At 46.5% G+C, this 41496-nt stretch carries 31 protein-coding genes, 1 tRNA gene and 1 pseudogene; 27 read left to right on the top strand and 6 right to left on the bottom strand.

Annotation, left to right across the window (positions count from 1 at the left end):
- The 10 genes and pseudogenes from AOA56_RS16030 to pflA form a co-directional block, all read left to right on the top strand.
- Nucleotides 1-1150: hypothetical protein (locus AOA56_RS16030; protein WP_330376498.1), on the top strand; the 1150-nt coding region annotated here is incomplete at its 5' end.
- 187 nt (nt 1151-1337) lie between these two features.
- A complete protein-coding gene (gene glgB, locus AOA56_RS10645; RefSeq protein ID WP_024734031.1) occupies nt 1338-3251 on the top strand; it encodes a 1,4-alpha-glucan branching protein GlgB in 1914 nt (637 codons plus the stop codon).
- 141 nt (nt 3252-3392) lie between these two features.
- Entirely contained in the window at nt 3393-4001 is a 609-nt protein-coding gene (gene mnmM, locus AOA56_RS10650; RefSeq protein WP_024734032.1) for a tRNA 5-(aminomethyl)-2-thiouridylate-methyltransferase MnmM, read from the top strand.
- Between the two features lie 52 nt (nt 4002-4053).
- On the top strand, nt 4054-4830 hold the full coding sequence (locus AOA56_RS10655; RefSeq protein WP_053769637.1) for a ZIP family metal transporter: 777 nt from the start codon (nt 4054-4056) through the stop codon (nt 4828-4830).
- 40 nt (nt 4831-4870) lie between these two features.
- Nucleotides 4871-5521 carry a tRNA (guanosine(46)-N7)-methyltransferase TrmB gene (gene trmB, locus AOA56_RS10660; protein WP_024734034.1) on the top strand — a complete coding sequence of 217 codons (651 nt, stop codon included), beginning with the start codon at nt 4871-4873 and terminating at the stop codon, nt 5519-5521.
- A 218-nt stretch (nt 5522-5739) separates the two neighbouring features.
- Nucleotides 5740-6057 carry a thioredoxin family protein gene (locus tag AOA56_RS10665; RefSeq protein WP_024734035.1) on the top strand — a complete coding sequence of 106 codons (318 nt, stop codon included), beginning with the start codon at nt 5740-5742 and terminating at the stop codon, nt 6055-6057.
- An 81-nt stretch (nt 6058-6138) separates the two neighbouring features.
- Nucleotides 6139-6211, top strand: a tRNA-Lys gene (locus AOA56_RS10670).
- 111 nt (nt 6212-6322) lie between these two features.
- A complete protein-coding gene (locus tag AOA56_RS10675; RefSeq protein ID WP_053769638.1) occupies nt 6323-8353 on the top strand; it encodes an LTA synthase family protein in 2031 nt (676 codons plus the stop codon).
- Between the two features lie 179 nt (nt 8354-8532).
- Nucleotides 8533-10896 (top strand): annotated as a pseudogene (grcA3, locus tag AOA56_RS10680) (autonomous glycyl radical cofactor GrcA3).
- Complete coding sequence (gene pflA, locus AOA56_RS10690) at nt 10859-11644, top strand: pyruvate formate-lyase-activating protein (RefSeq protein ID WP_238117731.1); 786 nt, start codon at nt 10859-10861, stop codon at nt 11642-11644. The pseudogene grcA3 and the gene pflA overlap by 38 nt, the downstream one beginning before the upstream one ends.
- A gap of 49 nt (nt 11645-11693) precedes the next feature.
- Here the strand turns inward: pflA and AOA56_RS10695 are convergent, their stop codons facing one another.
- Nucleotides 11694-13148, bottom strand: a complete 1455-nt coding sequence (locus AOA56_RS10695) for a helix-turn-helix domain-containing protein (protein ID WP_024734040.1) — start codon at nt 13146-13148, stop codon at nt 11694-11696.
- 282 nt (nt 13149-13430) lie between these two features.
- Between AOA56_RS10695 and AOA56_RS10700 the strand changes: the two genes are divergently transcribed.
- The 4 genes from AOA56_RS10700 (at nt 13431) to AOA56_RS10715 (ending at nt 17012) form a co-directional block, all read left to right on the top strand.
- Nucleotides 13431-13919: a GNAT family N-acetyltransferase gene (locus AOA56_RS10700; RefSeq protein ID WP_024734041.1), complete on the top strand. Its 489-nt coding sequence runs from the start codon at nt 13431-13433 to the stop codon at nt 13917-13919.
- Nucleotides 13920-14032: 113 nt separating this feature from the next.
- Nucleotides 14033-14659, top strand: coding sequence for a 4'-phosphopantetheinyl transferase family protein (locus AOA56_RS10705; RefSeq protein WP_048621243.1), 627 nt, complete (start codon nt 14033-14035; stop codon nt 14657-14659).
- Between the two features lie 41 nt (nt 14660-14700).
- The gene (locus AOA56_RS10710; RefSeq protein WP_024734042.1) at nt 14701-15531 is read left to right on the top strand and encodes a M15 family metallopeptidase; all 831 of its coding nucleotides are present in this window, start codon (nt 14701-14703) and stop codon (nt 15529-15531) included.
- A 74-nt stretch (nt 15532-15605) separates the two neighbouring features.
- Nucleotides 15606-17012: a deoxyguanosinetriphosphate triphosphohydrolase gene (locus AOA56_RS10715; RefSeq protein WP_024734043.1), complete on the top strand. Its 1407-nt coding sequence runs from the start codon at nt 15606-15608 to the stop codon at nt 17010-17012.
- A 341-nt stretch (nt 17013-17353) separates the two neighbouring features.
- On the opposite strand, the gene AOA56_RS10720 is transcribed toward AOA56_RS10715, so the two are convergent.
- Nucleotides 17354-19111 (bottom strand): ABC transporter ATP-binding protein, encoded by a 1758-nt coding sequence (locus AOA56_RS10720; RefSeq protein ID WP_053769639.1) that lies wholly within the window; start codon nt 19109-19111, stop codon nt 17354-17356.
- Nucleotides 19112-19298: 187 nt separating this feature from the next.
- On the opposite strand from AOA56_RS10720, the gene AOA56_RS10725 reads away from it, so the two are divergent.
- From AOA56_RS10725 to AOA56_RS10765, 9 genes are all read left to right on the top strand, one after another.
- Nucleotides 19299-19997 carry a response regulator transcription factor gene (locus AOA56_RS10725; RefSeq protein WP_024734044.1) on the top strand — a complete coding sequence of 233 codons (699 nt, stop codon included), beginning with the start codon at nt 19299-19301 and terminating at the stop codon, nt 19995-19997.
- A 22-nt stretch (nt 19998-20019) separates the two neighbouring features.
- A complete protein-coding gene (locus AOA56_RS10730; RefSeq protein ID WP_053769640.1) occupies nt 20020-22773 on the top strand; it encodes a sensor histidine kinase in 2754 nt (917 codons plus the stop codon).
- 103 nt (nt 22774-22876) lie between these two features.
- Entirely contained in the window at nt 22877-24013 is a 1137-nt protein-coding gene (locus AOA56_RS10735) for a class I SAM-dependent methyltransferase (protein WP_053769641.1), read from the top strand.
- 15 nt (nt 24014-24028) lie between these two features.
- Complete coding sequence (locus AOA56_RS10740) at nt 24029-26530, top strand: hypothetical protein (RefSeq protein ID WP_024734045.1); 2502 nt, start codon at nt 24029-24031, stop codon at nt 26528-26530.
- 50 nt (nt 26531-26580) lie between these two features.
- Entirely contained in the window at nt 26581-27972 is a 1392-nt protein-coding gene (asnS, locus tag AOA56_RS10745; RefSeq protein WP_024734046.1) for an asparagine--tRNA ligase, read from the top strand.
- 25 nt (nt 27973-27997) lie between these two features.
- Entirely contained in the window at nt 27998-28690 is a 693-nt protein-coding gene (gene vanR / locus AOA56_RS10750; RefSeq protein ID WP_024734047.1) for a VanR-ABDEGLN family response regulator transcription factor, read from the top strand.
- Nucleotides 28680-29840 (top strand): sensor histidine kinase, encoded by a 1161-nt coding sequence (locus tag AOA56_RS10755; protein ID WP_024734048.1) that lies wholly within the window; start codon nt 28680-28682, stop codon nt 29838-29840. The genes vanR and AOA56_RS10755 overlap by 11 nt, the downstream gene beginning before the upstream one ends.
- A gap of 1 nt (nt 29841) precedes the next feature.
- Nucleotides 29842-30897 (top strand): metallophosphoesterase family protein, encoded by a 1056-nt coding sequence (locus tag AOA56_RS10760; RefSeq protein WP_034595059.1) that lies wholly within the window; start codon nt 29842-29844, stop codon nt 30895-30897.
- A gap of 39 nt (nt 30898-30936) precedes the next feature.
- On the top strand, nt 30937-32439 hold the full coding sequence (locus AOA56_RS10765; protein ID WP_053769642.1) for an ATP-binding protein: 1503 nt from the start codon (nt 30937-30939) through the stop codon (nt 32437-32439).
- On the opposite strand, the gene AOA56_RS10770 is transcribed toward AOA56_RS10765, so the two are convergent.
- The 4 genes from AOA56_RS10770 to murC all read right to left on the bottom strand — a co-directional run bounded on the left by AOA56_RS10770 (nt 32436) and on the right by murC (nt 37255).
- On the bottom strand, nt 32436-33620 hold the full coding sequence (locus AOA56_RS10770; RefSeq protein ID WP_024734049.1) for a ribose-phosphate pyrophosphokinase: 1185 nt from the start codon (nt 33618-33620) through the stop codon (nt 32436-32438). The two genes, AOA56_RS10765 and AOA56_RS10770, sit on opposite strands and share 4 nt — an antisense overlap.
- An 11-nt stretch (nt 33621-33631) precedes the next feature.
- Complete coding sequence (locus AOA56_RS10775) at nt 33632-34615, bottom strand: ATP-binding protein (protein ID WP_024734050.1); 984 nt, start codon at nt 34613-34615, stop codon at nt 33632-33634.
- Nucleotides 34616-34631: 16 nt separating this feature from the next.
- Entirely contained in the window at nt 34632-35735 is a 1104-nt protein-coding gene (locus AOA56_RS10780; RefSeq protein ID WP_053769643.1) for a DnaD domain protein, read from the bottom strand.
- Between the two features lie 137 nt (nt 35736-35872).
- Nucleotides 35873-37255 carry a UDP-N-acetylmuramate--L-alanine ligase gene (murC, locus tag AOA56_RS10785; protein ID WP_024734051.1) on the bottom strand — a complete coding sequence of 461 codons (1383 nt, stop codon included), beginning with the start codon at nt 37253-37255 and terminating at the stop codon, nt 35873-35875.
- 371 nt (nt 37256-37626) lie between these two features.
- Between murC and AOA56_RS10790 the strand changes: the two genes are divergently transcribed.
- From AOA56_RS10790 to AOA56_RS10805, 4 genes are all read left to right on the top strand, one after another.
- Nucleotides 37627-38901: a glucose-1-phosphate adenylyltransferase gene (locus AOA56_RS10790; RefSeq protein WP_024734052.1), complete on the top strand. Its 1275-nt coding sequence runs from the start codon at nt 37627-37629 to the stop codon at nt 38899-38901.
- Nucleotides 38898-40016, top strand: a complete 1119-nt coding sequence (gene glgD / locus AOA56_RS10795) for a glucose-1-phosphate adenylyltransferase subunit GlgD (RefSeq protein ID WP_024734053.1) — start codon at nt 38898-38900, stop codon at nt 40014-40016. The genes AOA56_RS10790 and glgD overlap by 4 nt, the downstream gene beginning before the upstream one ends.
- Before the next feature lie 37 nt (nt 40017-40053).
- Nucleotides 40054-40335, top strand: coding sequence for a septation regulator SpoVG (spoVG, locus tag AOA56_RS10800; RefSeq protein WP_024734054.1), 282 nt, complete (start codon nt 40054-40056; stop codon nt 40333-40335).
- Between the two features lie 564 nt (nt 40336-40899).
- On the top strand, nt 40900-41496 hold a 597-nt coding region (locus AOA56_RS10805), incomplete at its 3' end, for a reverse transcriptase domain-containing protein (protein WP_242843455.1).

Below are 41496 nucleotides of genomic sequence, written 5' to 3' on the forward strand. Positions count from 1 at the left end.
AGAGGAAGAGTACGAAGAGGACGAGTACGACGAAGACGAGTACGAAGAGGAAGAGTACGAAGAGGAAGAGTACGACGAAGACGAATACGAGGACGAGTACGAAGACGTCTCCGAGGATGAATTTGAGGAGGAGTATGACGAGGGGGAATACGACGACGAAGAATCTGATTTTGAAGAGGATGATTTTGGTTATGATGACGAAGAAATAGAAGATGAGGAAACAGAGGAGGAAGAACCTACAAAGCTGGAGACAGAAGAAGTACTTGAGATTGAAGAGCCAGATGAGGATGATAGTTCCGGATCTTCTGGCGGCTCGTCCTTTGATACCGGGTTTATTGTACAGGGCCGTTATGATTTAAGCGCAACAAGTGAGATCGGTCTGAAGCTTGGTCTGACTGAGGAGCAGAAGAAACTGTTTTCCTACTTTGTACCGATTCGTGGCATGAGTGAACAGCTTGTAGATGTTTTGGAGCAGGATAAAGTCTGCAAGAAGCGTTACGGTACATCCAGAACAGGAAATATTCTTGTAATTGGTCATAAGGGTTCCGGTAAGACGGTGCTTGCGGTAGATATCGTAAAGGCAATTCAGAAGCAACGCAGAATGAAACAGGGTAAAGTGGCAATTATTACGGGTGATGCCCTGAATAAGAAAAATCTCATCAGCATTATCCAAAAGCTGAGTGGTGGGGCGCTGATTATTGAGAAAGCCAGCAAGATGAATGATAAGACCATTGATGATCTGACAGGTCTGATGGAAGAGCAGACCGGTGAGATGCTTTTTATCCTGGAAGATGAGAGACGGCCGATGGAAAAAATGCTCTCTGAGTATCCGGATTTCCGCAGAAAGTTTACTTCAAGAGTAGAGCTTCCAATCTTTATCAACGATGAGCTCGTTACATTTGGGCAGACCTATGCGAAGGAAAATGGTTACCGGATTGATGAGATGGGGATTCTGGCACTTTACAGTAGAATTGATGTCCTTCAGAAAGAAGATCATTTTGTGACGGTAGCTGAAGTGAAGGATATCATGGATGATGCGATAGAACATTCACAGAAAGCCAATGTGAAACATCTGATGAAGCGTGTGTTTGGAAAGAGCACAGATGAGACAGACCGGATTATCTTAAAAGAGGATGATTTCAAACATTAAGTAATAGTTTTCGGCGGCTAAGCCGAGCTGTTATGGCGGAACTGTTACAACATGAAAGATAATCGACAATAATTGTACAAAATGACGAAAAGAGTTTTAATAAAGTTAAAAACTTTGTTAAAACTCTTTCTTTTTGTCCGACGCTCAAGTATAATAAACGTAGACTTTTTGTGAGAAGGTGAATAGCATGGCGAGAACAAAAAAGAAGAAACCATATGAAATCGGTGAGCTGGATCAGTACTTATTTGGACAGGGCACGCATTATGATTTATATAAAAAAATGGGATCACATCTTGTCACGGACGGAAAGAAGAAGGGCACTTACTTTGCGGTATGGGCTCCGAATGCAAAGTCTGTCTCGGTGGTTGGTGATTTTAATAACTGGGATAGGGACAAGAATCCGATGGTGCGGGAAGATCCGCTTGGAATTTATACCTGCTTTATTCAGGGGGTTGAAGCGGATATGATCTATAAGTACTGCATTGAAACAAAGACGGGTGACTTGCTCTACAAGGCGGATCCATTTGCCAACTATGCGGAGATGAGACCGGGCACAGCCTCCAAGGTGCATGATATTTCTAACCTGAAATGGAGTGACAGTGCTTGGATGGAGGGCAGGGCCACCTGGAATATGGACGAGAGTCCTATCTCTATCTATGAGGCGCATATCGGCTCCTGGAGGCAGCATCCTGGCGAGGAGGACGAGAGGTTTTATAATTATCGAGAATTCGCTGTAGAAGCGGTCAAATATATGAAAGAGATGGGGTATACCCATATTGAACTGATTGGGATTGCTGAGCATCCATTTGATGGGTCTTGGGGATACCAGGTGACAGGATACTTTGCGCCGACGTCACGGTATGGTACGCCGGAAGATTTTGCTTATATGATTAACTATTTCCATAGAAATAAGATCGGAGTAATTTTGGATTGGGTACCGGCTCATTTCCCAAGAGACGCGCATGGCCTTGCGGATTTCGACGGGACGGCGGTCTATGAGTATGCAGATCCGAGAAAGGGAGAGCATCCTGACTGGGGTACCAAGATTTTTGACTATGGCAAGTCAGAGGTTAAGAATTTCCTCATCAGCAATGCGCTGTTCTGGATGGAGCATTTTCATGTGGATGGTCTGAGGGTGGATGCGGTAGCATCCATGTTGTACCTGGATTATGGCAAGCAGGATGGCCAGTGGGTGGCCAACAAATATGGAGGAAATCAGAACCTGGAGGCCATCGAATTCTTCAAGCACCTGAATTCTGTTGTGCTTGGACGGAATCCTGGTGCGCTGATGATTGCGGAGGAATCAACGGCGTGGCCGAAGGTGACCGGAAAGCCGGAGGACGATGGACTTGGATTCAGCCTGAAATGGAACATGGGCTGGATGCATGATTTTCTCGAATACATGAAGCTGGATCCATATTTCAGAAAAGAGCATCATAATCAGATGACTTTTGCGATGACCTATGCTTACAGTGAGAAGTACATTCTGGTACTCTCCCATGATGAGGTTGTGCATTTGAAGTGTTCGATGTTAAATAAAATGCCGGGGCTTGGTTTTGACAAGTATGCGAATCTGAAAGTCGGCTATGCGTTTATGATGGGACATCCGGGCAAAAAGCTGCTCTTTATGGGGCAGGATTTCGCACAACTTCGGGAGTGGAGCGAGGCAAGGGAGCTCGATTGGTATCTGCTTGAGGAGCCGGAGCATCAGTATCTGCAGGCGTTTACAAGAGATCTTCTGAAGCTCTACAGGAAGAATAAGGCGATGTATGAGCAGGATACGGAAGGATACGGATTTGAGTGGGTGAATGCAAATGATGGATACCGGAGTGTTTTCAGCTTTATCCGGCACTCCAAACATAATAAAAAGAACCTGCTTTTTGTCTGCAACTTTACCCCAATGGAGTGGACGGATTATAGAGTGGGTGTGCCGCGCAGAAAGCAGTATAAGCTGATTCTAAACAGCGATGACAAGCAGTATGGCGGAAAGGGAGAGGAGCGTCCGCAGATATATAAGGCTGTGAAGCAGGAATGTGATGGAAGACCGTATTCCTTTGCGTACAAGCTTCCGCCATATGGTGTGGCAGTTTTTGAATTTTAATTCTGCATGAATTATTGCATGCTACAGAAGTATGAATCGGGCCCGTCTGGAAAGTCTCAGTGGCTTTGTGGATGAGCCTGATTTTCTTGTCCCATGGGAAACCTTCTTGTAAGGTACACGTGGAAGAGAACGGAGGAAAAAATGGAGAATTATCAGATTACACAGTGGTGTCATTATTTTATCAGAGAGCAAGTACATGAGGGGGATTTCTGTATTGACGCAACCTGCGGTAACGGACATGATACCCTTCTGCTGTGCGAGCTGGTGGGGGACAGTGGGCTGGTAGCCGGATTTGATATCCAGAAAGAAGCGGTGGAAAAGACAGAAACACGACTCGCCGAAACTGGAATGAACGGACGGGGCCGAATATTCTGCTGCGGACATGAAAAAATGAAGGAACAGCTTTTGCAGCATGAGGATTGTAGGAAAATGCTGGAGCAGACGGCGGACGGGTATGGTAAGGTTTCTTGTATTGTATTTAACTTTGGATATTTGCCGGGAGGCTTGCATGAGCTTGCTACAAAGGCAGAAACGAGTGTGGTGGCGTTGGAGGAAAGTCTTACTATTCTGAAACGAGGAGGGATTATCAGTCTCTGCATCTACAGCGGAAAGGACAGTGGGTTTGAGGAGAGGGACGCCCTCCTGGAATATCTGAAAAATCTTGACAGAAAAAAATATCTGGTTATAATGAGCTCATATTATAATCGTCCGAATCATCCGCCGATTCCGGGTCTGATTATCCGGATTTGAGGTGGCAGAACAGGAATGATAGCATATAATAACAGACAGGAGGGATGAAGATATGCAGCTTGCAGTAGGATTGTTATTACCGTTTCTCGGGACGACACTGGGTGCCGCCTGTGTTTTTTTTATGAAAGGGCAGATGAAGCCGCTTGTTCAGAAGATGCTTCTGGGATTTGCGTCGGGAGTGATGGTGGCGGCATCGGTGTGGTCGCTTCTGATTCCGGCGATGGATATGTCGGAGGAGATGGGGAAATATGCATTTATCCCGGCGGCAGCCGGATTTTTACTTGGAATTTTGTTTTTGCTTGGAATGGACCGGGCAGTACCGCATCTCCATATGGGAGCAGAATGTGCGGAGGGGCCTAAGTGCTCTTTAAAAAAAACAACCATGCTTGTCCTTGCCGTGACGCTTCACAATATTCCAGAGGGAATGGCGGTTGGTGTGGTGTTTGCAGGTATGCTTTCGCAAAATACAGAGATTACGGTGGCAGGAGCTTTTGCCCTGTCCGTGGGGATTGCTATCCAGAATTTCCCTGAGGGGGCGATTATTTCCATGCCGTTAAAAAGTGAGGGCACAGGAAAGGGAAAAGCCTTTCTCTATGGAATGTTGTCCGGAGCGGTGGAGCCGGTGGCGGCAGTGATTACCATTCTGCTGGCAGGATTTATCACGCCGGTGCTTCCGTACCTGTTGTCCTTTGCAGCAGGGGCCATGCTTTATGTGGTCGTAGAGGAACTGATTCCGGAAGCGAGCGAGGGAGAGCATAGCAATATCGGAATCATCGGTTTTGCGGCAGGTTTTGTGTTAATGATGATCCTGGACGTTGCACTGGGATAATGAGTACATCAAATAAGTAGACAAGGAGAGGAGAAAAAGGATGAGACTTCGGAATATACCGGGGGCAAGGGACGTGATTGCAGGACATGAGGCTGTGATTAAAGAAGAAAAGCAATGGAAGGGGCGCTGGGATCAGGTTTTTGAAAATGATCACCCCATCCGCCTGGAGATCGGAATGGGGAAAGGACAGTTTTTGATGCAGATGGCGCTGCAGAATCCAGATATCAATTATATTGGGATCGAGCGTTATTCCAGTGTTCTTCTACGTGCACTGGAGCGGATGAACGCATTGGAGGAGGCGCCGTCCAATCTCCGGTTTGTGTGTATGGACGCGTCCGGGATCGGTGAGGTGTTTGAAAAAGGAGAGGCAGACCGGATCTATCTCAACTTTTCGGATCCGTGGCCGAAGGCCCGCCACGCTAAGAGAAGGCTCACTTCCACCGCATACTGGGAGAGATATGATGGGATCCTGAAGGAGGATGGTACGGTTGAGTTTAAGACCGACAACCGGGAGCTCTTTGATTTTTCCCTGGAACAGGTGGTGGAGGCAGGATGGGAGGTGAAAGCCTGTACCTTTGATCTTCACAATGACGAAAAGATGAATCAGAACAATATTATGACAGAATATGAGGAGAAATTTTCTTCAAAGGGGAATCCAATCTGCAAACTTATTGCAGAAAGAAAAAGATAGTGAGAACCAGTAACGGTATCTGGATTTTTGCATATGCTGTTAAAAAAGCGGGCAGGGTAGAAGATGGAGAGAAGAGGCAGAAGAAAACTTCGTTGTACCTGCGGTAGATTATGTTATGACAATGCATGGTGGAATAAAAAAATGCGGATTCTGCAAAGATCTTGTGCGGAGCTTTATAAGGCGCTTAATCCTGGCTGCAGGCCGGGGCGGTGTGATTCATGCAAGAATTGACAGAAAAAAATTTCCGCAGAGAGGTGTTAGAGGCGAAGAAACCAGTGCTGGTAGAGTTTTATGCCTTGTGGTGCGGGAAATGCGCTATGATGGAGGATGTATTCGAACTCGTAGCAGAAGAATTTGATGGACAGATGGGGACAGGAAGGGTAGAAACGGAGCGGAATCCGCTTCTGACAGCGCGCTACCGGATAAGCAGGCTCCCCTCATTTCTCCTGTTTGTTGGCGGGGAAGTTGTTCTGCGGATGACGGGCGTCATGGAGCCAGAGGAGATGGCCAAAAGACTGGAGAGCAAAAAAATATAAAAAATTTAAAATAGGGCTTGCATTTTTCCGAGAGGTATAATATAATATTTCTTGCGTTAAGCAAAACGGTAAAATGCAAAAGCGCCATTAGCTCAGTTGGTAGAGCACCTGACTCTTAATCAGGGTGTCCAGGGTTCGAGCCCCTGATGGCGCACTTTAAATCACTGTTTTTGGAGAGGGAGATCTCTGGGGACGGTGATTTTTTTGTGTATGTGAGGGAATGAATGGAAGTGACATGTTTACTTTTAGAGAAAGGGGTTTCTATATGAAGGAAAAGATACAAAAGAGAGCCAAACGAATCCGGATCAGGTGGAAGAAAAGGAAAGTAAAAATAACAGTTGCCCTTCTTTTATTGGTCTGGCTTGCGGTTATTATTGTGCTGTTGAAGCATTGGAGGCTGTTTGGGAGAAGTGCAAATGGGGGATCTGTAAAAGGAATTATTCAATGGGCGTTTCTTTGGATCATTGGAATAGCAGGAGCAATATTATGGCAATTTTATGCCTTGTTTTTAAGAAAGCAAAGGACAATCAGAAGAATCGGAATTGGTGGTATGATTCCATTGGCTATTGCGATGGGAACCGGCATGTTCTGGGTTATGGAATGGATTTATAATCCACAGATGTTTACAATTCCTTATCAGTATGTTGCTCTTAGTATTTGTGTATCTGCGATAGTTTTCCTGATTCTTTTATTGCTGTGTAATTCGTTATGGCTTGCGGTGCTTTTGTGTAGTTGTCTGTATTTTGCGTGGACAGTCGCCAGCTATTTTACTTATATGTTTCGAGGGCTCCCTTTACAGATTGTGGATTTGCTGGATTTAAGGACGGCAGCCACAGTAGCCGGGGATTATGAATATACAATCACATTGCATATGCTCATTGTAGGAGCTGTGATTACCAGCATTGTTACTTCGCTGTTTGTAGCCAATCGATATCAAGTTGCAAAGAGTAAAAAAACAAAGATTTTGATCAGGATCATTGGTCTCGTGGTATTGGTGGGAGGAATCCGGTATCTGGGATGGTCGGAACAACCAGAGCGTTGGAGTATAGAATTAAATGGGAATCGGCCGGGAGACAGTTTTTATAGCTACGGAATGCAAATGTGTGTTATTCGAGGTGCAAGAGATGCTATTGTAAAAGAGCCGGCAGGATATGAGGTAGAAGAACTTCAGCAGATGGCGGATGATACTAAAATTCAGAATACTAGAAAACAGGAAAGACCCAATATTATCGCAATTATGGATGAGACCTTTTCAGATTTGACGTGGATTCGGGATTTCCCTGTATCTGATGAGATTATTCCGTTTTATAACAGTCTGAAAGAAAATACCATCAAGGGCAAAGTATTGGTTCCAGCCCTTGGAGGAGGTACCGGAAAAACAGAATTTGAATTCTTGACAGGTACTTCTATGAGAATGCTTTCTTCGACTCCTTATGTTGCGCTGGGGAAGAAGCTGGATGTGTCTCTTGTGAAACCGCTGGAGGAGCAGGGCTATACTACGGTGGCAATGCATCCTTATGTTCCTACAAATTATAACAGAGAAGTCGTATACGAAACGATGGGGTTTGACCGCTTTTTAAGTCTGGAGGATTTTGAAGGAGATCAAACAATCCGCGGTTTTATTTCAGATGAAGCATGTTTTGATAAAATTGTGGGAATGATTGAAGAAGAGGAGAATCCACTCTTCACTTTTTGTGTGACGATGCAAAACCATTCCCCATATACGAAATCCTACGATGCGTCTGTTAAATTGACGGAATATAAAGATGAACGGGTGGATCAGTATTTGTCTCTGGTCCATGAGTCGGATCGGGCGTTACAAAATCTGATTGAACATTTGAAGGAATCTGACGAGCCCACGGTAGTAGTCTTTTTTGGAGACCATCTTCCATCGTTATCAGAAGAGTTTTATCAGTATCTGTTCGGAATACCACGGGTGGAAGTTCCGTTTGAAGAGTATCAGAACTATTATCTTACTCCTTTTCTGATTTGGGCAAACTATGATATTGAAGAACAGGAAAATGTGATGACAAGTTCTAATTATCTGGGAGCGATGACAGTGGAAGCTGCAGGAGTAGAGTTGACGAAATACCAACAATATTTATTGAATCTCAGAGAAGAAGTGCCTGCTTTCGGCGCCTCATCTTACCTTGGACAAGATGGAAAATTCCACGAGTACGGAGCGGGCGGTCAGGAGGAGAACTATCTGAATCTGGACGATTCTGTAAATTATAATAAAATTTTTGACAGAAAAAACAGGATTAACGACCTTTTTTTCCTGGATTCAAAAGAGTAAAAAAGAATGGAAAATGCACTTTTTCCTATACAATCGATGGGAATTGCCTGAAAGTCTGGAATGTACCTGAAATAGTACATGAAACGCATTGACACATATTTCACGAATCGCTATAATAGCCCCATGAAACGGTTGTTTCGTAACAGTATAGGGTTTATTTTTGAAGGAGGATTATCAACATGAGAAAAGAATGGGAATCTTTTCGCGGAGGCATCTGGGAGAAAGAAATCAACGTCAGAGATTTCATCCAGAAAAACTACACACCATATTTAGGTGACGACAGCTTTCTTGCAGGGCCGACAGAGGACACAAAGGAGCTGTGGGCGCAGGTAATGGATTTGTCCGAGCAGGAGAGAGCAAAAGGCGGAGTGCTTGATATGGACACGAAGATTATCTCTACGATTACGTCCCACGGACCAGGGTACCTGAACAAAGGTAAGGAAAAGATTGTCGGCTTTCAGACAGACAAGCCGTTTAAGCGTTCCCTGCAGCCTTACGGTGGTATCCGTATGGCGATCAAAGCCTGTGAGGACAATGGCTACCATGTAGATCCGGCTATCGTTGAATTCTTCACAAAACATAGAAAGACACACAATGACGGTGTATTTGATGCTTATACACCGGAGATGAGGGCCTGCCGTTCCAGCCATATCATCACAGGTCTTCCGGATGCTTATGGACGTGGACGTATTATCGGTGACTACAGAAGGGTAGCACTATACGGGGTAGACAGGCTGATCGAGGATAAGCAGCATCAGAAAGATACAACAAGAACGATTATGTACTCTGATGTTACAAGAGAGAGAGAAGAGCTCTCCGAGCAGATCAAAGCATTAAAGGAGTTAAAAGAGCTGGGACAGATTTATGGATTTGATATCTCCAGACCGGCAGAAAACGTACAGGAAGCGATCCAGTGGCTTTACTTTGGATATCTTGCGGCAATCAAAGAGCAGAATGGTGCGGCAATGTCCCTGGGACGTACTTCCACTTTCCTTGATATCTATGCTGAGCGTGATCTTGCAAACGGAACCTTTACAGAAGAGCAGATTCAGGAGTTTATCGACCACTTTATTATGAAGCTGCGTCTTGTTAAATTTGCGAGAACGCCGGAATACAACGCCCTGTTCTCGGGAGATCCGACCTGGGTAACAGAATCTATCGGTGGTATGGGGATTGACGGACGTCCGATGGTAACGAAGATGTCTTACCGTTATCTGCATACACTGCAGAACCTTGGAACCGCACCGGAGCCGAACCTGACCGTACTTTGGTCCACAAGACTTCCGGAAAACTTCAAGCGTTTCTGTGCGAAGACTTCCATTGAGTCCTCCTCTATTCAGTATGAAAATGACGATCTGATGAGAGTGACACACGGAGACGACTACGCAATCGCATGTTGTGTATCCTCCATGCGTGTAGGTAAAGAAATGCAGTTCTTTGGTGCACGGGCAAACCTTGCGAAATGTCTGCTCTACGCAATCAACGGTGGTGTGGATGAGATTTCTAAAAAGCAGGTTGGGCCAAAGTACCGTCCGATCACATCAGAGTATCTGGATTACGACGAAGTAATGGACAAGTTCAAAGACATGATGAAATGGCTTGCACAGGTTTATGTTAATGCACTAAACATCATCCATTATATGCACGATAAGTACTGCTATGAGAGATTGCAGATGGCGTTGCATGATAAGAAGGTGACACGTTGGTTTGCAACAGGTATCGCCGGACTTTCCGTAGTAGCAGACTCTTTGTCAGCGATCAAATACGCAAAGGTGAAGACAATCCGTGATGAGAATGGGATCGTTGTGGATTACGAAGTAGAGGGAGATTTCCCGAAATATGGAAATGACGATGACCGTGCGGACGAGATTGCATACGATATCGTGCATCAGTTTATGGCTTATGTGAAAGGAAACCACACATACCGTGGAGGTATCCCGACCACATCTATCCTGACCATCACATCCAATGTCGTATACGGAAAGAATACAGGTTCCACACCGGATGGAAGAAAAGGCGGAGAACCTTTTGCGCCGGGAGCAAACCCGATGCACCACAGAGACAGCCATGGTGCTGTTGCATCTTTAAGCTCTGTATCCAAGCTGCCGTTCAAGGATGCACAGGATGGTATTTCCAACACTTTCTCCATTATTCCGGGAGCACTTGGAAAAGACGATGCGGTTCTGTTTGATGATATTGCGTTTGAACTTGAACCGGACTGCGCTTGCTGTGAACCAAACGCATCATTAGACGAAGAATAGAAATAATATAAAGAAAACTCATATAAGGAGGATCATCATATGAAAATCAGTGAAGCTCAGATTGATAATCTTGTAGGTTTATTAGATGGATACGCTGAGAAAGGCGGACATCATCTGAATGTAAATGTATTTACAAAAGATACGCTTCTGGACGCTCAGGCACATCCGGAGAAGTATCCGCAGCTTACGGTGCGTGTGTCCGGATACGCGGTCAACTTCAACAAGCTGACAAAAGAGCAGCAGGATGAAGTCATTTCCAGAACATTCCATGATGAAATGTAATCAAGGCTATATTCATTCGACAGAGAGTTTCGGGACCGTAGACGGTCCCGGAATTCGTTTTGTCATTTTTTTCCAGGGGTGTCCGATGCGCTGTAAATACTGTCATAATCCGGACACCTGGCAGCCAAACCAGGGAAAACTTATGACAGTAGAGGAACTTTTGGAATTATACCGACACAATGAGAAATTTTATAAGAAAGGCGGAATCACGGCGACAGGCGGGGAGCCGCTGATGCAGCTTTCATTTCTGACAGAGCTTTTTAGACAGGCGAAGGAAGCAGGTATTCATACATGCCTCGATACATCCGGGATTATATACCGGGAGTCGAAAAAAGATGAGTTTGAAGCATTGTTTTGCGTGACGGATCTGGTGCTTCTTGATATGAAACACAGTGCTCCAGACGGCCACCGGGAACTGACCGGACAGGAGCAGGCTCCGGTGCTGGAGTTTGCGAGAGCTTTGGAAACGGCCGGTGTCCCTATGATTATCCGTCATGTCGTAGTGCCGGGGATTACTGACGGCGAGGAAGAGCTCACGGCGTTGGGCCATCTGATTTCCGGTTATCGAAATCTGAAGGGATTAGAAGTGCTTCCATACCATACGATGGGGACGAAGAAATATGAACAACTCGGAATGAAATATCCGTTGGATGGAGTGGAGGCCATGGATAAGTCTAAAGCCCATGAGGCAAGAGAATTGCTGCTGAGAATTATAATGGAAGACAGAAAGAAAAGTATTGTAAAATAGTTTCTTTACGCATAAAGCGCCAGTTCCGGTATTTAATGGAACTGGCGCTTTATGATCCCTTTTTCTGCTCTGTCTTGTCAAGGAGAGAGGAAATGAGGCTGTACGCTTCCGTTTCGGTATAAAACAGATCCTTATCCAGATGTTCACAGAAGTCACAGAAGCCGTGCAGCAATCCGGGTTCAGTAATGTCCAGGCAGATGAGCTGATCCGGCTCAGAGGAGGGGAACATGAGGTAGCCGTTGCGTGGATTAACATACATAAACAATTCATTGTCCAGATCCCCAATGGTGCATTTTAGCATACACAATCCGTTTGGAGGGCAAAATTTTAAAAATTGACGGATCAGTACGATACGGTCAGATAGCTCAAAAGGGCGGTAAACGGCAGGAGGATATTCCGGGATCCGTCCTGTCTCCAGAAAACGTTGCAGGCCGTCCTCAGAAAAAATAAATCGCACCGGATGTTCGGTAAAGCGTTTACGGATGCTGTGCACATAATCCATAAGCATGGCGATGAGTTTATCACGACTTGGAATCTCCGGATAAATATACTTGTCAAAGAAATAATCCGGAATTCCAAAGGTAAGACATGGAAGCATTTGGAAACAGTAATTCTGTTCCATATCCGCCCGGATATTATGGAAATAGGAAAGTTGTGTCGGCAGATTGTTCATCACAACGCCAAACGAGGAAACCTGTTCGAGATAACGATCATACATTTGATGAAAAAATTTCAGGGTATCTTGTTTTTCAAAGACAATACCGGATTGCATGTCTTTGGAGAGGAGAAGAGCGTGCCCGGACGTCAGTACAAGGTAAGGAAACAAAAGGAGATCGGCCGATGAATGAATCAGATCCCCATAATAGTAATAGACATGATATCTGCACGCAGAGCAGTAAACTGGCAGAATCTTTTTGAGACATGCCAGATTATAATCTTTCTTATCGTTTGTCAGTTCATCGCTCTTATGAAAACAGATGATCTGGGTGATGGACAGATTCTGATTCTCATAACCGAGGGTCGGAAGCAAATTCATCAGAAAATCTGTATCTGGCTGAATCAGCAGGCGGATTTGGGGATCACTTTTACGAGTCTCCAGAAACAGGATGTGAAACAGCAGGTGGTTAATCTCATTTTGTCCTGATACTGTTGACATATCGGAGATGTCATGATAGCTTACTAGCGGTTGGTGGTCAGGGGCGGTATAGATCTCAGAATATTTCCTGAAATTCTCGAAAAGCTCCAGGATATTTTTACGACGGTAATAGTTTTCAAAACCGTCCATAGAAATTTTGTAAGACTCCACAAAATCGGTCCGCTCGGATGGAGTGAGCCGCAGAAACTCAGCGATCAAAAGTACGGTGTCCATACTGGTTACAGGTCTCGTCCCTTTAATAATTTTATACATCAGAGAGCGCTCGATTCCACAGTACTGAGCTATCTCATAGGACTTGATCCCTTTTGCGGCGATATGATGTCCTAACAAATCTGAAAAAACTGACATAGATCATTCTCCTCCGGATGATAGTTCTATTATGTGATAGATCTATTATAAAGAATACCGGGTGAAGAACACAAGCGGAAAATGCAGAAACATTGTCCATTTTTTTGTCCACTGAGGAAACCGATAGAAAGCAGGGCAGAAATATGATAAAATAAATTTGTCTAAGGGAATCGAGGGAGTTAGTGATTCATAATAGCGTATACCATAGAAATATGGTATGATAAAAACGAATCTGGGCGACGAGATTCGTTTTTTGTTGCCTTAAAATCAAGGAGGCCATGTATGGAGGTTTTAATAAGAAACGCAAAAAAGGAAGAAGCGGCTTTGTTGGCGCAGATCGAAGCGGAGTGTTTTCCGGCGGCGGAGGCAGCCGGCAAGCAGGATATTGAGGCCAGAATGGATGTATTTGAGGACTGCTTTTTTGTGGCTGAGACAAATGGAAAGATCGTGGGATTTATCAACGGAGCTGTGGCAAAAGAGGCGTCTTTGCCGGATCAGATGTACCACGACGCATCCTTACATGATCCGAACGGAGCTTATCAGACAGTCTTCGGGTTGGATGTTCTTCCGGCATATCGGAGAAACGGCATTGCAGGAAGGCTCCTGGAGAGGATGATTCATCATGCCAGAGAGTGCCAAAGAAAGGGTGTTGTGCTGACATGCAAAGATCATCTGGTACATTATTATGCCGGATTTGGGTTTAAACATTGCGGTGTGGCGGACTCTACCCACGGAGGGGCCAAGTGGAATGAAATGAAACTGTTGTTTTAAATCGGGTGATGCCCTGGGGCTTTTCGTGCTTCCAGGGCATTTCAAGTATCAGGGAAGTGTGCTATAATCAGGGTATCGGATTGATATAGGATGTCAAAAGAGAGGAGAACGAGATGATCTATACATGGGCAGCGGATGTGGCTCCGCTTCTGGATCCAATTATATATGAAGCGTATTATCGCGAGGTTCCGCAGTGGAGACAGGAAAAGGCAGACCGGATTCGTTTTTCGGAGGATCGGGCATTGAGTATTGGAGCCTATGTGCTCTATCAGAAAGCACTCAGGGAGAGCGGGCTTTCTACGGAGATGTGCTTTAATCTTTCTCATTCGGGACATTATGTCCTGTGTTCGATTGCAGATGAAAAAGAAAAGAGGACGGGATGTGATTTGGAAAAGATTGGGACGCCGGGTATGAAGGTGGCCAGAAGATTTTTTTGCTCGTCCGAATGGCAATATATTCGGGAACAGGAATCCGGGGAAGAGCAAACGGAAGCGTTTTACCGCTACTGGGTTCTCAAAGAAAGTTTTATGAAAGCGACAAGATTTGGGATGAAGCTTCCTCTGGATTCCTTTGAAATCCGGTTAAAGGATGAAGGGGCCCCGGTACTTGTGCGTATGCCGGAACATATCAGGGGGGAATTTTATTTCCACGAATACCCACAGAAAGAGAAAGGATTTTTTGCCGCTGTATGTTCGGAAGACCCGGAAATTGATGATATGCTGCGGTGGATGACCTTATGACAGATGAGCTTGTGGCATAGGTAAGCAGAAAGGACAGAAGAATGAAAAAACAGACAAAAGAAAAGTGGTGCAGACTGGAGCTGCTGGTGAGGTATCGGATTCGGAAGATGCAGCATCCAGGAAGGGTGTTTGCTGTATCCTGCGTATCTATCCTTGTGGCCGGATTTCTTGGTGGAGTGGCGCTTGGCCGGCATGTGGAGGGGCGGAAGGCGGAGGAGACGATGCAAAAGGAGACGGACAGGTATGAATCGCTCCAGAAAGAATATGATGTTGTAAAGGAACAGACCGAGGCGCAGGACAAAGACACAAGGCCGTGGTATCTGATGCTTGTAAACCAATCCCATCCGATGGAGGAAGGGTATGTGCCGGAGCTGGCCAATATTGACGCATCCCACCAGGTAGACAAAAGAGTTCTGGAACCGTTGCAGCAGATGCTAAAAGCAGCAAGCGATGAGGGATACGGACTTTATGTCTGCTCGGCGTACCGGTCGGTAGACAGGCAGAAAGAGCTGTTTAATGAGTCCATGGTCGGCTATGTCAATCAGGGAATGAACTACTATGAGGCTGCCATTGAGACGGCGAAATCCATTGCGTGGCCAGGGGAGAGCGAGCACGCAACCGGGCTTGCGATGGACATTGTATCTACGGAGTACGCGGGGCTGGATGAAAAGCAGGGTGAGACTGACGACCAGAAGTGGCTGATGGAGCACTGCTATGAATATGGATTTATTCTAAGATATCCGCAGGACAAATCCGATGATACCGGGATTATCTATGAACCATGGCATTACCGGTACGTGGGGACTGAAGCAGCGCTTGCTATCCGGGATCAGGGTGTGACACTGGAAGAGTATCTGAATGAGGAGTATTAAAGAACGGTCGAGTATATTTGGAAAGTGTCAGAAAGCAGAAGTGGTGAAATTTGGTCGGACAGGAGGGATGCTGGATGAAATGGAGCAGGCTGTTGTCCCCCAAGAGGGAGCGGACAGGACGAAAACATAAGGAGAAGAACCGGACGGATTTAAGGACAAGTTTTGAGAAAGATTACCATCGCATTATTGGAAGCGCATCATTTCGGCGGCTTCAGGATAAGACCCAGGTATTTCCGCTGGATCAAAGCGACTTTGTGAGAACCAGGCTGACCCATTCTTTGGAGGTTTCTTCCTTTGCCAAGTCGCTTGGTCAGAATATTGGAGAGTATATTCTTGCTTATGGGAAGGATCCGGAATTTACGCCACAGATGAAAGAGGATATTTGTAATATATTGCTCTGTGCAGGGCTCATCCATGATATTGGGAATCCACCGTTTGGGCATTTCGGAGAGACGACGATCCGGGAATGGTTTGAGGAACATCTGGATCACATCTTCTTTCAAGGGAAACCATTGAGCGAAGTACTGACCCCGAGAATGAAAGCGGATCTCTATTATTTTGAAGGAAACGCGCAGGCCTTCCGTCTTGTGACGAAGCTTCATTATCTTGTAGATGAGACGGGGATGAACTTGACCTATGCCTTATTAAACACGATTATCAAATATCCGGTGGACTCTCTGCATGTTGATCCGTCCGCAGGGGTAATTGAGAAAAAAAAGCTAGGTTATTATCTGGCTGACGAAGAGCTGTTCCAGAAAATCAGCCGGGAGACAGGAGCTGAAGATCATCGGCACCCTCTGACCTTTATGCTGGAGGCTGCAGATGATATTGCATATCGGACGGCAGACATTGAGGATGCTTTTGTCAAGGGATTTCTGCCGTTTTCTGCCCTGGAAAGAGAGCTAAGGCAAGTGGATACGGGGGAGAATTTTCAGGCGTATGCCTGTCTTGCGGATCTGTACCAGGGTGCCGTGGAACGAGGCGAAGAGGAGCCGGAAGCATATGCGGTAAAGAACTGGATTGTCCGGGCACAGTCTTTTCTGATTGCCTGTGCGACAGAAGGATTCACGGAAAACTATGAGATGATTATGTACGGAAAATATCACAAGGATCTTTTTGCGGGGACAAAAGCGGAAGAGCTCATGGAGATGCTCGGACATATAGCGGAGACCTATGTGTTTATGACAGATGAGATTTACAAGATGGAGGTGGCGGAGTCGCGGATTCTTTCATTTTTGATGGAGAAGTTCGTGGCAGCGGCGGTTCGTGTGGGAGATCCTGAGCAAAAGATGGACTCCATAGACAGAAGGATGCTGGCGTTTGTTTCAGACAATTATAAGAAAGCTTACGTCAGACAGTCTGAGGGAAAAGACATGGTGGAGAAGCTATACCTGCGGATCCTTCTTGTGACCGACTACATCTGTGGTATGACAGACAGCTACGCAAAAAGACTGTATCAGGAGTTGACTGCAAGAGTGTAGCGTAGAGAAAACGGATAAAGGCGAAAACCCGCTGATCATAAAGACCAGCGGGTTTTCGTGTTTATAGTTTCTAAAGGAATGAGAGTAAAGTGGCACTTGGAGATATCTCTCCGAAGTGCTTACTTTATGAGGGGGGGGGGAGATAGTGATTGTTCATCAACTATCTGGTTCTTAGTATAGCCAGAAAATGTGTCAAAAATGTGTTGAAACTATAAAAGAAATACAAAGATTATTAAGAAAAACAGAAGACGGAGCCTTATGATGGCTCCACCTTTGTCGATTTTTAATGCACTTTTCTGCCCTTACTGATCTTACATCATCCCGGCTTTCATCTTAACGGGCTATGATATCATATCTTCAGTCTCCAGACCCTCAAACTGCATCTTATAATAGTGAGCATAGATGCCGCCCCGCTTGAGCAGATCATGGTGTGTACCACGCTCGGCAATACCATTTTCGGTGATGACAATAATCTCATCAGCGTTGCGGATTGTAGAAAGACGGTGGGCAATAGTAATCGTCGTCCGGTTTTTTGCTAATTCTTCCAGACTCTTCTGGATGTGGCGTTCACTTTCATTATCCAGGGCGCTTGTCGCCTCGTCAAGGATCAGAATTGGGGGATTCTTCAAAAATACTCTGGCAATGGAAATTCGCTGTTTCTGTCCGCCGGAGAGCCTTGTTCCACGTTCGCCTACATAGGTGTCGTAACCGTCAGGCAGGGACATAATGAAATCATGAATGTTGGCATGCCTTGCTGCGTCTATGATTTCTTCCATGAGAGCTCCCGGCTTTCCGTAGGAGATATTTTCCTTGATGGTTCCACAGAACAGATAAACGTCCTGCTGGACAATTCCGATATTATCCCGGAGGGATTTTAAGGTCAGTTTCCGTACATTCTTACCATCTATGGTGATGCGGCCTTCTGTTACGTCGTAGAAACGTGGCAGAAGATTACAGATTGTTGTCTTACCGCCGCCGGACGGACCGACGAGGGCAACAGAACGTCCGGCCGGAATCTGGAAGGAGACATTTTTCAGTACCGGGGTGTCATCGTCATCGTAGCAGAAAGACACATCTTCATAGGATACAAGTCCGTGCACATCGCTGAGGGGTTGAGCACCCGGTTCATCCTTGATAGTCGGCCTCGTATCCATGACGTCGAGAAATCGGCGGAATCCGGAGAAGCCCTTCTGAATCATCTCTACAAGTTCGACGAGAATCTGAATCGGGCTGATAAAGATTCCGATATAGAGAGCGTACATAGCAAGATCTGCCGGATCCATCTGACCGTGGGCAATAAGATAACCGCCGAATATCAGTGTAACGAGATACATCATGCCTTGAAAGAACAGATTCCAACCCATGAAACTGCCCATGCAACTGTAGTTTGCATCCTTGGAAAGCAAGAATGCATGATTGCTTTTGGAAAACTTTTTCTTTTCAATTTCTTCATTGGCAAAGGACTGTACCACGCGGATTCCGCCGAGCGTATCCTGAAGGCTTGCGTTGACGTCTCCGATTTTCCTACGGTTCTCCATGAAAGTTTCCTGCATCCGGCTGTTCTGACGCATCGAAAACACAAACATGATAATTACAATGATTACGAGTGGAATGGCAAGCCGCCAGTTGATGAAGAACAAAAAGATAAAGGAGCCGACAACCTTGATCAGAGAGATAAACAGGTTCTCTGGTCCGTGGTGGGCAAATTCCGCAATATCAAATAAATCTGATACAAGCTTACTCATCATCTGTCCGGAATTGTGACTGTTATAATAGGAAAAGGACAGCGTCTCGTAGTGTTCAAAGAGCTGCTGACGCATATCCCGCTCCATATAGGCTCCCATCATGTGGCCCTGGTAGCTGACATAATACTTACAGAGGCTCTGAATTGTATACATGACAAAGAGTCCCAACGCGATTGGCACAAGCATTTTTAAAATGGCTCCGCTGTCCTTTGTAAACAGGGAATTGGTCGCTGTCCGTAAAATTTGCGGATAAACAAGGTCAATCACACTGATGGTTGCCGCACAGATCAGATCGAGGAAAAAGACCGTGCGGTATGGTTTATAATAGTGAATAAATCGTTTTAACGTATCCATAGACTACCTCTCTTTCCATTTGAAATTTCTCCTGCTACTAATTTACCATACTTCATTTCCACCTGCAATGGAGAAAAGGGCGTAAATACGTAGATCAGGATTCATCAAGAATTAAGAATTTATGCTTTGGCTCTTAAAGAATATCTGGTATTATTTAATATAGAAAATGAAGAAGAGGTGGGAGAAGATGTATACAGTTTTAGTCTGTGATGATGATAAAGAAATTGTAGAAGCGATTGAAATCTATTTGTCGCAGGAGGGGTATCAGATTTTAAAGGCTTATGACGGAGAGCAGGCACTCAAGGTGCTTAGTGAAGAAAAGGTGGATCTTCTAGTAATCGATGTGATGATGCCGCGGCTTGACGGTATCCGGGCGACATTGAAGATCCGGGAGAAACTGAGCCTTCCGATTATTATTCTTTCAGCTAAGTCTGAGGATTCGGATAAAATTCTGGGCTTAAATATTGGCGCTGATGATTATGTGACGAAGCCGTTCAATCCGCTGGAGCTTGTAGCGAGAGTAAAGTCCCAGCTTCGCCGTTACACCAAGCTTGGCAGTACGGTAAGCGCCGGGGAGCAGGAGGAGGTGTACACGGTGGGCGGTCTTTCTATCAACGATGATTTAAAAGAAGTGACTGTTGATGGCGAGCTCGTTAAGTTGACGCCGACCGAGTACGATATCCTGCTTTTACTTGTGAAAAATCAGGGAAAGGTATTTTCTATCGATCAGATTTACGAGAACATCTGGAATGAGGAGGCCATCGGGGCGGACAATACTGTAGCGGTACATATCCGCCATATCCGAGAGAAGATTGAGATTAATCCGAAGGATCCGCGTTACCTGAAAGTCGTATGGGGAGTCGGATATAAAATAGAAAAGATCTAGGAAAGAGCAGAGGAAGAACAAGATGAACAAATGGTTTTATTCTGCAACATGCAAGGGGCTTTTGATTCTTCTGGCCCATATCTGTATTGTCGTGAGTGTGGTGAGTTTTGTCTGGGTCGGTTCCTCAGCAGGACTTCGTTATCTGGTTCCATTCGAGAAGGTCCCGGGGGAATATGAGGCGACTGCCCAGTTTGAGAATCGGATGAAAGAGTTGTCGATGGACGTTCTGGATCAGCTTGACGTTAAAGCGAAATATGAGACAAATGGAAGCTATAATCCAGATAAGCTGATCGATGTGGTTCGTTATGCCAATGGAGATCTTGACCAGGATGGGAAGAACCATTCCGGGATTGCGTACCGGCTCAAAGATTTGGAGCGCTGGAGCAGAACGTATGAAAATGCATACGAGTCGGAGGAGAGTTGGGAGCAGTTTCTGCATGATTATGTGACAACGGTCATCGTATGTCTGAAACAGGATGGAAGCTATTACTATTATTATGGGGATGACTTTCGCAATAAGATGGCATCGGGGGAGCTGGGCTTTGCCGCCAATGGAGAATTTGTTTCCAAGGAGGAAAAGCTGAACTCCATTTTGGAGGATGACAATAGTACGGCGGGTTACGGTGAGGTGTTGGATCAAGAAGGACAGAAGCTCTACACAGATTGCTGGAACCTGGGTCTTGGTCCGGAGGTTCTGAAGGAGTCATATCCACTGGATGGAGCAGCCAACCTGGTAGAACTGGCCAATACGAATGAGAGATGGAATGGAAAACTGGCCGATGCGTATCATGCGCTGTCCGGCACGCTTAGTGTGATTTCCAGCGATCTGAAAGACTACAAAGAGGCGCCGGGAGGATGGGAAGAAGGAAATACGAATTACAGCTATCTCTATGTAGATTATGATGATGGGCAGATTTATTCCAACCGCCAGGAGTTTCAGGATATCAAAGAGATCGATCATTACCAGGAAAAAATCAAAAAGGCGGGAGCCTATGTCATTGTAACTCCTAAACTTGCAGGCTTTAAGTCTTCATTTAACAACCCGGCTCAGAGTGCTCAGGAGTGGAAGAACAGTATTGTGGAATCCCACAAAATTATTGGCCGTGATACCAATTACGTCTTCATGGCCTCGGTAGATACGACCTATTCTGTGCCTGACGCGTTTGAGAGTGATCGGGAGTATTACCAGGAGGTTGTGCCATATATTACGATCGCCTGCGAGTTGGCATGGGGGACGCTGATCTTGTTTTTTATTCTGCTTGTCTGTCTGACAGTTTCTTCCGGACACAGCCTCCGATCGGAAAGAAATGAAATTGTATTGTCTGGATTTGACCGTTGGAAGACGGAGATTGCGGCCATATTTGTGATCCTGCTTTGGGGCGCCTCCATGTATCTACTGTCCGAATGGGGATCCGGCTATGCGACCGCCTATGATTACTATTATTATTCGGATATCTGGCAGGAGGGTGGACTTCCAATCTATAATATGGTTATGGCCGGCGCTATCACCTTCATTAGCTGTCTGTTTTTTTTCTGGTTCTACCTGAGCATGGTACGCCGGATCAAAGCGCATACGCTGTGGAAGAACAGTATGGCCAAATCTGTGGCGGATATTGTGGCCCGGGGATGGCAGCAGAAAAAGACGACGTCAAAGGTGGTGATAGCCTATATTTTATTCCTGCTCATTGAGTTTGTCACCTGGGGAAGCACTCCGCTGATGGTGATCGGAATTCTGGTCAATATCGGGGTGGGAATTTTCCTTGTGCGATACGCACTGTCAAGGCAGAAGATTAAAAAGGGTCTGGTGGAGATCGCAAAAGGCAATGTCAACTACAAGATTCCTCTGGATGACCTAAGGGGCGAGACGCTGGAGATCGCGCAGACAATCAATCGTCTGGGCGAGGGGCTGAATCGTGCGTTGGAGAAGAGTGTCCGGGATGAGCGGCTTAAGACCGATCTGATTACCAATGTATCCCACGATATTAAGACGCCGCTGACGTCGATTATCAATTACGTGGACATTTTAAAGAGAGAGAATTTCCAGGATCCCAAAATTCAGAACTACCTGAACATTCTGGAGATGAAGGCGCAGCGGCTCAAGACGCTCACCGAGGACGTGGTGGAGGCGTCCAAAGTCAGCAGCGGAAACGTTAAGCTGGAGTTTATGACGCTGAATCTGGTGGAGTTGATCTACCAGGTGGAGGGTGAGTATGAAGAGAAATTCGAGGCACGTAACATCAAGGTGATACTGAACATGCCGGATGAGCCTGTGACGGTACGGGTAGACGGCAGACGGATGTGGAGGGTCTTTGCCAATATCTTCAACAATGCGGCAAAATATGCCATGGAGGGCAGCCGGGTCTATGCGGATTTGATGCTCCAGCCGGGGACGGCTAAGTTTATTTTGAAAAATGTTTCAGACCAGCAGTTGAATATTTCGGCAGATGAGCTCACCGAACGCTTTATCCGAGGTGACGTGTCCCGAAGTACAGAGGGAAGCGGACTTGGATTATCTATTGCCAAGAATCTTACAGAACTCCAGGGAGGTACTTTTGAGCTGTATCTGGACGGAGATCTGTTTAAGGTACTGATTACCTTCCCGAGAGTGAGACGGTTGACCAAAGAAAAAGAGATAAAAAAGGAAAGGACAGAAAGAGTGCCACAGGCAGGCGGCACAGAAGTGACCGGAGAACCTCAGAAGAACACGAAGACAGAAGGTATGCCGGAGGCGCCGTCGCAGACCATGAATCAGACATCGGAATCAGGTATAAAATAAGGAAATCTTTAGATTTGGGAGAGGGTATTTCGATATCCTCTCCTTGCGTTTTGACGGAATTCGCATTACAATAATACAAGAAAAAAGTAGAAAGGAAATGAAAATGGACGAATTGGCAGTGTACCTGAAAGAGGTATTTTGTATAGAACTTCTGTCCGCAATTCTAAGTAACCCAAGGGACAGGGAAAAGGCATGGAAAGTCCGGATACGTCCGGTGCTGAAAAAGGAGGAGCTTGTGTTCCAGTTCGAGGTCTTTATCGGGAAGCAGGTTTTTCACGAGAATCTGAGTGTGGAAGAGGCAGTTCAAAGGGCCTGCGAATGGCTGGAACAGTTCCGGCAGATGCAGATTGACACGAAGAGTGAGCGGGCCACAGTGCTGGTCAGCAAAAAGGGAAAAGTAACGGTGAAGAGAAAAAAAGTCAGCCGGTCGGATACCGGGGAACAGAATCTTTCCCACAACCGGGAGAAGCAGTATCTTCTCCGGGAGGGGATGGATATTCCGTTTTTAAAGGATCTGGGCGTGATGACACAGGATGGCAAGATTGTTCATTCCCGGTTTGACAAGTTTCGGCAGATCAACCGTTACCTGGAGTTTATCGATGATGTTCTGCCAAGACTTCCAAAGGATAGGGAGATCACAATTCTTGATTTTGGGTGTGGTAAATCTTACCTGACGTTTGCCATGTATTATTTTCTCCATGAAATGCGGGCATATGAAGTACGGATGGTGGGACTCGATCTGAAAGAGGACGTTATCCAGCACTGCAACGTACTTGCGGAAAAATATGGGTACAATCATTTGCACTTTTTAACCGGGGATATTGCACAGTACGAGGAAATGACGAAAGTGGACATGGTGGTGACGCTTCATGCCTGTGATACGGCGACAGATTATGCGCTTGCGAAGGCGGTATCCTGGGGAGCAGATGTGATTTTATCCGTACCGTGTTGTCAGCATGAGCTGAATGGCCAGATGGAAAACGAGGTGTTAAGTCCTGTTTTAAATTACGGGCTGTTAAAAGAGCGGATGGCGGCGCTTGTCACAGATGGGCTTCGGGCTGAGTATCTGAAAAGAGAGGGGTATGATACGCAGATTTTGGAGTTCATTGATATGGAACACACACCAAAAAATATTTTAATTCGAGCGGTGAAAACGGGGAAAAAAGCGGAAAATCAGCGCATAATAGATGTATGTGAGGATTTTCTTCATGTGAAACCAACGATAGGAAAGCTTTTATAAAAGGGGAGTTATTCAATGAGAAAAAAAGCGATACATGCGGGTATCCTGGCCAGTGTATTCGTAGTGGCGATGATTCTGTTCGGCTATGCGGTGAACAGAAATCATATAGATTTGACAGCAGATATCGGTAATGCGTCTCTTCCGAGAGTGTCGTTCGTATACAATTCCTATAAGATCAATACATTGGTCGGATATACGAGTGAGTTGGAGATGGCCACGCTGCGGGATCAGATTACGCCTGTGATAGATGGAAAGGTACAGATGCAGATCCAGGAAAACGACAAGGAAGTTCGATCTGTGGCCTACGAGGTCTATTCTATCGATGGAAAGAAAAAGATGTATTCACAGGATCTGGAACTGTCGGAGGATAAGGCGCAGATCGAGATTCCGCAGAAGTTGCTGGAGGAGGGCGAACGGTTTCTGAAGGTGACGCTCCGTTTTGATGATGGACGTGCCAGCTACTATACGAGGATAGCGGATGCCTCGAAATGGAATCTGGATCGCTGTATGGCCTATGTAAAAAATTTTTTCGATAAGGAGAGGAATAAGGAAGCGGCGGCGGAATTGCAGCCAGCTCTGGAGCCGAACAGCCAGAGTGATAATCAGACTTACCAGACAGTTACAATTCATTCGGATTTTGAGCACGTGACATGGGGGAGTCTTCAACCAGAGGTAATCGGTGATGTACAGTGGCAGATTAAGGAAGCTAATTCCATGTATATGTCTGTCATGCTGACGTACCAGGTGGACTGTGTCGGGGAAGAAAAGGATACGAAGGATCGTTACAATGTCAATGAATTCTTCCGTGTGCGGTATTCGGAGAACAAGCAGATGTATCTTCTGGATTACAACCGCACGATGAACCAGTTATTTGACGGTGGAGCAGGAGATGTGGATGAAAACGGTGTGCTTCTGGGAGTGACGGACTCTGATGTGGATTATCTTGTTAATAAGGAGGGGACAGTTGTCTCATTTGTGCAGGAACGGCAGCTTTGGAATTATAATAAGGAAAGCGACGAGCTTTCTCTTGTGTTTAGTTATGCGGATGGAGAAAACCCGCAAAATGGTTATGACCAGCATAAAGTCCAGCTTGTGTCGATTGATAAGGACGGTAGCACGACATTTACAGTGTCGGGATATGTCAACCGGGGAAGCCATGAGGGAGAGGTTGGAGTGAGTGTTTATTTTTATGACATCAACAAAAATTCAGTGGAGGAAAAGGTCTTTATACCAAGTACCAAATCCTATCCGGTGTTGGCAAATGATCCGGGCAAGCTTCTCTACTACAGCCATTCCAGCGGAAAACTTTATGTGATGCAGGAAGGAACCCTCTACGAGGTAGATCTTGTCCATAATACCCGGACGACTCTGGTGACAAATCTAGAGGAAGGACAGTATGTAAGCTCGGAGGATGGACATCTTCTGGCATACCAGAAGGAGGGCAGCATCAATCAGGCTACCCGGATCGAAGTACTCAATCTCTCAACGGGAAAGGGGTACCAGGTGGATGCAGGCGCCGAAGAGAGTATCCGGCCGCTCGGATTTATCCGCAATGATTTTGTGTTTGGAACCGCAAGGAGCGGGGACTCCGGCACGACAGCGTCCGGGGAGACTGTTCTTCCGATGTATCGTCTGGAGATCCGCAACCAAAACAATGAGACTGTCAAAGAATATCAGACCGAGAACGTGTTTATTCTGGACGTGGTTTTTGAACATGATATGGCAACATTGAAGAGGGCTGTGAAAAACGGAGATTTCTACGCCTACACTAGCTCGGACTATATCACAAACAATGAAGAGCGAGAAGAGAGCAGTATTACGCTGGAAACGTACACCAGTGAGCTGAAAGGCCGTGAGATGCGGATTACCTGTGAGGACGGGGTGGAGGACAGCTCACCGAAGCTTCTGAAGCCGCAGCTTACGATTGCACAGGATCAGATGACGCTCTCATTTGATTCTGTATCCAGGAAAGGCACCTATTATGTCTACGGATATGGAAAATTGCAGGGCATTTACCAGAATGCGGGCTATGCCGTTAAGCGGGCGGCCGAATTTAACGGAGTGGCAGTGACGGCCCGTCTTGCAAATGTTTATGAAAGTGGCAACCGTCCATACGCTTATGAAATTTCGGATCTTAAGGATACGACCGTGCGGGAGGGTGAGAGTACACTGGAAGCCTGCATGAGAATGATTCTTGCTACAGCGGGAAACGAAATCGATTTTCGGGAAGAGCTTGCGGAAGGGGAATCTATCCTTGATTTCGTGAACGGTGAAGTGGCCGGGGAAGCTCTGGAGCTTACGGACTGCAAGACGGAGGATGTTCTCTACCTGATAGGACAGGGAACTCCTGTGGCGGCCCTCACGGGCAATGGAAATACCCTGCTTCTGACGGGGTATGGCCGGACAAGTGTGCGATATCTTAATCCTGCAAGTGGAGAGGAGGATACTGTGACGTTCGAGGAGATGGATCGGATGGTAAGTGCAAGCGGGAATACGTTTGTGGGATATACACAATAGTGAGGTCATGCTATAATGATACAAAGTCAAAAGACTGGAGGAAAGTGAAGATGGAATTAGTGACAGTGAAAGAATTATACAGGAAAACAGACGACTACCTGGATAAGGAGGTAATGATCGGAGGATGGGTCAGAAGTATTCGGGATTCTAAGGCGTTTGGATTTATCGTAGTCAACGACGGCTCATTTTTTGAACCGGTTCAGGTCGTGTACCATGATACTATGGAGAACTTTAAAGAGATTTCCAAATTAAATGTCGGTGCGGCGATTCTTGTTAAGGGAATACTCGTTGCCACACCACAGGCAAAGCAGCCGTTTGAGATCCAGGCAGAGGAGATTACGATTGAAGGAGCTTCCGCTCCGGACTATCCGCTTCAGAAGAAGCGTCATACACTGGAATATCTGCGGACGATGACACACCTTCGTCCGCGGACCAATACCTTCCAGGCGGTGTTCCGGGTACGTTCCCTGGCAGCGTACGCTATTCACAAGTTCTTTCAGGAGAGGGGGTTTGTGTATGTACACACACCGCTGATTACAGGAAGCGACTGCGAAGGTGCGGGAGAGATGTTCCAGGTTACAACAATGGATCTGTTAAATCCTCCGAAGACGGAGGATGGAGACCTCGATTACAGCAGGGATTTCTTCCATAAACATACGAGCCTGACTGTAAGTGGACAGCTCAATGCTGAAACGTTCGCCCAGGCTTTCCGGGATGTTTACACTTTCGGACCGACATTCCGCGCGGAGAATTCCAACACGACACGTCATGCGGCCGAGTTCTGGATGATTGAGCCGGAGATCGCTTTTGCGGATCTGGAAGATGATATGGATCTGGCAGAGGCTATGCTGAAATATGTGATCCGCTATGTAATGGAAGAGGCTCCGGAGGAGATGAAATTCTTCAATTCCTTCGTGGATAAAGGGCTGATCGATCGTCTGAAAAATGTAGTAGAGTCTGAGTTTGCCAGAGTGACCTACACGGACGCCATTGAGATCTTAAAGAAGAACAATGATAACTTTGAATACAAGGTAGAGTGGGGATGCGATCTCCAGACCGAGCATGAGCGGTTCCTGACGGAGGAGATTTATAAGAAACCGGTATTCGTGACAGATTATCCGAAGGAGATCAAAGCCTTTTATATGAAGCTGAATGAGGATGGAAAGACGGTTGCTGCCATGGACTGCCTTGTTCCGGGAATCGGGGAGATCATTGGAGGAAGCCAGAGGGAAGACAACTATGAGAAACTCCGTGCACGGATGGCAGAGCTTGACATGGATCTGGATGAGTATGGATTCTATCTGGATCTGAGAAAGTTCGGTTCCACGCGCCATGCAGGATACGGACTGGGATTTGAACGGTGCATTATGTATCTCACCGGAATGTCCAATATCCGTGATGTATTGCCGTTCCCAAGAACGGTCAACAACTGTGAACTGTAGATAAGATCAGAAAAGGGGAGAAACAATGAATCATATTCTGGTTGTGGATGATGAGAGGGAGATCGCGGACGTTATTGAGCTGTATTTGAAAAATGACCAGTATGAGGTATTAAAGTTCTATACGGGTGAGGAGGCCCTCGCCTGTATAGAATCAACAAAGATTGATCTGGCGCTTCTGGATGTGATGCTGCCGGATATTGATGGATTTACGATTCTCAAGAAAATCCGGGAAAAATATCATTTTCCGGTTATTATGCTGACCGCAAAGACCGAGTATATTGACAAGATTACGGGACTTACGTTGGGGGCGGATGATTATATTGCAAAACCGTTCAATCCGCTGGAACTGGTAGCCAGAGTCAAGGCACAGATCCGGCGTTATACGAAGTACAACGACGGTGGACGAACAGAGAATGACGTCATTGATTTTGGGGGCTTGTTTCTTGACCGTAATTCGCACGAATGTGTGTTCAATGAGAAGGAGCTGACGTTGACGCCGATCGAGTTTGACATCTTATGGCTGCTTTGCGAGAACCGGGGCAAGGTCATCAGTTCGGAAGAGCTCTTCGAGAACGTTTGGCACGAGAAGTACTATAAGAACAGCAACAATACCGTGATGGTACATATCAGACACCTTCGGGAGAAGATGAGCGGTCCTATGGGAAAATCAGATTTTATCAAGACGGTCTGGGGAGTGGGATATAAGGTTGAAGAATAGACTGAAAAGATTAGAGAAAAGCAAATACAGGAAACTGAAAATCAGCCTGCTCTTACAGACAGTGCTGATTACCGCGCTGACAGTTCTGGTCGGTGGATTTCTGCTGGAATATATTATCGATGGCGTTTATAACGATGATGTATCTGAGATTTTCATCGGATTTTTGAAATTCTTTCATGTAAAAGAACCGGATGCCATCAGACTTTACTGGCGGATTCTTGGGAACAATAAGACGTTCTTTATGATGATCGGTTTTTTGGCACTGTTTGCGCTTTTTTTCTATATTGCTCTTTCCAAGATGATTACCTATTTGGAGGACGTGGAAAAGGAGATTGGAAAGCTTGTCTCACGTTCCACAGAGCCGATTCATCTCATCACGGAGCTGGAGCCGATCGAGACAAAACTGAATAATATCAAATATACACTGGAACGGCAGGAGCGGGAAGTGCAGGAAAGTGAGCAGCGTAAAAATGATCTGGTTGTCTTTTTGGCACATGATTTAAAGACCCCGCTCACTTCTATTGTGGCTTATTTAAGTATGCTGCAGTCTCATCCGGAGCTCTCAGAGGCGGAGCGGAGCAAGTACACCGGGATTTCCCTGGAGAAAGCGATCCGTCTGGGGAAGTTGATCGAGGAGTTTTTTGAGATTACCAAGTTTAACGCCCAGGATATCGTTCTGGAAAAAACGGAGTTGAATTTGAGCCGCATGTTGGAGCAGATTGCCGACGAGATGTATGGCGTCTTCCAAGAAAAGAGGCTCGAGTGCCAGGTGGAGGCCGCGGAAGATGTAATCGTACCTGCCGATCCGGACAAGCTGGCCAGGGTCTTTGACAATCTGATGCGAAATGCTGTCGCCTACTGTGACAGGGAAACGACGATACATATTCAGGTCTCCCAGGATAAGGACAATGCAAAGATCGTTTTTATCAATGAGGGGCCTAAGATTGCCAATGACAAATTACAGCATATTTTTGAGAAGTTTTTCCGGGCGGACAATTCCCGTTCCAGCGAGACGGGGGGAGCCGGACTTGGACTCGCTATTGCAAGGGAGATCGTAGAGCTTCACGGGGGTCAAATCCAGGCTCAGAGTGATGACCATGAGACCCGGTTTATCGTAAGCCTGCCAAAGAAAGAGAAGGGGGAACTTTAGGATGAGATTTATACATACGGCGGATCTGCATTTGGGCGTGAAGCCGGATGCGGGAAGCGCATATACAAAGGGCCGTCCGGAAGAGATTTGGGAAAGTCTGAGGGGGCTTCTTGCAAGATGTGAGAAGGAGCAGATTGATTTGCTGTTGATCGCGGGAGATTTGTTTCACCGTCAGCCTCTCCTGCGCGAGCTCAAAGAGCTGAATTCTATGTTTGAGGCGCTTACCCATACGAAGGTTGTCTTTACTGCCGGGAATCACGATTATCTGAAACCGAATTCCATGTACCGGAACTTCAGGTGGGCGGGAAACGTGACGCCGCTTTTAGGAGCCCGTTTGATGAAAGTAGAATTTCCGGAGTTTGGGACAGCGGTGTCCGGGTTCAGCTATCAGGAGAGGGAGCTCCCAGGTGGGATCCGGGTAGAGTGGAAATGTGTCCGGAGCATGGAGAACGAGATCCTTCTTCTTCACGGTGGGGATGAAAGGCACCTGCCTTTTGGCAGAGCCGAGGTGGATCTGCTTGGATACGATTATACGGCGCTTGGTCATATCCACAAACCAGACTTGGAGATGAAAGGAAAATGCCGTTACAGCGGTTCTCTGGAGCCAACGGATCCGAACGATATCGGAAAACATGGTTATGTCATCGGTACGATAGAACATGGTGTGGTGGAGACCGAGTTTGTTCCAGCGGCAAGGAGAGAATATCTGAACTTGGACATCCGGGTGGATCAGGAGATGACCGGGCGCCGCCTTCTGGAGAAGTTAAGAGCTGAGGTGCTGGAACACGGTGAGGAAAATCTGTACCGCTTTACTTTGGTAGGATTCCGGGATCCGGATATCCGTTTTGATACGGGCCACATGGACGTGGGAGGCGGCGTCCTTGAGATCCGGGATTTGACAAAACCTTCATATGATTTTGAGAAGCTTTTATCTGCCAACAGGCGGAATCTCCTGGGTAGATTTATTGAGAGCTTTCAGGGGGAAGAACAGAGCGAAGTAGGGCAGATGGCGCTCTATGAGGGAGTTCAGGCTATCTTGGAGACGAGGAAAGAGTAATCGTGAAACAAAAGAGAGAAGAAGGGGACGTAAAAAGAGATGAAGTTAGAGAGACTAGAATTATGGAGCTTTGGGAAATTCCAAAACAGAAGTATTGAGCTTTCCGACGGAATCAATCTGTTCTGTGCAGAGAATGAGGCAGGAAAATCCACCATTTATGCATTTATCAAAGGTATGCTGTTCAATGTGGAACGGGGCCGGGGGAGAGGTGCTGCCAAAGATGCGTTTCATCAATATGAGCCGTGGAGAAATCCCACCCAGTACTGCGGGATGATCCGGTTTGAAAGCGGAGGACGGCATTTCCAACTGGAGCGGGATTTTACCAAAAAAGGAAGGAAAACGCGGCTCTTCTGTCTGGATGACGGGGAAGAGCTTTCCGAGGAAAAGGGGGATCTTCAGGCGCTATTGATGGATCTGGACAGTGCAGGATTTGAAAACACCGTGGCGGTCGGGCAGCTAAAGGCACAGCCGGGAGAGGAACTCTCAACAGCGCTCAAAAATTATGCGGCCAATTATTACACCTCCGGGGCAGGAAATATGGATTTGGAAGCAGCGCTTCTGGGTTTACAGAAGCGGAAAAAAGAAGTAGAAGGGCTTCTCAGGCAAGCAGCTCAAAAACGGCTTGCCAAGCGCGAAGAAGCGGAGCGCGCGGCGGAATATACGGCAAAGGAGATTGACCGGATCCAGAGGGAGGCGGCATCCGGAGAGGAAGAGATTCGCCAAGGGAAGCGTCTCCTGGACACTTACGAGCAGGCGAGAGAGGAGCAGGTGAAGAAGAAATTTCCGGTCAAGGCAGGAATCCTTTGGATGGCTATACTGCTTGTATCACTTGTTGTCCTGCCGTCTCCGTTCCGATATTATTTGGCTGTGATTTTGACTGTGGCAGGAATTCTGGCGGTGTTTTTACTGATGAGACCGGAACCGGAGCAGGGACAGACTGAGGAAGAACAGACGGTGAGAAGAAGGATGGAGAAGCTCAAGTGGAACCGGGAGAAACTTCGTTCCGAGCGGAGAGATAAACAGGTGGAGTATGACAACATCCAGGAGCAGATTGCGGAGGCCTGTACCATATCAGTGGAAGAGAAAGAACTGGAAAAGAGACGAGAGGCACTGATTTTGGCAGAGGAGCGGATGCAAGAAGTCTCCGTGGATGTGAGAAAAGAGACGGGATTACGGCTGGCAGAACGTGCGGCTGAAATTTTTGGTGAGATTACCGGGGGACGTTATCCGAAGATTTTTATAGAAGAACTGGAAATCAGTATATTTGACGGTGTGAGAAAGATACCCCTTCATATGATGAGCCGTGGAACGATCGAGCAGATTTATTTTGCGATCCGGATGGCAGCGTCCGAAATCCTTTATGAAGAGAGTTGGCCAATCCTGCTTGACGATACCTTTGCATACTATGATGACAAGAGGATGGAGGCAGTGCTTCGGTGGATTGCCGCACAGAAAAAACAAGTGCTCCTTTTCTCCTGTCAGAACAGGGAGAAAGAAGCACTTGACAAGATGCATTTTACATACCGCAATGGATGGGACTAAATCTCCTGTCCGTTGCGGTATTTGTTTAATACATGCTGTATACGCTCGCTCGGGCTTAAGATACTGCTGATCGAGCCATCATGGTTCAGCGTATCGATCAGCAGAGCAATGTATTTGCTCATATCGCAGTTGATATAGTATGGACGGCTCAGAAGTTCCGGTGTCTGGTAGATCAGGTTGGTTGTGAGGATGTTGGTGATGATGCCTTCCTCGTACGCTTTGTCGAACTTCTCCAGACCGTTTGTAAATAGACCAAAGGTTGCGGCCGCAAAGATGCGGTTTGCTTTTCTCTCTTTTAACTGCTTTGCAACATCGATCATACTGTCTCCGGAGGAGATCATATCATCCAGGATAATAACATCTTTTCCTTCTACGGAATCTCCAAGGAACTCGTGGGCAACGATCGGGTTCCGTCCGTCCACAATGCGGGTGTAGTCACGGCGCTTATAGAACATGCCCATATTCAGACCGAGCACATTGGCAAGGTAGATTGCACGTCCGGTCGCACCCTCATCCGGGCTGATCGCCATCATGTGGTCGCTGTCGATTTTCAGATCCTTGACATTTCTAAGAAGACCCTTTACAAATTGATAGGTAGGGCGGACTGTCTCAAATCCACTCAGAGGGATCGCATTCTGTACTCGCGGATCGTGAGCGTCGAAAGTAATAATATTATCTACGCCCATCTTTACAAGCTCTTGTAATGCTAAAGCACAATCGAGGGATTCCCGGCTGCTGCGCTTGTGCTGACGGCTTTCGTAGAGGAACGGCATGATGACATTGACACGGCGTGCCTTTCCGCCAATGGCAGCAATAATACGTTTCAGATTCTGAAAATGATCATCAGGGGACATATGGTTGGTACGTCCGTTCAGGGAGTAAGTCAGGCTGTAATTGCAGACATCAACCATCAAATAAATATCTTTTCCTCGGATGGACTCCGTGAGGACTCCCTTGGCCTCTCCTGAGCCGAAACGCGGGGTAGAAGCATGAATCAGGTAATTATCCTTCTCATAACCTGTAAAGACAACGTCATCTTTAAAGACGTGTCCGTCTTCCTTTCGCCATTTGACAATGTAATCATTCACTCTCTTTCCCATCTCCTCACATCCGGTCAGAGAGATGATCCCCAGAGCGCCTACAGGGATGTTTTCCAGGTTTCGTTCTGTACGATGCAGCATTGGTTTGCCTCCTATTTCATTAGTTTCTTTTTGATTCTGATGTCGTCCCCCACAAGCCGGAGCAGACGGTAATTGCTGCTGATGCGGGAGAAAGTTCTTTCACTATATATTGATTTTATCTCATTTAATGATAAATTGGTAGAGATAATCGTGGATTTCTTCTGCAAAATACGATCATTCAGGCAGATAAAGAGCTGTGAAACCGTAAAGGAGTTGGTAAGCTCCGTTCCCAGATCGTCAATAATGAGAAGCTCACAGTCATCCAGCAGGGCACCGGCCTGACGGTCCTGCTGGTTTGTTCCGAACTCCCGGTTTCCGAGCAGATCAAAAAGCTGCGAGGACGTCACATAGATGACGGAATGGATCCGATCCATCAGCTCTCTGGCGATACAGTGGGTCAAAAATGTCTTGCCGACCCCGGTACTGCCGTAGATCAGAAGATTCTGAAACTCGCTGCCGAAGTGATCTGAAAAAGAGCGGCATACAGTAAACGCCTCCTTTGCCATATCAAGAGAGCTCTTGTGACTTACAGCGTCAATATAGTCCGAAGAATAGTAATCCATCCGAAAGGTGGAGAAATTCTCACTTTTCAGGATATCGGTCAGATTAGATTGGGTGTAGAGCAGATCGATCTCTGCTTTTTGGAAACAACGACACTTGCGCCCGTCTACATATCCGGTGTCCTGGCAGTCCGGACACTCATAGTCAGGCTCCAGATAGTCAGCAGGGTAGCCGGAAGCAAGAAGCAGCGCCTCCTTTTCAACGGTGAGCGCATGGAGCTGCCGGCGAAACTGTGCGGGAGCGTCCGTATTGCCGTCGATCAGTGCCCGGGCATTTGCGACGCCCAGATGGGAAATCTCATTATCGATTTCATGAATCCGCGGAATCTGTTCATATATTTCGTTGTAGCGGCGGGTAAGCAAGTCGTGCGTTCGCAGACGCTTTTGCTCATATATCCTCATAATGGTGTCGTACTGGGAATTCGTCAGTGCCATGCTGCTTCTCCTTTACTTAACTTTGTAAAAGCTGTCTCTCCAGGTCGTCCATGTTGTAGTTACGCTCTTCAAAATTGCTGAATTTCGTCTTCTTTACGGAAGGCTGGGAAGAAACCGATTTCTCTGAGCGCTTCTTCATATAGGCGGCATCGATGGCAGCGATATCTGCCAGGTGATGTACGCCTTTCTGATGCCAGTTTGTCAGGATCTTGTCCGCATATTCAAAGCTCGCCTGATGGGTGGCAGATACGGTGCGGCTGCATGCCTCGACGATAATGTCGATTGTAAAACCGAATTCCCCGGTCCATTTCTTTACAAGTTCCTTCTCTACAGGGGCGGCCATGCGTCCGGTAAGACCAAAGGCTTTCATAACGGCAGAACAGTCCCTGCTATAAAAAGTGGATGAGCGCTTCGCCTCGGAAACAGTTTTAATCCCCGCGTCCGCCCAGGCGAGGGCAACGGATTTGATATAATGCATACTCCGGTGTCCGTTTTCCACGCAGTACTCGATGAGATACTCCGTCAAATCCACCGAGAACTGTAAGCTATCGTAGAAATATGTAAGTGTCTCCACATCGGAAGGGGACAGGGTGCGTCCGATATATTGTTCGGCAATAAATAAGAGTTGCTTAAATTCCCGACGGCTCTTGTATTCGCTGATATCACCGATAGAAGGCTTGGAAGCGCAGGATGTCGGAGATATGTCATCCGAAGACGGCTCCTCGGTAAGGGCTGTATTCTCAGTGGCTGCTTCCGCAGAGGAGTATGCCACGGACTTGTCCGTAGGAACAGAAGGAATGGCAGGAGATAATCTTTCCTCCTTCCGGGACAGTGAATCGATCTGGAGCCCTGTCATCTCCCCATCCGGACCGTACTCAATCGTCAGTAGCCCTCTCTTTGCCCAGTATTTCAGAGCACGGATGATATCTCCTTCTGTATTCTCGAGAATCTCAGCGAACTCAGATACGGAGAAAGGAGACGTCTCTCCCATACGGCGCAGTAAAAGGAGATACACCTTGACGTATTCTCCGTTCGCCTCCGCCATGTAGGAATCGATGAACGCATTATCAATGCTCGTATAGTGATGGCCTGTACAATCTGTGATCTTTAACATACCCATTCCTTGAAACCTCTGTCTTTCTATTATTAATGTCTGTTTTTCCTAGAAGTAAGCGTATTATAGCACTTTCCGGCTACAAGAAAAAGGGTTATTTTTCCCACACTTTGTGGATAAAACGGTGTGGATTCTGTGGAAAACTAGCAGTTAAGGAGAGATTCTCCAATGTTTACAACATCTCCCGCCCCCATAGTTATCAACAGATCATCTTTCTTACATTTTTTTAAAATAAATGTTTCGATCTCTTCAAAGCTCGGAAAGTAGTGTGCGTCGCAGCCTTTTGCGGACAATTCGTCAACAAGAAGCCGGGAGGACATTCCCAGGGTGTCAGTCTCTCTGGCGGCATAGATATCTGCCAGAACAACATGATCCGCAAGAGACAGAGCATCTACAAACTCGTGGAAGAATGCCTTCGTTCGACTGTAAGTGTGAGGCTGGAAGATACACCAGGTCTCCTTATGCGGGTAAGACTTTGCGGCTTCCAGCGTGGCACGGATCTCCGTTGGATGGTGGGCATAATCGTCCACGATATGGAATCCGTTGACATCTCCTTTGTACTGGAATCGGCGGTCTGTGCCCTCAAAGGAAAGCAGCCCCTCCTGGATCTTTTCCATCGGGATGTCCAGAAGCGATGCGGCAGCAATGGCAGCCAGCGCATTGGACACATTGTGAAGCCCATTGACCGAGAGCCGGATGTGCCCTGCCTTGCGGCCTTTCACCAGAAGTTCGAAAGAAACGTTGCCCTTGTCATCGTGCCGGATATCGGCTGCGCTGAAATCAGCGTCTGCATTGTGGAGGTCATAGATGAGCACGTGGCAGTTAAGATCTGTCAGAATCTCATTGAGATGGCTGATCTCTCCATTGATAATCAGAGTACCGTCCGGAGGCAGAAGTTTGGCAAAGGTGTGGAAAGATTTCCGAATGTCGTCAATGTCTTTAAAAAAGTCCATGTGATCTTCCTCGACGTTCAGAATCAGGCTGATCTTCGGGAAAAAATGGTGATAGCTGTTTGTGTACTCGCACGCTTCGGTAACAAAAATCTCGGAGCTGCCAACCCGGATATTACCGTGGATAGCCTTTAAAATTCCCCCAACGGAGATGGTCGGATCCTTCTCCCCCGCCAGCAGAATATGGGAGAGCATGGAGGTCGTTGTTGTTTTCCCGTGGGTTCCGGCCACGGCGATTGGCGTCTCATAGTTTGTCATCAACTGGCCTAGAAGCTCGGCACGGCTTAACATTGGAAGGTTCCGGCGGACGGCTTCCTGGTATTCTTCATTGTCTTTGTGGATAGCCGCTGTGTAGACCACAACCTGCACGTCATCTTCGATATTGGAGGATCTCTGTCCGATAAAGACTTTGGCACCAAGCCCCTCCAGGTGTCTGGTCAGAGAGGACTCTTTATTGTCAGAACCGCTGATGGTGAAACATTCGTCCAGTAAGATTTCGGCAAGCCCGCTCATGCTGATGCCGCCGATACCGATAAAATGAACGTGAACTGGTTTCTGAAAATTAATTTTATACATAATCATACACTTCCGTTTCTGGATTTTTCAAAGGACCGTATACGGTGCAAAAGCCCGTCGGCCCGCTGTTCCCGTCCATTGTAGCATATCAAAATGAAAGATACAACGCTTCAGGCACAGAAGACCCGCTTTGGAATAGGCAAAAAAGTGGTTCTGAAAAAGGGCATGTCTGCATAGTAATTATATAAAGCGGACTAGAAGAATTATACAAAATCACAATAAAAACAACACTGTGTTGAGAAATTAATATTAAGATTATGTAAAATGCATAAAAAATAGTAGAAAAAGAACAAAAATATATAAAAATTACTCGATCTTTATAAAAAGTATGTTATAATAATGACATTAAATTACTGACAAGGGGTGAGGACATGATAAAGAAAGAGATGATAGCAATGCTGCTGGCCGGAGGACAGGGAAGCAGGCTCGGGGTTCTGACCGCTAAAGTGGCGAAGCCTGCTGTTGCGTTCGGAGGTAAGTACAGGATTATCGATTTTCCGCTTAGCAACTGCATTAATTCGGGGATCGATACAGTCGGGGTCCTGACACAGTATCAGCCGCTTCGTCTGAATTCTCATATCGGTATTGGGATTCCGTGGGATCTGGACCGTAATGTGGGAGGAGTTACGATTCTTCCGCCATATGAGAAGAGTACAAACAGTGAGTGGTACACTGGAACGGCAAATGCGATCTATCAAAATCTGAATTATATGGAGTCATTTAATCCGGATTATGTGTTAATTTTGTCGGGCGATCATATTTATAAGATGGATTATGAAGTGATGCTGGATTATCACAAAGAACACAATGCAGACGTTACCATTGCGGCTATGCCTGTGCCTTTGGAGGAGGCAAGCCGGTTCGGTATTGTCGTTGCGGATGAGGAGGGACGTATCAATGATTTCCAGGAGAAGCCAAAAGAGCCAAGGAGCAATCTGGCTTCCATGGGAATTTATATTTTCAGTTGGCCGGTGCTCAAAGACGCGCTTGTAAAAATGTCAGATGAACCGTCTTGTGATTTTGGAAAGCATGTGATTCCGTACTGCCATGAGAATGGTAAACGGCTTTTTGCATACGAGTATAATGGCTATTGGAAAGACGTGGGAACTCTTGGTTCGTACTGGGAAGCCAATATGGAGCTGATCGACCTGATTCCGGAATTCAATCTTTACGAGGAGTTCTGGAAGATCTATACGAACAGTTCGGCTTTGCCACCGCAGTATATTTCTGAACAGGCAGTTGTGGAGCGCAGCATTATCAGTAATGGTTCCGAAATTTACGGAGAAGTCCGAAATTCCGTGATCGGTGCCGGAGTTGTGATTGGAAAAGGCACAGTGGTGCGGGATTCCATCATTATGCAGGATACCGTCATCGGAGAAAACGGTGTGATCGATAAATCGATCATCGCAGAAAATGTACGGATTGGCGATCATGTGACGCTTGGCATCGGAAGTGATGTACCAAATAAAGAAAAACCAGCGGTTTATTCGTTCGGACTAGTGACGATAGGGGAAAACTCCGTGATCCCGTCTAGTGTGCAGATCGGCAAGAATACAGCTATCAGCGGCGTTACAGAGGCAGAGGATTATCCGAACGGCGTACTGGAGAGCGGCGAGACATTGATAAAGGCAGGTGAACGCGTATGAGAGCAGTAGGGATCATTCTGGCAGGCGGCAATAATCATAAAATGCGTGAACTGACATATAAGCGGGCTGTAGCGGCAATGCCGGTGGCGGGCAGTTATCGGTGCATTGATTTTGCGCTCAGCAATATGACCAATTCCCACATTCAGAAGGTGGCAGTACTGACACAGTACAATGCCAGGTCTTTAAATGAGCATTTAAGCTCATCCAAGTGGTGGGATTTCGGAAGAAAGCAGGGGGGACTTTTTGTATTCACCCCAACCATTACATTGGAAAATGGTAACTGGTACAGGGGAACCGCGGATGCGATTTATCAAAATCTCGATTTCCTGAAGAAGTGCCATGAGCCGTACGTCATTATCACATCCGGTGATGCGGTGTACAAGATGGATTACAATGACGTCTTGGAATACCACATTAAGAAAAAGGCGGATATTACTGTTGTGTGCAAGGAACTTGTACCGGGAGAGGATGCTACGAGATTTGGGACGATCAAGATGGACGACTCCATGCGGATTCAGGAGTTTGAAGAAAAGCCGATGGTGGCAAATTCTAACACGATCTCCACTGGAATCTATGTAATTCGCAGAAGACAGCTCATCGACCTGATCGAACATGCGGCACAGGAAGACAGGTATGATTTTGTAAACGATATCCTGATCCGGTATAAGAATCTCAAAAAGATTTACGGATATAAGATCTCTGGGTACTGGAGCAATATCTCGACAGCGGAGGCCTACTATCATACAAATATGGATTTTTTGAAACCGGAAGTGCGGAATCACTTCTTCAAAGAGTATCCTCCGGTATATTCCAAGGTCAGCGACCTTCCGCCGGCCAAATATAATCCGGGATCTTATGTGAAGAACAGTCTCGTTTCCAGCGGATGCATTGTCAATGGAACAGTGGAGAATTCCATCCTGTTCAAGAAAGCATTTGTCGGAAACAACTGCGTGATTAGAAATTCCATTATTATGAATGATGTTTATCTTGGTGATAATACATATATTGAAAACTGTATCGTGGAGAGTCGCGATACGATCCGTGCCAATACAAGACACGTCGGGGAAAACGGCATCAAAATCGTTGTCGAAAAGAATGAGAGATATGCGCTTTAGCGAACATATATAGATACGTAAGAAAGGGGCAGGTACTATGCAGATTACAGATGTGCGCGTAAGGAAAGTAGCAAAAGAGGGGAAATTAAAAGCAGTTGTGTCAATCACGATGGACGAGGAATTCGTGGTGCATGACATTAAAGTGATTGAAGGGGAAAAAGGGCTGTTCATCGCAATGCCGAGTAAAAAGGCTTTGGACGGAGAGTACAGAGATATCGCTCACCCAATCAACTCTGATACAAGAAACCGTATCCAGAGCATGATCCTCGAAAAATATGAGCAGGCTTTGACGGAAGAGAACGGAGAAGACCAGGAATAAAGGAAGAGTTTTCGTTATTGTAAAGGACAAAAAAGGGGGATGTTGCGGCATCCCTCTTTTTTCGCGTATGACGGGCATGCCGTCAGTCTGTGGTGAAAGTCCACAAGGGGCGTAGTTGCCGACGAACCCCATAGCGACTCCCAAGGTCTACATCGTGAGGTGCAAGCGAGAAGAAGGGATAGCGAAATCGTAGCCTGACGAACAGAAATCTGATATAAGGCACACATGGCGGATAAGCTGGCGCGAGACAGTGAAGTCCGAAAGGCAACCGTAACCCATGTGTGTAAATCAGGCAGGTAGACGAGGAAAGATTGGCAGGCTTATCCCGTGAGGTCTCACAGGCGGGGAAATACCGTAGTAACAACGAACTGTGAGAAGTCAGCAGAAGCCATAGTAGGTAAAGCCCTGAAATGGGAGTTGCTGAAGGGCTGAACAATGTAACCGTGTAATCAAATGTATGCCCCATGGAATACCTGACAGCAGGAAGGGCAAAACGTAAATGAGCAGGTACTGCACAACTTAGGGTGAATCCATGGGAACGGAAAGGAGAAAGCACACAAGGCAATGTCAGAACTGTTGGAAAAGATACTGTCCAAAGACAATATGAACACTGCATACAAGAGAGTCTGTGCCAATAAAGGCGCAGGAGGAGTAGACGGTGTATCAGTCGAAGAACTTGGCGATCATATCAAAGAGAATTGGGAAAGTATCAGGAATCAGATCAGGAACAGGGAGTACAAGCCCCAGCCAGTCAAGAGGGTGGAGATACCTAAGTCAAACGGCGGAATGAGAAAACTCGGAATCCCTACGGTAATGGACAGGGTAATACAACAAGGCATCGTACAGGTGATAAGTCCAATGTGTGAGCCTTTGTTTTCAGAGTGGAGTTATGGTTTCAGACCGAGCAAGAGCTGTGAAATGGCAATCAGGCAACTGCTCGTATATCTAAACGAGGGATATGAATGGATTGTGGACATCGACTTGGAGAAATTTTTCGATAATGTACCGCAGGACAAGTTGATGAGTCTGGTTCATGACATTATCAACGATGGCGATACAGAATCCTTAATCCGTAAGTATCTGAAAGCAGGAGTCATGACAACGCAAGGATATGAGGAAACAAAACGCGGAACCCCGCAGGGAGGATTATGTGGAGCTCCA

This window comes from Sellimonas intestinalis, assembly GCF_001280875.1.
Classification (GTDB): Bacteria; Bacillota; Clostridia; order Lachnospirales; family Lachnospiraceae; genus Sellimonas; species Sellimonas intestinalis.

Coding starts and splice junctions, on each gene's coding strand:
- AOA56_RS10735 (WP_053769641.1), top strand. CDS start 22,877: ATGGACGAATTGGCAGTGTACCTGAAAGAGGTATTTTGTATAGAACTT.
- AOA56_RS10780 (WP_053769643.1), bottom strand. CDS start 35,735: ATGGGTATGTTAAAGATCACAGATTGTACAGGCCATCACTATACGAGC.
- mnmM (WP_024734032.1), top strand. CDS start 3,393: ATGGAGAATTATCAGATTACACAGTGGTGTCATTATTTTATCAGAGAG.
- AOA56_RS10710 (WP_024734042.1), top strand. CDS start 14,701: ATGAAAAAACAGACAAAAGAAAAGTGGTGCAGACTGGAGCTGCTGGTG.
- trmB (WP_024734034.1), top strand. CDS start 4,871: ATGAGACTTCGGAATATACCGGGGGCAAGGGACGTGATTGCAGGACAT.
- AOA56_RS10775 (WP_024734050.1), bottom strand. CDS start 34,615: ATGGCACTGACGAATTCCCAGTACGACACCATTATGAGGATATATGAG.
- AOA56_RS10675 (WP_053769638.1), top strand. CDS start 6,323: ATGAAGGAAAAGATACAAAAGAGAGCCAAACGAATCCGGATCAGGTGG.
- glgD (WP_024734053.1), top strand. CDS start 38,898: ATGAGAGCAGTAGGGATCATTCTGGCAGGCGGCAATAATCATAAAATG.
- AOA56_RS10730 (WP_053769640.1), top strand. CDS start 20,020: ATGAACAAATGGTTTTATTCTGCAACATGCAAGGGGCTTTTGATTCTT.
- AOA56_RS10770 (WP_024734049.1), bottom strand. CDS start 33,620: ATGCTGCATCGTACAGAACGAAACCTGGAAAACATCCCTGTAGGCGCT.
- AOA56_RS10705 (WP_048621243.1), top strand. CDS start 14,033: ATGATCTATACATGGGCAGCGGATGTGGCTCCGCTTCTGGATCCAATT.
- AOA56_RS10695 (WP_024734040.1), bottom strand. CDS start 13,148: ATGTCAGTTTTTTCAGATTTGTTAGGACATCATATCGCCGCAAAAGGG.
- AOA56_RS10725 (WP_024734044.1), top strand. CDS start 19,299: ATGTATACAGTTTTAGTCTGTGATGATGATAAAGAAATTGTAGAAGCG.
- AOA56_RS10700 (WP_024734041.1), top strand. CDS start 13,431: ATGGAGGTTTTAATAAGAAACGCAAAAAAGGAAGAAGCGGCTTTGTTG.
- asnS (WP_024734046.1), top strand. CDS start 26,581: ATGGAATTAGTGACAGTGAAAGAATTATACAGGAAAACAGACGACTAC.
- AOA56_RS10790 (WP_024734052.1), top strand. CDS start 37,627: ATGATAAAGAAAGAGATGATAGCAATGCTGCTGGCCGGAGGACAGGGA.
- vanR (WP_024734047.1), top strand. CDS start 27,998: ATGAATCATATTCTGGTTGTGGATGATGAGAGGGAGATCGCGGACGTT.
- AOA56_RS10760 (WP_034595059.1), top strand. CDS start 29,842: ATGAGATTTATACATACGGCGGATCTGCATTTGGGCGTGAAGCCGGAT.
- spoVG (WP_024734054.1), top strand. CDS start 40,054: ATGCAGATTACAGATGTGCGCGTAAGGAAAGTAGCAAAAGAGGGGAAA.
- AOA56_RS10720 (WP_053769639.1), bottom strand. CDS start 19,111: ATGGATACGTTAAAACGATTTATTCACTATTATAAACCATACCGCACG.
- AOA56_RS10740 (WP_024734045.1), top strand. CDS start 24,029: ATGAGAAAAAAAGCGATACATGCGGGTATCCTGGCCAGTGTATTCGTA.
- murC (WP_024734051.1), bottom strand. CDS start 37,255: ATGTATAAAATTAATTTTCAGAAACCAGTTCACGTTCATTTTATCGGT.
- pflA (WP_238117731.1), top strand. CDS start 10,859: ATGAAGTCATTTCCAGAACATTCCATGATGAAATGTAATCAAGGCTAT.
- AOA56_RS10665 (WP_024734035.1), top strand. CDS start 5,740: ATGCAAGAATTGACAGAAAAAAATTTCCGCAGAGAGGTGTTAGAGGCG.
- AOA56_RS10655 (WP_053769637.1), top strand. CDS start 4,054: ATGCAGCTTGCAGTAGGATTGTTATTACCGTTTCTCGGGACGACACTG.
- AOA56_RS10765 (WP_053769642.1), top strand. CDS start 30,937: ATGAAGTTAGAGAGACTAGAATTATGGAGCTTTGGGAAATTCCAAAAC.
- glgB (WP_024734031.1), top strand. CDS start 1,338: ATGGCGAGAACAAAAAAGAAGAAACCATATGAAATCGGTGAGCTGGAT.
- AOA56_RS10715 (WP_024734043.1), top strand. CDS start 15,606: ATGAAATGGAGCAGGCTGTTGTCCCCCAAGAGGGAGCGGACAGGACGA.